The sequence below is a fragment of the Lichenibacterium minor genome (assembly GCF_004137685.1).
GTDB lineage: Bacteria > Pseudomonadota > Alphaproteobacteria > Rhizobiales > Beijerinckiaceae > Lichenihabitans > Lichenihabitans minor.
Genome location: NZ_QYBB01000033.1, coordinates 1 through 47,492, shown reverse-complemented (window position 1 = coordinate 47,492; position 47,492 = coordinate 1). Strand labels below are relative to the sequence as shown.

42 protein-coding genes, 1 tRNA gene and 1 other RNA gene are annotated in these 47,492 nt (G+C 71.5%); 12 read left to right on the top strand and 32 right to left on the bottom strand.

The features are described from left to right. From D3273_RS20890 to D3273_RS20880, 3 genes are all read left to right on the top strand, one after another. Positions 1-77 (top strand) — tRNA-Met (locus D3273_RS20890). A 280-nt stretch (positions 78-357) separates the two neighbouring features. Continuing rightward, positions 358-2,082, top strand: a complete 1,725-nt coding sequence (locus tag D3273_RS20885) for an ATP-binding protein (protein WP_129228831.1) — start codon at positions 358-360, stop codon at positions 2,080-2,082. 153 nt (positions 2,083-2,235) lie between these two features. Then, positions 2,236-3,972 (top strand): hypothetical protein, encoded by a 1,737-nt coding sequence (locus D3273_RS20880; RefSeq protein WP_129228830.1) that lies wholly within the window; start codon positions 2,236-2,238, stop codon positions 3,970-3,972. Here the strand turns inward: D3273_RS20880 and uppP are convergent. From uppP to D3273_RS20860, 4 genes are all read right to left on the bottom strand, one after another. Continuing rightward, a complete protein-coding gene (gene uppP, locus D3273_RS20875) occupies positions 3,942-4,814 on the bottom strand; it encodes an undecaprenyl-diphosphatase UppP (protein ID WP_129228833.1) in 873 nt (290 codons plus the stop codon). The genes D3273_RS20880 and uppP overlap by 31 nt on opposite strands. Positions 4,815-4,920: 106 nt before the next feature. Next, positions 4,921-5,385: a sterol desaturase family protein gene (locus D3273_RS20870; RefSeq protein ID WP_129228829.1), complete on the bottom strand. Its 465-nt coding sequence runs from the start codon at positions 5,383-5,385 to the stop codon at positions 4,921-4,923. Positions 5,386-5,399: 14 nt separating this feature from the next. After that, the gene (locus D3273_RS20865) at positions 5,400-6,167 is read right to left on the bottom strand and encodes a fatty acid desaturase (protein ID WP_129228828.1); all 768 of its coding nucleotides are present in this window, start codon (positions 6,165-6,167) and stop codon (positions 5,400-5,402) included. 13 nt (positions 6,168-6,180) lie between these two features. Then, positions 6,181-7,074, bottom strand: a complete 894-nt coding sequence (locus D3273_RS20860) for a polyprenyl synthetase family protein (protein WP_129228827.1) — start codon at positions 7,072-7,074, stop codon at positions 6,181-6,183. A 211-nt stretch (positions 7,075-7,285) separates the two neighbouring features. Between D3273_RS20860 and D3273_RS20855 the strand changes: the two genes are divergently transcribed. After that, positions 7,286-8,731 carry a glycoside hydrolase 5 family protein gene (locus D3273_RS20855; protein WP_129228826.1) on the top strand — a complete coding sequence of 482 codons (1,446 nt, stop codon included), beginning with the start codon at positions 7,286-7,288 and terminating at the stop codon, positions 8,729-8,731. A gap of 25 nt (positions 8,732-8,756) precedes the next feature. Here the strand turns inward: D3273_RS20855 and D3273_RS20850 are convergent, their stop codons facing one another. Next, the gene (locus tag D3273_RS20850) at positions 8,757-8,936 is read right to left on the bottom strand and encodes a hypothetical protein (RefSeq protein WP_129228825.1); all 180 of its coding nucleotides are present in this window, start codon (positions 8,934-8,936) and stop codon (positions 8,757-8,759) included. Positions 8,937-9,089: 153 nt separating this feature from the next. Between D3273_RS20850 and D3273_RS20845 the strand changes: the two genes are divergently transcribed. Next, the gene (locus D3273_RS20845; protein ID WP_129228824.1) at positions 9,090-9,302 is read left to right on the top strand and encodes a hypothetical protein; all 213 of its coding nucleotides are present in this window, start codon (positions 9,090-9,092) and stop codon (positions 9,300-9,302) included. 6 nt (positions 9,303-9,308) lie between these two features. On the opposite strand, the gene D3273_RS28400 is transcribed toward D3273_RS20845, so the two are convergent. From D3273_RS28400 to shc, 3 genes are all read right to left on the bottom strand, one after another. Next, positions 9,309-9,479: a hypothetical protein gene (locus D3273_RS28400; protein WP_165359597.1), complete on the bottom strand. Its 171-nt coding sequence runs from the start codon at positions 9,477-9,479 to the stop codon at positions 9,309-9,311. A gap of 95 nt (positions 9,480-9,574) precedes the next feature. Then, complete coding sequence (locus tag D3273_RS20840; RefSeq protein ID WP_129228823.1) at positions 9,575-10,306, bottom strand: phosphorylase; 732 nt, start codon at positions 10,304-10,306, stop codon at positions 9,575-9,577. Then, positions 10,303-12,279 carry a squalene--hopene cyclase gene (gene shc / locus D3273_RS20835; protein WP_129228822.1) on the bottom strand — a complete coding sequence of 659 codons (1,977 nt, stop codon included), beginning with the start codon at positions 12,277-12,279 and terminating at the stop codon, positions 10,303-10,305. The genes D3273_RS20840 and shc overlap by 4 nt, the downstream gene beginning before the upstream one ends. A 358-nt stretch (positions 12,280-12,637) precedes the next feature. Between shc and D3273_RS20830 the strand changes: the two genes are divergently transcribed. Beyond that, positions 12,638-13,864 carry an MFS transporter gene (locus tag D3273_RS20830; RefSeq protein ID WP_129228821.1) on the top strand — a complete coding sequence of 409 codons (1,227 nt, stop codon included), beginning with the start codon at positions 12,638-12,640 and terminating at the stop codon, positions 13,862-13,864. Between the two features lie 3 nt (positions 13,865-13,867). Here the strand turns inward: D3273_RS20830 and D3273_RS20825 are convergent, their stop codons facing one another. After that, complete coding sequence (locus tag D3273_RS20825; protein WP_129228820.1) at positions 13,868-14,047, bottom strand: hypothetical protein; 180 nt, start codon at positions 14,045-14,047, stop codon at positions 13,868-13,870. A gap of 203 nt (positions 14,048-14,250) precedes the next feature. Here D3273_RS20825 and D3273_RS20820 point away from each other — a divergent pair, with 203 nt between their 5' ends. Together D3273_RS20820 and D3273_RS20815 are read left to right on the top strand one after the other, a co-directional pair. Continuing rightward, positions 14,251-14,451: a hypothetical protein gene (locus tag D3273_RS20820; RefSeq protein WP_129228819.1), complete on the top strand. Its 201-nt coding sequence runs from the start codon at positions 14,251-14,253 to the stop codon at positions 14,449-14,451. A gap of 88 nt (positions 14,452-14,539) precedes the next feature. Further along, positions 14,540-14,821 carry a hypothetical protein gene (locus tag D3273_RS20815; protein WP_129228818.1) on the top strand — a complete coding sequence of 94 codons (282 nt, stop codon included), beginning with the start codon at positions 14,540-14,542 and terminating at the stop codon, positions 14,819-14,821. Positions 14,822-14,830: 9 nt separating this feature from the next. Here D3273_RS20815 and D3273_RS20810 read toward each other — a convergent pair whose 3' ends face one another. The 23 genes from D3273_RS20810 to purC all read right to left on the bottom strand — a co-directional run bounded on the left by D3273_RS20810 (position 14,831) and on the right by purC (position 42,505). Beyond that, positions 14,831-15,736: a YihY/virulence factor BrkB family protein gene (locus D3273_RS20810; RefSeq protein ID WP_207210856.1), complete on the bottom strand. Its 906-nt coding sequence runs from the start codon at positions 15,734-15,736 to the stop codon at positions 14,831-14,833. Positions 15,737-15,839: 103 nt separating this feature from the next. Then, on the bottom strand, positions 15,840-17,510 hold the full coding sequence (recN, locus tag D3273_RS20805) for a DNA repair protein RecN (protein WP_129228817.1): 1,671 nt from the start codon (positions 17,508-17,510) through the stop codon (positions 15,840-15,842). Positions 17,511-17,630: 120 nt separating this feature from the next. Then, on the bottom strand, positions 17,631-18,497 hold the full coding sequence (locus tag D3273_RS20800; RefSeq protein WP_129228816.1) for an outer membrane protein assembly factor BamD: 867 nt from the start codon (positions 18,495-18,497) through the stop codon (positions 17,631-17,633). A 191-nt stretch (positions 18,498-18,688) separates the two neighbouring features. Then, positions 18,689-19,648, bottom strand: coding sequence for a UDP-3-O-acyl-N-acetylglucosamine deacetylase (gene lpxC / locus D3273_RS20795; protein WP_129228815.1), 960 nt, complete (start codon positions 19,646-19,648; stop codon positions 18,689-18,691). A 348-nt stretch (positions 19,649-19,996) separates the two neighbouring features. After that, complete coding sequence (gene ftsZ, locus D3273_RS20790; protein ID WP_129228814.1) at positions 19,997-21,757, bottom strand: cell division protein FtsZ; 1,761 nt, start codon at positions 21,755-21,757, stop codon at positions 19,997-19,999. 192 nt (positions 21,758-21,949) lie between these two features. Further along, positions 21,950-23,266 carry a cell division protein FtsA gene (gene ftsA / locus D3273_RS20785; protein WP_129228813.1) on the bottom strand — a complete coding sequence of 439 codons (1,317 nt, stop codon included), beginning with the start codon at positions 23,264-23,266 and terminating at the stop codon, positions 21,950-21,952. After that, positions 23,263-24,204, bottom strand: coding sequence for a cell division protein FtsQ/DivIB (locus tag D3273_RS20780; protein ID WP_245501313.1), 942 nt, complete (start codon positions 24,202-24,204; stop codon positions 23,263-23,265). Before D3273_RS20780 ends, ftsA begins: the two co-directional genes overlap by 4 nt. Further along, positions 24,201-25,124, bottom strand: coding sequence for a D-alanine--D-alanine ligase (locus D3273_RS20775; protein ID WP_129228811.1), 924 nt, complete (start codon positions 25,122-25,124; stop codon positions 24,201-24,203). The genes D3273_RS20780 and D3273_RS20775 overlap by 4 nt, the downstream gene beginning before the upstream one ends. Before the next feature lie 130 nt (positions 25,125-25,254). Next, entirely contained in the window at positions 25,255-26,172 is a 918-nt protein-coding gene (gene murB, locus D3273_RS20770; RefSeq protein WP_245501312.1) for a UDP-N-acetylmuramate dehydrogenase, read from the bottom strand. Beyond that, positions 26,169-27,578: a UDP-N-acetylmuramate--L-alanine ligase gene (murC, locus tag D3273_RS20765; RefSeq protein WP_129228809.1), complete on the bottom strand. Its 1,410-nt coding sequence runs from the start codon at positions 27,576-27,578 to the stop codon at positions 26,169-26,171. Before murC ends, murB begins: the two co-directional genes overlap by 4 nt. Positions 27,579-27,590: 12 nt before the next feature. Further along, positions 27,591-28,700, bottom strand: coding sequence for an undecaprenyldiphospho-muramoylpentapeptide beta-N-acetylglucosaminyltransferase (murG, locus tag D3273_RS20760; protein WP_129228808.1), 1,110 nt, complete (start codon positions 28,698-28,700; stop codon positions 27,591-27,593). Next, the gene (locus tag D3273_RS20755; protein ID WP_129228807.1) at positions 28,697-29,869 is read right to left on the bottom strand and encodes an FtsW/RodA/SpoVE family cell cycle protein; all 1,173 of its coding nucleotides are present in this window, start codon (positions 29,867-29,869) and stop codon (positions 28,697-28,699) included. Before D3273_RS20755 ends, murG begins: the two co-directional genes overlap by 4 nt. Positions 29,870-30,077: 208 nt before the next feature. Next, positions 30,078-31,499 (bottom strand): UDP-N-acetylmuramoyl-L-alanine--D-glutamate ligase, encoded by a 1,422-nt coding sequence (gene murD / locus D3273_RS20750; protein WP_129228806.1) that lies wholly within the window; start codon positions 31,497-31,499, stop codon positions 30,078-30,080. Positions 31,500-31,503: 4 nt separating this feature from the next. After that, complete coding sequence (gene mraY / locus D3273_RS20745; protein WP_129228805.1) at positions 31,504-32,580, bottom strand: phospho-N-acetylmuramoyl-pentapeptide-transferase; 1,077 nt, start codon at positions 32,578-32,580, stop codon at positions 31,504-31,506. Positions 32,581-32,588: 8 nt separating this feature from the next. Continuing rightward, positions 32,589-34,019, bottom strand: a complete 1,431-nt coding sequence (locus D3273_RS20740) for a UDP-N-acetylmuramoylalanyl-D-glutamyl-2,6-diaminopimelate--D-alanyl-D-alanine ligase (RefSeq protein ID WP_129228804.1) — start codon at positions 34,017-34,019, stop codon at positions 32,589-32,591. Next, entirely contained in the window at positions 34,016-35,464 is a 1,449-nt protein-coding gene (locus D3273_RS20735; RefSeq protein ID WP_129228803.1) for a UDP-N-acetylmuramoyl-L-alanyl-D-glutamate--2,6-diaminopimelate ligase, read from the bottom strand. The genes D3273_RS20740 and D3273_RS20735 overlap by 4 nt, the downstream gene beginning before the upstream one ends. Then, positions 35,461-37,227 (bottom strand): peptidoglycan D,D-transpeptidase FtsI family protein, encoded by a 1,767-nt coding sequence (locus D3273_RS20730; protein ID WP_129228802.1) that lies wholly within the window; start codon positions 37,225-37,227, stop codon positions 35,461-35,463. The genes D3273_RS20735 and D3273_RS20730 overlap by 4 nt, the downstream gene beginning before the upstream one ends. Before the next feature lie 7 nt (positions 37,228-37,234). Next, positions 37,235-37,642, bottom strand: coding sequence for a cell division protein FtsL (gene ftsL, locus D3273_RS20725; protein ID WP_129228801.1), 408 nt, complete (start codon positions 37,640-37,642; stop codon positions 37,235-37,237). Positions 37,643-37,645: 3 nt separating this feature from the next. Then, positions 37,646-38,698 (bottom strand): 16S rRNA (cytosine(1402)-N(4))-methyltransferase RsmH, encoded by a 1,053-nt coding sequence (rsmH, locus tag D3273_RS20720; protein WP_129228800.1) that lies wholly within the window; start codon positions 38,696-38,698, stop codon positions 37,646-37,648. After that, positions 38,698-39,189 carry a division/cell wall cluster transcriptional repressor MraZ gene (locus tag D3273_RS20715; protein ID WP_129228799.1) on the bottom strand — a complete coding sequence of 164 codons (492 nt, stop codon included), beginning with the start codon at positions 39,187-39,189 and terminating at the stop codon, positions 38,698-38,700. The genes rsmH and D3273_RS20715 overlap by 1 nt, the downstream gene beginning before the upstream one ends. A 548-nt stretch (positions 39,190-39,737) precedes the next feature. Continuing rightward, an RNA gene (gene rnpB, locus D3273_RS20710) (RNase P RNA component class A) lies at positions 39,738-40,151 on the bottom strand. Positions 40,152-40,208: 57 nt separating this feature from the next. Beyond that, positions 40,209-41,513 (bottom strand): nicotinate phosphoribosyltransferase, encoded by a 1,305-nt coding sequence (locus D3273_RS20705; protein ID WP_129228798.1) that lies wholly within the window; start codon positions 41,511-41,513, stop codon positions 40,209-40,211. Positions 41,514-41,710: 197 nt separating this feature from the next. Beyond that, the gene (gene purC, locus D3273_RS20700; protein WP_129228797.1) at positions 41,711-42,505 is read right to left on the bottom strand and encodes a phosphoribosylaminoimidazolesuccinocarboxamide synthase; all 795 of its coding nucleotides are present in this window, start codon (positions 42,503-42,505) and stop codon (positions 41,711-41,713) included. A 356-nt stretch (positions 42,506-42,861) separates the two neighbouring features. Between purC and D3273_RS20695 the strand changes: the two genes are divergently transcribed. From D3273_RS20695 to D3273_RS20680, 4 genes are all read left to right on the top strand, one after another. Beyond that, a complete protein-coding gene (locus D3273_RS20695; protein ID WP_129228796.1) occupies positions 42,862-43,734 on the top strand; it encodes an acyl-CoA thioesterase in 873 nt (290 codons plus the stop codon). A 236-nt stretch (positions 43,735-43,970) separates the two neighbouring features. Beyond that, entirely contained in the window at positions 43,971-44,309 is a 339-nt protein-coding gene (locus D3273_RS20690; RefSeq protein ID WP_129220903.1) for a P-II family nitrogen regulator, read from the top strand. 97 nt (positions 44,310-44,406) lie between these two features. Beyond that, a complete protein-coding gene (locus D3273_RS20685) occupies positions 44,407-45,903 on the top strand; it encodes an ammonium transporter (protein WP_129228795.1) in 1,497 nt (498 codons plus the stop codon). A gap of 295 nt (positions 45,904-46,198) precedes the next feature. Continuing rightward, positions 46,199-47,492 (top strand): DNA translocase FtsK 4TM domain-containing protein (locus D3273_RS20680; RefSeq protein WP_207210855.1); only part of this gene is annotated, 1,294 nt, incomplete at its 3' end.

Here is a 47,492-nt window from a genome sequence, read left to right as displayed (position 1 = left end):
CGCGGGGTGGAGCAGCCCGGTAGCTCGTCAGGCTCATAACCTGAAGGCCGCAGGTTCAAATCCTGCCCCCGCAACCAGTCATCATCCGCCACATCCCGAAAGCCCCGAGGCCAACACCTCGGGGCTTTCGCGCGTCAAGGCGACCGTCGAGCGCCGACGGGAGGCGTCCCGCTGCGCGAGGCCGTCGGCAGGGCAGGGGTGTTCACGAGGGGATGCGGCGACGGGCGAATGCCGTTTCCGGGATCGGGGGTCTTAACGGAAATGAACGCAGATCGCCGGCATCGCCACAAAGGGCCGTGAAGGCGGATCGGGCAGGGTCTCGACGTGGCCGATGGGCGGCCGGCGAGGGGCGGGCGGATGTTCGATGGATCATGGCTGGTCGCCGCTGGCTCCCTCGCCGTCGCGGGCGTCGCAGTCGCCGACCGCTTCCGCGTGAAGCGGCGGGCCGCCCGGATCGCCCCTCCACGCGCGACGTCCGTCGGCGAAGCCTCGGACATGCGCGATGCCCTCGCGGCGCGGGAGCGGGCCGAAGCCGCCAATGAGGCGAAGTCGCGCTTTCTCGCCACCGTCAGCCACGAGGTGCGCACGCCCCTCAACGGCATCCTCGGCATCGCCGAACTCCTCGCCGACACGCCCCTCGACCGCGAACAGCTCGCCTATGTCGAGGCCGTGCGGACGTCGGGTTCCGCCCTCGCCACGCTGGTCGACGAGATCCTCGATTTCTCGCGCATCGAGGCGGGCAAACTCGAACTCGGGTCCGAACCCTTCGACCTCGCCGCCCTTGTCGAGGGTGTGATCGAGCTTCTGGCGCCCCGCGCGCAGGACAAGGGGCTCGAGATCGCCGCCTTCGTGTCCCCCGACCTGCCGCGCATCCTGGTGGGCGACGCGGTCCGGCTGCGGCAGGTCCTGACCAACCTCGCCGGCAATGCGGTGAAGTTCACCCGCAAGGGCGGCGTCGGGCTCGCCGTCGAACCCGCCGGGGAGGGCCGCCTCCGCTTCTCGGTGAACGACACCGGGCCCGGCGTGCGGCCCGACCGCCGGGACGCCATCTTCGACGAGTTCGAACAGGCCGACGGCACGACGACGCGCCAGCACGGCGGGACGGGGCTCGGGCTCGCCATCTCGCGCCGCATCGTCGAGCTCATGGGCGGACAGCTCACGCTGGCGGACCGTGTCGGCGGCGGTTCTGTCTTCGCCTTCGAAGCGCCGTTGGTCGCCGGCGTGGCGACGCCGACCCCGTTCGAGCCCGTCATGGACGGCCAAACGGTGCTGATCGCCGCCGCGTCGATCTTCCAAGCCCCCTACCTCGCCGCACAGCTCGACCGCTACGGCGCCAACGTGGCGTTGGCCGACCGGGTCGACAGGGCTTTGGCCTGGTTGCGTGGCAGCAACGTCCCCGACGTGCTCGTCGTCGACTGCAGCCTGGGCGAGACGGCCGCCGAGCTCCTGGCCGACGCCGCGCGGCAGGCCGGCGTCAAACGGTCCTTCCTCCTGTTCTCTCCCTTCGAGCGGCGAGCCTTCGGCCAGAAGCTGGTGGCGGGCTACGAGGGCTGGCTGGTGAAGCCCGTGCGGGCCGCTTCCCTGGCGGGCCGCCTCGGGGGCATGCCGACGCCGGACCTCCGCCGTGCGGGGCGCCCGGCCGCATCGGCCGGGCCGGCGCGGCGGGGGATGCGGGTGCTGCTCGCGGAGGACAACGAGATCAACACGCTGGTGGCGATGAACTTCCTCGGCCGCCTCGGCGCGCAGGTCGTCCACGCGTCGGACGGCGGTTCCGCCCTCGCGCTGGCCACCGCCGCCATGCGGGGCGACATCCCGTCCTTCGACGCCATCGTGATGGACGTCTCCATGCCGGTGCTGGACGGGCTGGAGGTGACCCGTCGCATCCGCCAAGCCGAAGCGGCCGACGACCTGCCGGCCGTCCGCATCGTGGCGCTGACCGCCCACGCGTTCCGCGAAGACCACGCGCGCTGCCTGGCGGCCGGCATGGATGCGGTGACCACCAAGCCGCTCGAACTGGCGCGCCTCGACGCCGCGCTGAGGCGCAAAGGGGCGGTTCGGCCCGACCTGAAGGCGGTGAGCTGAAGCGCGCGGTCGAGCGCCGGGCCAACTTCGCGCCCGAAACGCCGGGATCCCGAAGCGCCGTCGGCCGTGCGGCGCGCCGCGCCCCCGACAGAGCCGCCGCCGCCCGCCGCTGCTATAAGGCGGCATGACCGAATCCCGCCCCGTCCCGAGCGCATGAGCGCCGCCTCGCTGCTCCGCCGCGCTTTCTGGCCCTGCCTGACCGCCGCGGCCTGCGTCTTCGCCCTCGGCCTCGCCGTCGATACGCTGCGCGCCGTGATCCCCGTCTGGTCGCCGTTGCCCTGGTTCGACGAATGGGCGACGGTAAACCTCCTCGACCTGTGGCAGAGCGGCGATATGAGTGCCGGCGAGGTGCTGTTCGCCCAGCACAACGAGCACCGCATCCTGGTGCCGCGCCTCGTGTTCTTCGCCGACGACCTCCTGTTCCGCGGCGGTGGCTACCTGAGCCTCGCCGCCATCTTCACCGTCCAGGCCCTGCACACGGGCCTGTTCGCCGCAGCGCTCGCCCGCTCCCGGCCCGTCCGCCCTGGCCGATGGGCCGTCGCCGCCGTGGTGATGGCGCTGATGTTCAGCCTCCGGCAGGCCGAAAACTTCTCGTCCGGGTTCCAGCTCCAGTTCGTCGCGGTCTTCGCGGGGGCGACGCTGAGCTTCATGCTGTTCGCACTGGCGGTCCGGCGGGACCGTGCCGGCGGCGGCGTCTGGATGCCGCTGTCGGCCAGCCTTGGCGCCGTCCTGCTCACCACCTTCACCATGGCGAACGGGCTCGCCGCCGGCTACGTGCTGGCGCTCCTGGCAGCGGCGGCGCGGATGAGGCCACGCGTCGTGCTGGTCTGTGCCGCCTGGGCCGTCGTGCTGACCGTGTTGTACCTGCACGGCTATGCCGTGGTCGAACACCACAGCCGACCCTCGGACAGCCTCCGCCAGCCCGGGGTGCTGCTCGCCTACGTGGCGACCTATCTCGGCAGCGTGGTCGCGACGGGCCACACCGGCACCGCGGCCGGCTTCGGCTGCCTCGGGATCGCCGGTGCCGCCTGCGCGGCGCTGCGCACCGTCCGGGCCGGCCGGAATGCCGGTCCCGCGGCGCTGGCGATGCTCGGCGTGATGCTGTTCGTCGCCGCGACGGCGGCCATCACGGGGTCGGGCCGGCTGGCGTTCGGCGTCGAGCAGGCGCTGTCGAGCCGCTACGCGACCGGCAGCGTCGCGTTCTGGGCGGCGCAGCTCACCTATTGGTGGGTCGCCTCGCCGGGCCGCCTCGGCCCCTCGCCGGCGCGGGCCGGCCCCCTCGTTCGCGCGGCGGTGGTGGCCGTCGCCGTCGTGCTGGCCGTCGCGATCGCGCGGGAGCAGGGCAGTGCCAAGCCGCAGCTCGCGGTGCAGAGCTTCGCCCAGAACGAGAGCGCCGATGCCCTGATGCTGGGCCTCGACGATCCCGCCGCCACGATGCGCGCGGCCTGGACCGACGAGGATGTCCAGCGCCTGGTGCCCAGGCTGAAGGCCGACGGGCTGTCGATCTTCGGCACGGCCGACGCCGCCGCGATCGGGCGGCCGTTGGCGGAGCGGGAGAGCATCGATCGCGCTTGCGCGGGCGAGGTTGTCGCGGCCGCGGAGCCGAGGCTCGGCGCCGGGGGCGTCCGCGTGGCGGGACGCGCCCCGCCGGGGCCGGGCCGGAGGCTCATCCGCCGCGTGCTGCTGACCGGTGCCGACGGCAACGTCGACGGCCTCGCCTCGGGGGCGGTCCCGGGCGCCGCGCGCGACGCTTGGCGGGGCTACGCGGTGGCGCCGCTCGGGGCGTCACTCACCGCCTACGGGCTGTTGGACGGCGGCCGGCTCTGCCGCATCGGCGCCGCGACTGTGACGGCGCCCGGTCAGGCCAGCCAGCCCGAGGCTGCACCGTAGATGATGAACACTCCGATGACGGCGCGGTAGACCACGAAGGGCCAGGTCGAGAACCGCTCGAGGATCTTCAACAGCAGCGCGATCGCCACGAAGGCCGAGATGGACCCGACCACCAGGCCCACCGCCAGCACCGACCAACCCTGCGCGTCGAGGTGGACCTTGTGGAGCTCGTAGAGCTCCTTCAGCCCCGCCAGCGCAATGGCGGGGATGCCGAGGAGGAAGGAGAAGCGCGCCGCTTCTTCGCGTTTCAGGTCGAGGAACAGCGCGCCGGTCAGCGTCGATCCGGACCGCGACACGCCCGGGATGAGCGCCCCGACCTGGGCGATGCCGACCACCATCGCGTCGAGCAGCGTCATCTCTCCCAGCACGCGGCGATGGCGACAGTAGAGTTCGGCGATGGCGAGCAGCGCCGCCATGACGATGCAGGACACGCCGACGACCTGCAGACCGCGCAGCGGCGAGCCGCAGGCGTTGAGGCGCGACGACAGGAGCAGGCCGGCCACCGCGATCGGCACGGTGGCGAGCGCGACCCACACGGCGAAGCGGAAGTCCCAGGCGCCGAAGCGCCCCGACAGGGCGGCCCGGATGGCGCCGCCGCCGATGCCCGACACGTCGCGCCAGAAATACGAGATGACGGCCGCCAGCGCGGCGAGCTGCATGGCGGCCGAGAAGGCCGAGCCGGGATCCTGCCAGCCGAGCAGCGCCGGGACGATGCGCATATGCGCCGTCGACGAGATCGGCATCAGTTCAGTCAAGCCCTGGATCACCCCCAGGAAGGCGACCTTCGCGTAGCCCAGCGACACGAACCCCGTGTCGACCCCATCAGTGCAGCCGCCCGCCATATCCATCCTCGACGCTCAACGCTCGCGCCGGGCGCGAGCCCGACGGATCGCACAAGATCATGACAATGCTGAGGATGGCTTTAACGAATCGGAGATTTCCGGGCGGTCAGCGCCGGAGCGCCCCGTTGCGGCGCAGGCTTTCGCGCAGCTTCTCCAGCGGCGGCGCGTACAGGAAGCCGAACGATACCGTGCCGTCGCGCCCTTCCACGGCGTGGTGCATCTTGTGGGCCTGGTAGAGACGCTTCAGGTAGCCACGGCGCGGGACGTGGCGGAAAGGCCACCGCTGGTGCACCAGCCCGTCGTGCACCATGAAATACAGCACGCCGTAGGCGGCGAGGCCGATCGAGATCCAGAACAGGGCCGGCACCCAGTGGCCCGCGATCATCAGCGCGATGGCCAGAGCGGCGAAGACGACGGCGTAAAGGTCGTTCTCCTCCAGGAGGTCGTCGTGTGCCTCATGGTGGGACCGGTGCCAGCCCCACCCGAAGCCGTGCATGACGTAGCGATGGATCACCACGGCGGCGATCTCCGTTCCCGCCACGGTGGCGAGGACGATGAGGAGGGGTGCCACGGCGCCCGACACGCTCAAGCCCCCGCGCCGGGAAGGGCATTCCGCCGCCGCGACGGCAAGCGCCACCACGGCACCGACGGGTTGTCGTGGTGTTCGTGGTGATAGCCGAAGTGGAAGCAGGTCAGCAGCGACAGGGTCCAGGAGAAATCGTTCGAACGGGCCCGGTGCTGGTCGCCGAACTCCTCGGCCTCCTCGGCGCGATGCGGCAGGTAGGTGCCGAAGTAGAAGAGCTGGAACGCCGACAGGATGGCGGGCAGGGCCCAGAACAGCAAGAGCCTTTCCAGGGGGACGTGGAACAGGAACACGTAGGCGGCGGATGCGGCCATCAGCCGAGCGATCTGGCCGACCGACAGGTATTCCGCGAAGAACCGCCCGAACCAGCGCAGGAAGGGGACATGCCCGTCGCCGGCGAAATCCGGGTCCTCGTCGGTGCCCGGCGCCCGGTGATGCGCGAAGTGGCGCGCCACCAACGCATCGTACCAGATGCCGGCGTAGAGCATCAGGACGACGCGGCCGACCGCGCGGTTGATCCCGGGCCGGAAGGGCGCGAGCGAGCCGTGCATGGCGTCGTGCGCGACGATGAACAGGCCGACGGACAGCCAGCACTGGACGGCGACCAGCAGCGGCGCCATCAGCAGCGCGGCACGCCAGGGCAGCAGGAAGACGTCGAGGACGTGCAGGGCGAGCCAGCCCGCCAGCACGGAGGCGGCGAGCGCCAGCCCGATGGCGGCCTGACGGGAATAGCGGTCCGTGGAGCGGACCGGCGCGGCGGTGGTGGACATGGGGGATCCCGGCTCAGCAGAGGCGCGTCTGGGCGAAGGTCACCATGATGTAATCCCGGAGCGGCGTGCCGCCAGTCCCCCGTGCCGGAAGCAACTTCAGGGCTTCGGCGAGATGGTGGCCGAAGCGCTCCCGGGCCCGCTCGGCGCCGAGCAGGGACACCACGGTGGGCTTGTTCGCGTCCTTGAGCAGGTCCTTCGATTGGGGACCCGTGGCGAGCGACACGTCGAACAGGTCGTCGGCGATCTGGTAGGCGAGCCCGAGATGGGCTGCGACCTGCCGCAGCTCGTCGATGGAGCGGTCGGCGGCGCCGGCCACGCGGGCGCCGATCTCAAGCGCCGCTTCGAACAACACGCTGGTCTTCTGGTGATTCAGCGACTCGAGCCGCGCCACGGTCGAGGTGGCGCCGCGGTCCTGGAGGTCGTTCTCCTGCCCGGTCACCAGCCCGTCGAAGCCGATGGCGGCCGACAAGCGCTCGACCAGCGCCAAACGCGTCTCGCAGGGGAGGCGGCCCGCGCGCGTCACGGTGGCGAAAGCCTGGTTCAGCAGCGCCACCGCGGCCAGGATGGCGGTGCTTTCCCCGTATTGCACGTGGACCGTGGGCTGCCCGCGGCGGAGCCGCGCATCGTCCATCGAGGGCAGGTCGTCGAGCACCAGGGACGCGGTGTGGACCATCTCGGTGGCGCAGGCCACGTCGAGCGCGTCGCCGACCGCGGCCCCGAAGTCGACGGCGGCGAGCAGGGTCAGCAGGGGCCGGATGCGCTTGCCGGGCGCCAGCAGCGCGTAGCGCACCGCCTCGTTGACCCGCTGCGGGCCGCGGTGCCCCACCGGCACCAGGGTGTCGAGCCGCGCGTTGACGGCGGAGCGGAGGTCCTCGACCAGGGTCGGTTGTGCATAAAGGACTTGCATGCGCGGCGCCGAACCTGCCTTTCCGGGTGAACACCCGGGCCTGCGACGGGACCTCGCCGAAGAAAGCACCCCGAGTCCCTCACCCCGACGTTTCGCGACGTCCGGCCGGTGAAGCGCTTCCTTCCGCGGGGGCCCTGCAAGCCCAGAACACCATATTCCGATGCCTCGGAGCGAAAAGATAGCACAGACAGTCCCTTCCGCACCGCGCTCTTTGCGCGCGGCCGGCGCCGCTGCCCTGCCCTGGATCGAGGTGGCCAGGGGCGCGCCCTATTTCGTCGAGGAGGGCGGGGCCGACTGGCACCCGATCGGCCAGAACGACGCGATCAGCTGGGTCGAGCTCGACCCCCTGTTCCGCCGTCGCGACGTCGCGGCGGTCGACCGCCACCTCGCCATGTTGAAGGCGCACGGCGTCACGGTGCTGCGGCTGATGATGGAATATGCCCAGGTCCGCCATCGCTACATGGAGCGGCCGGCGGGCACGTTCCCGCCCAACATGGTGCAGCTCTGGGACGACCTGTTCGCGCTGTGCGAAAACCACGGGCTGCGCATCCTGCTGACGCCCTACGACACGTTCTGGATGTGGCTGCATTTCCGCCACCATCCCTATGCCGCCGCACGGGGCGGTCCGCTTCCGCATCCGTCGCAGGCCCTGACCGACCCCGCCATGCGGGCTGCCATCAAGGCGCGGCTGTCCTTCGCGACGGCGCGCTGGGGCGGCTCGGGCGCGTTGTTCGCCTGGGACGTCTGGAACGAGATCCATCCCGCCCAGGGCGGAGATTCGGCCGACGCCTTCGACGAGTTCATCGCCGACATCGGGGGGCATCTCCGGGCCGAGGAGATGCGGCTCCACGGCCGCTCCCATCCGCAAACGGTGTCGATCTTCGGGCCCGAACTCGTGTGGCGCCCGCACCTCGCCATGGAGGGCGCCATCTTCCGGCACCCGGCGCTCGATGCCGCGACGGTCCACATCTACGAGCAGGGCACGATCGACGACCCCCGCGACACCGTGGGCGCCGCGCTCGGCATGGGGCGGATCGTGCGCGAGTGCATCGGCGAGATCGCCGACCGACGGCCTTTCTTCGACAGCGAGCACGGGCCCATCCACGCCTTCAAGGACAAGCACCGCAAGATCCCGGAAGACTTCGACGACGAATATTTCCGCCACATGCAGTGGGCGCATCTCGCGGCCGGCGGCGCAGGGGGCGGCATGCGCTGGCCGAATCGCAAGCCTCACGTCCTTACGGCCGGCATGCGGCGCGCCCAGCGCGGGCTCGCCGCCTTCGTGCCGTCGATCGACTGGGCGCGGTTCGACCGGCGCAGCGTGGGGCCGGAGATCGTCGTCACCGACGCCGAAGGTAGCACCGTCGGCGAGGACAGGATGGCCCGCTTCGCCTGCGCATCGCGGGACCAGGCGGTCGTCTACCTGCTGGGGCGGGACAGGCTCGACGCGCGAGGCATGCTGCGCCGGGACGGTCCACCGTTCCGATTGGCGGTCTCGGTGCCGGGCCTGGACGCGGGCCGTTATCGCGTCTCCTGCTGGGACACCGTGGCGGGTCGCAACGTTGCGCCCCCGACGGAGCAGGACGGGGCCACGCCCTTCGTCCTCCCGGCCTTCGACGGCGATGCCGCCGTCGCCATCCGACGCTGCGGCGACTAGGTCCGTCGCCGCTCGCCCTCGCCGCTCAGTTCACCGCGCCCTTGGTCGGCTCGGGGTTGCGGTCGGCCGGTCCGGCGGCGCGGTGCGAGGAGCTGTGCGACTGCATCTTTTCCAGCCTCTTGGCCTCCTGGACCTCGTCGCTATGGGCGGTGGGCGCCCTCCGGGTGTTGTGGGTCGATCCCCTCGCGTCGTGAACATGCGCCATGACTGCCTCCCGTCTCCTCGAGACGGGTGGAGGCTCGGCCCGCTCCGTGGCGGATGTTGGGCGGCGCGGACGCGCGTCCGGCGGTTTCGACGTTGTTTCAGGCCGTCCGGGCCCCATCTGCCGTCCGACCGTCCGACTCATCGAGGCCTACCCATGCTGCTCAGGTTCCCCACCCCGCATGCCGCCGACGTTTCCACCTGGATCAACCCCGAGCAGGTGGCGGGCGTCCACACGCAGACGCCCGACGTCACCACCATCTACCTCGTCGGCGGATTCGAGCAGCGCGTGGCGGGCCGCTCCGAGGACGTCGCGCGCGCGATCGACGAGGCGCAACGGGCGCTGCGGGCGCCGTCCGTTCGGGATTGACGGGGATCAGCGGGGGCGCCGGCGGACGATCGCCGCGCCCCACAGCGCGAAGACGTGGCAGCCTGCGAGGAGCGCCAGCCCGCCGAGGGCCAGTTGCCACCAGGTCGTCAGCGGTCCGACGCCGTAGAAACACAGCCAGAACCAGCCCAGCCCCAGGAGGATGACGGAGCTCCTCATCGATGCACCTCTTCCGGCGTCGCGCTGCCCGAGTCTGGGCGCCGCATCGGGGGCGGGCAACCGCAATCTCGGGCGGTCGACGGCGCAGCCCGCGGTCAGCCCGCGCGGACTTCGGCGGGTCCTGCGGTGCGCAGCGTCGCGCCGGCAGTCCCGCCGCCGTGCGCGTCGAATACGGGACCGAGGTGGCGGCGGGCGGCCGCCAGCGCGGCGAAGGCCGACCGCGCGTCGAGCCCGGTGCGGACCAGTGCCGGAAGCTGCCGCGGCCGGCGCGCGAGGGCTCGCAGCACGGCACCGACATCGGCGCTGCCATCGGGCCGCATGCCAACGAGGGCGGCCGGCGGCAGCGTCCGCTCGGCCGGGTCGGCGACGATGCGCAGGGCCGCGAAGGGCAGGCCGCGCCGCGCCGCCAGCCGCGCCGCGACGTGGGATTCCATGTCGGCCGCCGCGGCTCCGGTGCGCCGCCACAGCGCGGCCTTGTCGCCGCGCCCCACCACCGCGTCGTCGACGCCGACGAGGTCGCGGAGCCGGGCGTCGGGCAGCAGCGCGGCGAGGCGCTCGACCCATGCGGGGTCCGCCGGGGTGCGGGCGTCGCCGTCGTGGATCGCCCGGGCGATCAGGGCGGTGCCGGGCGCCAGCGCGGGCTCGAGCCCGCCCGCGATGCCGAAGCTGACCACCGCGCGGGCGCCCCGCGCGAGCGCCGCCTCCATCAGCAGCGCGAGCCGGGCCGCGTCGCCGCCCCCCGCCACGGTCGCGACGCCGGGGCCCGCCGCGATGCGGGCTTCGGCGGCGAGGCCGGTGACGACCAGGACCGGCGGCGCGCCGGTCACATGCCCACCATGACGGTGCGGGAGTTCGAGTGCTTCAGGTTGCGATAGCGGGCCAGCGCCCACAGGGGGAAGAACTTCGGGTAGCCGTGGTAGCGGAGGTAGAACACGCGCGGGAAGCCGGTGCCGGTGAACAGCTCCTCGGGCCAGAACCCGTCCGCCGTCTGCGTCGACCTCAGGTAGGCGACGCCGCGCTCGACGGCGGGGTGGTCGACCTCCCCGGCGGCCATCAGGCCGATGACCGCCCAGGCGGTCTGCGACGCGGTGCTGGGCGCGGGGTTGTAGCCCTTGTAGTCGAGGTCGTAGCCCTTGTCGTCCTCGCCCCAGCCGCCGTCGGCGTTCTGGATGGACGCGAGCCAGGCCACGGCGCGCCGCACCTGCGGAGCGTCCGAGGGGAAGCCGGCGGCGTTGAGCGCGCAGAGCACGGACCACGTCCCGTAGACGTAGTTGAAGCCCCAGCGGCCGTACCAGCCGCCCTCGGGGTGCTGTTCGGCGAGGAGGAAGTCGATGCCGCGCTTCATCGCCGGGCTCGCGGCCGGCGTTTCGCCGAGCTGCGCCAGCATGGACACCACCCGGGCCGTCACGTCGGAGGTCGGCGGGTCGAGCAGGGCGCCGTGGTCGGCGAAGGGGATGTAGTTGAGGTAGGTCGAGGTGTTGTCGGCGTCGAAGGCCGCCCAGCCGCCGTCCTTGGATTGAAGGCCGACCACCCATTCGCGGGCGCGGGCGATGGACTCGTCGAACCCCGCGTCGCCGGACTGGCCGCGCGCGCGGTCCATCGCCATGGCGACGACGGCGGTGTCGTCGAGGTCGGGGTAGTAGTCGTTGCGATACTGGAACGCCCAGCCGCCCGGCCGCACGTCAGGCCGCTGCTCCGCCCAGTCCCCCTTCACGTCGAGCACCTGGAGCGGCTTCAGCCAGGCGAGGCCGCGGTCCGCCGCTTCGGCGTGGTCGCCGCCGGCCTCGATCAGGGCATGGGCGGACAGCGCCGTGTCCCACACGGGGGACAGGGCGGGTTGGCAGAAGGCTTCCTCGCCCTTGATGGCGAGCAGCTTGTCGACGGCCGAACGGGCCAGCACGGCATCGGGATGGTCATCCGGCACGCCGAGCACGCGGAACATCATCACCGTGTTGGCCATGGCGGGATAGATCGCGCCCAAGCCGTCCTCGCCGTTGAGGCGCGCCCGCACGAAGGCCACGGCCTTGTCGATCGCGCTTTGGCGCTTGCCCTTCGGGAAATAGGGCTCGGCCGCCTGCAGCACCTTGTCGAGCGCGCCGAAGATGATGCCCCAGCCGCCGACCTGGTTGGTGCCCTTGGGCCAGATGCGGACGCGCTCGGGCGGGGTGACGAAGAGTTCGGGGATGAGGATGCCGCGCGGGTTCACGCCCTTGGGCTTCAGCGCCATCAGCACGAGCAGCGGCACCAGCGTGTCGCGGGCCCAGTAGGAGATCCGGTAGATGTGGAACGGGAACCAGGCGGGCGCGCTCATGATCTCGATCGGCATCACCGGCACGGCCCGCCACGGCACCATGCCGAACAGCGCCAGGCTGGTCCGGGTGAACACGTTGGAATGGGCGGCGCCGCCGGCCGCCAGAATGGCGTCTCGGGCCCGGGCCATGTGGGGCGCTTCCACCGAGTCGCCGATCATGCGCAGCGCCACATAGGCCTTGACGCTGGCCGACACGTTGAGCGCGCCCCCGTGCAGCAGCGGCCACCCGCCGTGCGCCTCCTGGGTGCGGCGCAGGTAGGCGCCGATCTTTCGCTCGATGACGGGATCCGTTTCGCCGAGGAAGTGTTTCAGCATCACGTATTCGGCCGGGATCGTGGCATCGGCCTCGAGGTCGAAGGCGAAATGGCCGTCGCCGCGCTGTTCGCGGCGCAGCGCCAGGGCGGCCCGATCGATGGCGAGGTCCAGGTCGTCGATGACCGAAGCCGGGACGGCGGCGGGCTGATGGGCGGCGACGGCGGCAAGCGACATAATCGGTCTGGACTCGACGGGACAGGCGCAGAACTGCGCCGGGACGGCATTTCACGCCGCATGACGAGCGACAAGCCGAAAGCCCGGCCGCCGGGTTGAAGCGCGCCGCGCGTGTCCCAACGGTAACAACCCCCCCTGTCCCGGCTGCGGCGGTGCGGGGGCGCCTCGGCGCCGGCCGGCCCCTCGCCCGCCGGACCGTGCCGCCTCGCGCCGGGGCCGCCAGCCTGCCGCGGGCATCCGCCGCCGGCATGGCTGGTGTGCATGCAATTTAGCGGGTGGCCCGGCGCTCGTCAGGCGCGCTACGATGGGCGATCAGAATGGTCGGACGACGGTGCGCCGCCGGTCGGGGGAGGGCGCGATGGACGACAGAGCGAGCGGGAATGCCATCGCGGGTTCCGCTTCGGGCGGCCTCCCCCAGGTCCGACCCGTCATGGCGGTGCTCGGCGCCGCCGGGCTGTCCCACGGCATGAACGACCTGCTGCAAAGCCTCATCCCGGCCGTGTATCCGGTGCTGGCGCAGAAGTTCGCGCTCGATTTCGGCCAGGTCGGCCTGATCACGCTGACGTTCCAGCTCACCGCCTCGCTGCTCCAGCCCTTCGTGGGTTCCTATACGGACCGCAACCCGCAGCCCTATTCGCTGCCGCTCGGCATGTGCGTGACCTTGGCGGGGCTGGTGCTGCTGTCCGTCGCGCCGAACTTTTCCGTCATCCTGGTCGCGGCCGCAATGGTGGGCGTCGGGTCGTCGATCTTCCATCCGGAAGCGTCGCGCGTGGCGCGCCTCGCGTCGGGCGGCCGCTACGGCTTCGCCCAGTCGGTGTTCCAGGTCGGGGGCAACGGCGGCACGGCGCTCGGGCCGCTGCTGGCCGCCTTCATCGTGGTGCCGGACGGTCAGCGCAGCATCGCCTGGTTCGCCCTGGTGGCGATCGCCGCCATCCTGGTCCTGACGGGCATGAGCCGCTGGTACGCGGCCCGGCTCGGCGAAGTCCGCAAGAAGCCCGTCAAGTCCAGCGTCGAGGGCCTCCCGCGCCGCAAGGTCGTCGTCGCCGTCCTGGTGCTGATGCTGCTCGTCTTCTCGAAGTATTTCTACCTGTCGAGCCTGACCAGCTATTACACCTTCTACCTGATCGAGCGGTTCGGGCTCAGCAAGCAGGACGCGCTCGTGCACCTGTTCATCTTCCTCGGCGCGGTGGCGGTGGGCACGGCACTGGGCGGACCCGTCGGCGACCGCATCGGCCGCAAGCCCGTGATCTGGGGCTCGATCCTCGGCGTCCTGCCGTTCACGCTGCTGCTGCCCTATGCCGACCTGATGTGGACCACGGTGCTGTCCGTGGTGATCGGCGTCATCCTGGCTTCCGCCTTCTCGGCCATCCTGGTCTTCGCGCAGGAGATGATGCCGACCAAGGTGGGCATGATCTCCGGGCTGTTCTTCGGCTTCGCCTTCGGCATGGCGGGCCTTGGCGCCGCCGTGCTGGGCCTCGTGGCCGACCACGCCGGCATCGTCTACGTGTACCGCCTGTGCTCTTTCCTGCCCGTGCTCGGCCTGCTCACGTGGTTCCTGCCGAACGTCGCCGCGGCGTCGCGCTGACGCTCAGGCTTTCGGCTGGCACAGGAGGTCGCCGATCATGCACGGCCACCAGCGCGGCTGGCCGTTGGTGCGATCGAGCGCGACCTTGGGCGGCCGGTCCGGCGTCACATAGTCCGGGCCCGTCGCGCAGCCCGCGAGGGCGAAGGCCAGGGCGACGAAGGAAAGGACGCGGGATAGGGTCATGGACATGATTGTGCCGTGTTCCGGCCTCCGCGTCCACAGCGGGCGCCGGACCGCCGCCGCCGAACCGGACCGGCGGTCGACAGGTTCGGCCGCCGGGGACACCAGAGCCTCGCGACGGCGCCGCGCCGGAGGTTCGGCGTCTCGCGCGGGCGGTCGGCCGCGGCGGCGGTCCTGACTGCATTTCCGACCGCCGAGGGGAAACGATGACCGACGACACAGCCAAGTGGCTCATCCGACGCGGCCCCGCGGGACGCCCGTGCGACGAATACCTCCACGAGGCCGGCCACATGGCCTTCGAATGGTCGAGCGATCGCTCGCTCGCACGGATCTTCTCGAGCCGCGCCGACGCGGAACGGTTCGGCCGTGCCATGTTGGCGGCCGTCTTTCACGCCGTGGCGGCCTGACCGGCCGCGGCACTTGGCGCATCGCGGGGCGGGAGCCGCCGTCCGGCGGCCGGCGTTGGGGACCGATCGCCGCGCGAGGACACCGACCATGCCCTGGACCGCCACCACCGACCACGATGCCGTCGACAGCGGCGCCACGATCCGCATCGACCGCGGCACGAGCGACAGCCCGCCGCAGAACGGCGAGGTCGTGGCGGTGAGCCACGGCACCACCGGCCGCATCACGAGCCTCACCGTGGTCTCGGCCGCGGCCGACCGGCTGGAGCTGACGGACGGGCGCCGTAATTTCGAGCTGAAGCCCCACGCGATCACCAAGCCCGATGTCCTCGACGGCGACGGCCGCTACCGCGACGCCTGGATCGTCGCCTGACCGGCGCCCTCAGGGCTTCGGGAACCGCGAGCGCCGGGCCGACAGCGTGGTGACGTTGCTGATGGTCCGCGGCTCGACCGAGTGCGTGCGCCGCCGGATGATGGCGGCGTTGAGTTCGCCGCCGTACACGAAGATGCTCGCCAGCGCGTAGAGGAACAGCAGCGCGATCATCACCGACGCCAAGCCGCCGTAGGTGGTGACGTAATTGCGGGCGTATTCGGACAGGTAGGCGCCGAACGCCATGGAGAAGACCAGCGACAGCACCACGGTCAGCACGATGCCGGGCGCGATCTGCCCGAAGGTCCGCCGCTCCGCCGGCAGCCACTTGTGGGCGATGACCAGGGCCAGGATCAGGATCACCGACACGAGGCCGTAGCGCACGATCGTGACGAGCCGCCCGAGGCGCTCCAGTTCCGGCGCGAGCGAGATCAGCAGGCCCCAGAACAGCGGCGCCAGCACCACCAGGAAGGCCAGCGCCAGCAGCGCCACGGCGCCCACCAGGACGTAGGCGATGGACTCGAGCCGCAGCAGCCACCACGTCCGCCGTTCCCGCACCCCGTAGGCGCGGTTCAACCCGACCCGGAACGCTTCGACGCCGCTCGACGAGAAGTAGACGGCCAGCAGGCCGCCGATGGTGAGAAGCCCGCCGTGCGCCGTCGTCAGCACCGCGTGGATCTCGGCCGCGATCGGCGCCGCCACCTGCCGGGGCCACACATCGAACAGCAGGCTCGCGGCGCTTTCGGACAGTTCCGCGGAGCCGAAGAAGCCGGCGAGCGCGGTGACGAAGATCAGGAACGGGAACATCGACGTCAGCGTCGACATGGCGAGGTGGCTGGCGATGGCCCAGCCGTCGTCCTCGGCCAGCCGCCAATAGGCGTCCATGACGACCTCGAAGACGACCTTCACGCGCCCCATGACCGTCCGTCCCGTCCCGCCCCGGCCGAGCCCCCGCGGGAGCCGATCTCCCTCAGATCGGCCGCTCACGCGGTCCCGTCCAGCGCCGGATCCGGGCGCGCGCTCACGTCGCAGCCTCGATCAGGCGGCGCGCCGCCGCCCGGGCTTCCTCGGTGATCGTGGCGCCGGCCAGCATGCGGGCGATCTCTTCCCGCCGCGAGTCGTCGGCCAGCGGCGTCACCCGCGTGGCGACGCGGCCCTCGCCCTTGAGCGCGCTCTTCGAGATGCGCAGGTGGCTCGCCGAGCGCGCCGCCACCTGCGGGGCATGGGTCACGGCCAGCACCTGGATCTTGCCCGATAGCCGCGCGAGCCGCGACCCGATGGCGTCCGCCACCGCGCCGCCGACCCCCGTGTCGATCTCGTCGAACACCAGCGTCGGCGCCGAGCCCCGGTCGGCCAGCGACACCTTGAGGGCCAGCATGAAGCGCGCGAGCTCGCCGCCCGACGCCACCTTGGTGAGCGGCCCGGGCCGCGTGCCGGGGTTGGTCGACACCCAGAACTCGACGCGGTCGATCCCGTCCGGGCCAGGGCTCTCGGGGTCGGACTCGATCTGCGTGGTGAAGCGAGCGCGCTCCAGCTTGAGGGGGCCGAGTTCGCGGTTGACCGCGGCATCGAGCTTCGACGATGCGGAAGCCCGCCCTTTCGACAGCTCTTCCGCGGCCTTGCGGTAGGCTTCCCGCGCGTCCTCGACCGCCTTGGCGAGCGCGACCAGCCGCGTTTCGCCGGCGTCGAGCGCCTCGATGTCGCGGGTGAAACGCTCCAGAAGCTCCGGCAGCGCGTCGACCGTCACGCCGTGTTTGCGCGCCGCGGCCCTGAGGGCGAACAGCCGTTCCTCGACGGCTTCGAGCTCGCGCGGGTCGAAATCGGCCGCCTGCAGCGCGTCCTCGAAGGCCGCGGTGGCGCCGTCGAGCGACACCAGCAGCGCGTCGAGCGACCTGAGGCAGGGTTCGATGAGGTCCGGCGCCTGGCCGGCGCGGCGTTCCAGCCGGCGCATCAGGGCCGAGAAGGTGGAGGAGGGCGAGCCTTCGCCGCCGACGCTCTCGTAGGCGTCGCGCAGGTCGCCCGACACCTTTTCGGACTGCTGCATCACGGCGCGGCGTTCGCTGAGCTTCTCCTCCTCGCCCGGCACGGGCTTCAGCTTCGACAGCTCGTCGTGGACGTGGTGGAGGTAGTCGGCATCGGCCCTGGCCTTGGCGATCCGGGCGGTCTCGTCGTCGTGGTGGCGCTCGGCCGCGCGGCGGGCCGCGAAGGCGAGGCGGACGCGCTCCAGGCGCGCTTCGAGGCCGCCGAAGGCGTCGAGCAGGGCGCGGTGGGCGGCGGGGTCGACGAGGGCCCGGTCGTCGTGCTGGCCATGGATCTCGACCAGGCGCCGGCTCACGTCGCGCAGGGTTTGGGCGGAGATCGGCGCATCGTTGAGGAAGGCGCGGGTGCGCCCGTCCGGCATCTGGACCCGGCGCAGGATCAGCGTGCCGTCGGGTTCGAGGTCCTGGGCGCGCACGACGTCCCAGGCCGGGTGGTCGAGCGACAGGTCGAACACGGCCGTTACCTGCCCCTGCTTCTCGCCCTGGCGCACCATGGAGCCGTCGCCGCGGCCGCCCAGCGCCAAAGCCAGCGAATCGAGGAGGATGGACTTGCCCGCGCCGGTTTCGCCGGTCAGCACCGTCAGTCCCGCGCTGAACTGGAGATCCAGCCGGTCGATCAGGACGATATCGCGGATGTTGAGCTGGGCCAGCATGGACGGACGCGCTTCACACCTGCGGGACGGCGACGCTGTAGCACGATGCTGCCGCGTTCGCGAAACGAAACACGAACGGGCGAAGCCCGCTCCGTGCCGGCCGCGCGTCGGTGGAAGCCGTCAGCCGACGGCTTTGTGGTAGACCTTCGAGATCCAGGAGGACGCGTCCTCGTTGGGCTGGAGGCCGTCGGCCTGCAGTTTCGCGAAGGCGTCCTTGTACCAAGGGCTGTCGGGGAAATTGTGGCCGAGCACGGCGGCTGCGGTCTGCGCCTCGCCGGTGATGCCGAGCGCCAGATAGGCCTCGGTCAGCCGCTCCAGCGCTTCCTCGGCGTGGCGCGTCGTCTGGTATTTCGCCAGGACTTCGCGGAAGCGGTTGATGGCGGCCGTGTAGTTGCGGCGGTTCAGGTAGAAGCGCCCCGTCGACATCTCCTTGCCGGCGAGCTGGTCGCGCGTGACCTGGATCTTGAACTTGGAATCGTCCGCGTATTCCGAGGTCGGGAACTTGGTGACGATTTGCTGGAACAGGTCGAGCGCCTTGGCGGAGTTTTCCTGGTCTCGCGACACGTCCGGGATCTGCTGGTAGTAGGACATCGCTTGCAGGTACAGCGCGTAGGGCGCGTCCGGAGCGTTCGGGTAGAGCTGGTAGAAGCGCTTGCCGGTGGTGATGGCCGTGTCGTAGTCGGCCGCCTGGTAGTTCGCGTAGGTCTGCATCATCAGACCCTTCCGCGACCAGTCGGAGAAGGGATATTGTTTGTCGAGTTCGGCGAACTTCTTGGCCGCGCCGGCCCCGTCCTTCTTCTGAAGGCGGGCCAGGCCCTGGTCGTAGATGTCGCTGGCCGGCGTCTCGGCGAGGATCTTGGTCTCGTACTTCTCGCCGGAGCCGAAGGGGTTGATGGAATCGAAGGTCGAGCAGCCCGCCAGGGGAACGGCCAGCAGGGCGGCCAGCGGCGCCGTTCGCAGGGCCGTTCGGAACCGGTCAGACACCATCGGGGAAGCTCGATCTGCTGGTGAGGAGGCGGGGCGCGACGCCGGGGAAACACGATCCATGCAGGCCCGTTTAAAGGCCCCCGGGGGTCGCATTAAGGCCTTGTTCCCCATGCCCCTGTGGGCATCGTGGAAAAACCCCCGCCGTTGCGCCGTCGCAACAGTCGCGTCGGGCTCCGGGGCGGAAGGCCCGCTCAGTTGATCTCGGCGGCGAAGGCCGGCATCGGGGCGAAGCCGCCGAAGTCGGCGAAGCCGGACGCGATCTGGGAGGCCGCTTCGGCGGGCGCTTCCACGAAGCTGTAGGCCGAGCGGTCCGCGAACAGGGCCTGGAGCACCAGGAAGTTCATCTTGTGGCCCGGGCAGAAGGCCGAATAATGCCCGATGATCGGGGCACCGGCGAGGGCGAGGTCGCCCACCGCGTCGAGCATCTTGTGCGACACGAACTCGTCCGGGGCGCGGAGCCCCTCCGGGTTGAGGATGCGGTCGCCGTCGACCGCGACCGAGTTGTCCAGCGAGGAGCCCAGCGCGAAGCCGAGCTTCCACAGGCGCTCGACGTCGCGCAGCAGGCCGAAGGTGCGGGCGCGGGAAATCTCGCGGCGGAAGGTCGTGGGGTTGAGGGCAATCGCCTTGCGGTGACGCCCGATGGCCTCGACGGGATAGTCGATCTCGACGTCGAGCGAGAAGCCCTCGTCGGCGGGCCGCAGTTCCGAGAAGGAGCGGCCGTGCTCGATGCGGACCGGCTTCAGGATCCTCAGGAAGCGGCGCGGCGCCGACAGGGTGCGCAGGCCGACCTTGTCGATGGCGGCGACGAAGACCGCCGACGACCCGTCCATGATGGGCACCTCGGGGCCGTCGACCTCGACGAGCACGTTGTCGACGCCGAGGCCCGCGAGGGCGGCCAGGAGATGCTCGACGGTGGACACCGAACCGAGGGAGCTGTCGCCCAGCACGGTGCAGAGGTCGGTGGTGGACACCCGGGACCACTTGGCCTCGATGCGGCGGGTGCCGCCTTCGGGGAGCTTCGTGCGGAGGAAGACGATGCCGCTGTCGGGTTCGGCGGGGTGCAGGGTCAGGGTGACGGGAGCATTCGAATGGACGCCGTTGCCGGTGAGGACGCACCGCTTGCGGAGGGTCGTCTGCTTCGGAAACTTCATGCCACTCAGCTCCACTCGGCGGGCCGTCCGCGGTTCGGCGCAATGCACCGATCTCGCCTCGATCACGGTCCCAGCCCTGCCCGGCCCCGGGGGGCACGAACTCCGGAACGTCCGAAGCCCCGTTCCGCGCTTCGGGTCGCCCCGTCGGCGCGCGTCGCGGCCCGTCATTCGGGGGCAACCTACGCGGCCCGGCGGGACGCGCCAAATCACTCTTTCTTACGCTCTGTTACAAAAGATCCCCGGCTTTTCCGAAAAAGCCGCGCACCGCGTTCCCGAGCATAAACAACGCCGTAGCGCCGCCGCCCGGGGTCGGGCGGCGGCGCTGCAAATGTAGCGGCCGGGTGCGGTTCAGTTCGATTGGCGGCGCAGGAAGGCCGGGATCTCGAGCTGGTCGTCCTCGTAGGGGCGCGCCGGCGGCAGGGCGCGGCCGTGCTGGTCCGTCGGTCCGCCGGCATGGCGGGGGGCGCCCTGCGGGGCCGCGCGCTTGCCGTAGTCCGCGCCCGGCTGGGGCTGCGGCGCCCGGGGGGCGTGGCCCTGCGGGGGGGCGTAGGGCATCGGCGCCTGGGGCAGGCGGGGCGCCGGCTGCGGGGCGGGCGGCTGGCGCATCGGGGCGGCGGCCGCCACCTCGTCCTGGCGGCTCATGCCGAAGGAAGCGAGGCGCTCGAGCAGCGTGCGGCGCTTGGTGTCCGACGCGCCCTGCGGCTCGACGCCCTGCGGCTCGCCGCGCTGGGCCCGGATCTGCTGCTGCACGGGCAGCGGCAGGTCTTCGATCTGCGGCATGCGCTGGGCGCGCTGCGGCTGCTGGGGCGCCGGGGGGATGAAAGGGCCGGCGTCGTGGTAGTCGTGGCGGGCGGGTTCGGGGGCCGCCGGGGGCGCGTAGCTCGACCCCTTCGGGGACGACACGGGCTTGATCTCGACGTCGCTGGCGACCTGCGCCTGCGGGGCGTAGCCGCCCGGCATGGCGAAGTTCTGCGGCACGACGAAGTTGTGCGGGGCCGGGGCCGGGGCGGGCTCGTAGGCGGCCGGCTCCTGGGTCATCACGGGGCGGGAGATCGCCTCCTGGCGGGCGGCCGTCTGTGCGCGGAGCTTCTGGGCCACCTCGGCGATGCGCTGCTCGCCGGAGTTCAGGTCCTTGGCGCCGAGCGGCTGGTCGATGCCCGTCGCCACGACCGACACGCGCACGATGCCGTCGAGGTTCGAATCGAAGGTCGCGCCGAGGATGATGTTGGCGTCCTCGTCCACTTCCTGGCGGATGCGGCTCGCGGCCTCGTCGACCTCGTAGAGGGTCAGGTCGTTGCCGCCCGTGATCGAGATGAGCAGCCCGCGGGCGCCCTTCATCGACACTTCGTCGAGCAGCGGGTTGGCGATGGCGGCCTCGGCGGCCAGGATGGCGCGCTTGTCGCCCGACGCTTCGCCGGTGCCCATCATCGCCTTGCCCATCTCGCGCATGATGGCGCGGACGTCGGCGAAGTCGAGGTTGATCAGGCCTTCCTTCACCATGAGGTCGGTGATGCAGGCCACGCCCGAATACAGCACCTGGTCGGCCATGGAGAAGGCGTCGGCGAAGGTGGTGCGTTCGTTGGCGACGCGGAACAGGTTCTGGTTCGGGATGCAGATCAGCGTGTCGACGCTCTTCTGCAGCTCGTTGATGCCGGCTTCGGCGACGCGGGCGCGCCGCGCGCCTTCGAACTGGAACGGCTTGGTGACCACGCCGACCGTGAGGATGCCCATGTCGCGCGCCGTGCGGGCGATGACGGGGGCCGCGCCGGTGCCGGTGCCGCCGCCCATGCCGGCGGTGACGAAGCACATGTGGGCGCCCGCGAGGTGGTCGCGGATCTCCTCGATGGCTTCTTCGGCGGCCGCGCGGCCGACCTCGGGCTGGGAGCCGGCGCCGAGACCCTCGGTGACCTGCAGGCCCATCTGGATGATGCGCTCGGCCTTGGACGAGGTCAGCGCCTGGGCGTCGGTGTTGGCCACGATGAAGTCGACGCCCACGAGGCCCGACACGATCATGTTGTTGACCGCGTTACCGCCGGCGCCGCCGACGCCGCACACCATGATGCGGGGCTTGAGTTCGCGCAGTTCGGGCATCTTCAGGTTGATCGTCATCGTGTGGCCTCTCTGTCCCCGTGGGGCCGCTCGCATCGGCCCTTCGCTCGCCCGTCGCCGGTTCGGGCCGCCGCCGCTGTCCGGAGATTGTGCGAGAACCCTTAACAAATCCCTTACGGTTAACGATTGGCCGTTAACCCGGTCCCCTGTGTCGCGCTCCTGCCCGGCGGGGACAGGCGCGCTTCGCCAGGGTCAGAAGCTGTCCTTCAGCCACCGGCTGACGCGCGTCATGTAGCCGTCCGTGCCCGTGGCCTGGACCGGCACGTCGCGCCGCGGCTCGAAATGCTCGATCGAGGCCACCTGCGGGTAGATCAGCAGGCCGACGCCCGCCGCGAAGGCGGGGCTCTTCGCCGATTCGGGCAGGCCCTGGATGCCCAGCGGGCGCCCGATGCGGACCTGCGGCGACAGGATGCGCCGCGCCGCTTCCGGCATGCCGGTGAGCTGGCAGGCGCCGCCCGTCAGCACGATGCGCCGGCCCGCGTGGGCCGGAAAGCCGGCGGCGTTCAGGCGGTCGCGGATCAGCTCCAGGATCTCCTCGACGCGCGGCCTGATGATGCGGACGAGGTGCGATTTCGGCAGGTGGGCCGGCTGGTCGTGCTCGTCCCCCACCTGCGGCACCGCGATGGTTTCCCGCTCGTCGGAGGCCGAAGCGATACAGGTGCCGTGCAGCGTCTTCAGCCGCTCGGCGTCGCTCAGCCGCGTCGTGAGGCCGCGCGCGATGTCGGTCGTGACGTGGTTGCCGCCCACCGCCACCGCGTCGACGTGGGCCAGGTGGCCGCCCGCGAAGACGCCGACCGAGGTGGTGCCGCCGCCCATGTCGATCAGCGCCACGTCGAGCTCGGCCTCGTCGTCGGCGAGAACCGACAGGCCGGCCGAGTAGGGGGTGGCCACGAGGGCGTCGACCTGCAGGTGGCAGCGCTCGATGACCAGCATCAGGTTGCGGGCCGCAGCGGCGTCGCAGCCGACCACATGCATGTCGGCGCCGAGCTCGTCGCCGATCATCCCCTTGGGGTCGCGGATCTGGCGCGTGCGGTCGAGCGAGAAGCCCGTCGGCAACGAATGCAGCACGGCCCGGCCCTGCCGCGCCATGGTGGCGCAGGACGCCTCGAGCACGCGGTGGACGTCGTAGTCGGACACGGCCTTGCCGCCCACCGCCACCTTGGCGTTGTAGTGCTGCGACGACAGCCGGCCGCCGGTGATGTTGACGATGACGGAGCCGACCTCCACCCCCGCCATGCGCTCGGCCGCGTCCACGGCGAGCCGGATGGCGTTCTCGGCCTCCTCCATGTCGACCACGGCGCCGCCCTTGATGCCGCGGGACCGCTGGTGCCCGATGCCGAGGATGCGGCAGCGGTGGGTGCGGCCCGGCAGGGTGTCGGAGGCTTCGGCCGGGTTCAGCTTGGCGATGAGGCAGGCGATCTTGGAGGTGCCGATGTCGAGCACGCACAGGATGGCGCTGCGGCGGGCCGACAGGGGGCGCATGCGCCGGGGCATCAGGCGGTTGCTCATAGGTCCAACTTCCGCTTGGGACGCTTGGCCAGCATCGCGGCCCGGGCGGCCGCGGCGTCTTCGGTGAGCCGCGCCGTGATGCGGCCCGGGATGCGGAGGTCGATCGACACGACGTCCTTCTCGAGGATCCTGGACTGGCGCTCGATCTCGGCCAGGCGCTTCAGCGTGTCGACGGCGTCGAGCTCGGGGAGCTCGACCTCGATCCCCGAATCCATCTGCAGCGTCCAGCGGCGCCCGCCCACCAGCACGCCGGCGCGCACCTTGGCGCGCAGCTCGCCGGCGGCGGCGAGCAGCGCCTGGAAGTCGCCGACGCGGATGTTGGCGCCGTCGCCCACCACGAAGGGCAGGGCGTTGAAGCGATCGTCGCGCACGGCGTCGATGGGCGTCCCGTCCGCCGAGATCAGGTTGAGCTGCCCGTCCTTCTGCCACACCGCCGCGGCGTCGCGCTCCGTGACGGCGACGTGCAGGTCGTTGGGGAACAGCTTGCGGATCGACACGTCCTGCACCAGCGCCACGGCCTTCAACCGATCGCGCAGAGCGCCCGCGTCGAGCAGGGCCAGCGAGTTGCGGGCGCTGACGCCGCCGTCGCGCAGGATTTCGCCCGGCGTGAGCGATTTCAGGCCCGAGATCGTCACCGTGTCGATGGTGAAGCCCAGCGCCTTGGCGACGAGTTCGGACGGCGGCCCGTTGTCCGCCACGTAGGTGGCGTATTGCCCGCCCCGCACCGCGCCGTAGAGGCCGGTCGCCGCCATCAGCCCCACGACCAGCACCGTGCCCCACCCCGGCATGGGCGTGTGGCGCGGTTCCGCCGCGGCGCGCTTGGAGCGCCGGCGCATCCTGGGGGCCGTCACGGGCCGCGCCGTGCCGGCCAGCAGCGCGAAGGGGCTGACGATGCGGGCGCGCCCGCCCGCCGGGAGCCCGAAGCCGGCTTCGCTCATCGATCGCAGGAGGCGTCCTCCACCATCCATCGTACCAGCCCACCAAACGAGTACCCGGCGTCGGCCGCCATCTCGGGGACCAGCGACGTTTCGGTCATGCCGGGCTGGGTGTTCACTTCCAGGACGACGAGGTCGCCGGTGCCACCGGGCCGATCGTCGTAACGGAAGTCTGAACGGCTCACCCCGCGGCAGCCGAGCGCCGCATGGGCCCGCACCGCCAACTCTTGGACATGGTGGTAAATATTTTCCTTCAAATCCGCCGGAAGCACGTGGGTGGAGCCGCCCGGCGCGTATTTGGAGTCGTAATCGTAGAACGCGTGGTCGTTCGACAGGATGTCGATCACCGCCGTGGCCCGGCCGCCGATCACCGCGCAGGTGAGTTCGCGCCCCGCGACGAACTTCTCGGCCAGCAGCGCGTCGCCGTGGGCCCAATCGTCGCCGCCGATCTCCTGCGGCGGGTGGCTGCGGTCCTCCTTGACGATGATGACGCCGACGGAAGACCCTTCCGCGACCGGCTTCAGCACGTAGGGGGGCTGCATGACGTGTCGCTGCGCCGCTTCGCGCCGGTCGACGACGAGGCCCTGCGCGACGGGGATGCCCGCCGCCGCCATGACGAGCTTGGCCTTGTCCTTCTGCATGGCGAGGGCGGAGGCCAGGACGCCCGAATGGGTGTAGGGGATGCGCAGCACCTCGAGGATGCCCTGCATCGTGCCGTCCTCGCCCACCCGCCCGTGCAGGGCGTTGAAGGCGACGTCCGGCCGAAGCCGCGCCAGCACGTCACCGATCGTCCGGTCGACGTCGATGCGGGTCACGCGGAACCCTTCCCCTTCGAGCGCGCGGGCGCAGGCCTCGCCCGACCGGAGCGATACCTGGCGCTCGGCGGACCAGCCGCCCATCAGGACAGCGACGTGTTGCGTCATCGGGGGCGGACTCCGGCTGGGTCTCCGGGCGCGGCCCGGCGAACGGGGCCGCGCGACCCCGGGGATCGCCACAGTCATGGCGGATCATGGTTTCCCGGAGCTTAACCGCCCGTGGCGGAGGCGCGATCGCTCAGGCGGGAGCGGGCGAGCCCACCCGCTTGATCTCCCATTCCAGCGTCACGCCGCTCGCATCGCGCACGCGGCGGCGCACCTCCTCGCCCAGCGCCTCGATGTCGCCCGCGGTCGCGCGGCCGCGGTTGATGAGGAAGTTGCAGTGCATCTCGGACATCTGGGCGTCCCCCACCGTCAGGCCGCGGCAGCCCGCCGCGTCGATGAGCTGCCAAGCCTTGGCGCCGGGCGGGTTCTTGAAGGTCGATCCGCCGGTCTTCTCGCGGATCGGCTGGGACGCTTCCCGCGCCGCCGTGATGCGGTCCATCTCGGCCAGGATCGCGGCGGGGTCGCCGGGCCGGCCGCGGAACGTCGCCCCGGTGAAGACGACCGACGGCGGCACGGAACAGTGCCGGTAGCTGAAGCCCATCTCGGCGCGGGTGAACGAAACGGGCGTGCCGTCGCGGTCCACGCCGCGGGCTTCGACGAGCACGTCGGCGGTTTCGCCGCCGTGGGCGCCGGCGTTCATCCGCAGCGCGCCCCCGATCGAGCCCGGGATGCCGCGGAAGAAGGCGAGGCCGTCGACGGCCGCATCGGCCGCCGCCCGCGCCACCTTGACGTCGGGCACCGCCGCGCCGGCCTGGACCACGCCGCCCGTCTCGACCGCCACGGCGTTGAAGCCGCGGCCGAGCTTGAGCACCACGCCCGGCACGCCGCCGTCGCGCAGGATGATGTTGGACCCGAGGCCCAACGGCGTCACCGGCACCTCGGCCGGGATGCGCGCCAGCGCGCCGGCGAGGTCCGCCTCGTCGGCCGGCACCATCAGCACCTCCGCGGGCCCGCCCACGCGGAACCAGCTCATGGCGGCGAGGCTGTCGCCCGCCGTCAAGCGGCCGCGGAAGTCGGGCAGGGCGGCGCGGAGGTCGTCGAACAGACTCACGCGACATCCCCCGCCGCCAGCTCGCCCGGCAATGCGTAGGCCCATTGGGTGATGTTGCCCGCGCCGAGGCAGACCACGTAGTCGCCCGGCTTGGCGAGCGTGCGGACCACGCCCGCCAGGGCGGCCGGCCCTTCCAGCGCGACGACGTTGCGGTGGCCGTGGGCCTTCACGGCCGCGGCGAGCCCGTCGCGGTCCACGCCGGGGATGGGCTGTTCGCCGGCCGCGTAGACGTCGGCGATCACCACCGTGTCGGCGTCGTTGAAGCAGGTGGCGAAGTCGTTGAACAGCGACTGCAGGCGGGAATAGCGGTGCGGCTGCACCACGGCGATCACCTGGCTCCGCGTGGACGCGCGGGCGGCGCGCAGCACGGCGGCGATCTCGACCGGGTGGTGGCCGTAGTCGTCGAAGATGGCGGCGCCGTTCCAGTCGCCGACGCGGGTGAAACGGCGCTTCACGCCGCCGAAGCCGCGCAGGGCTTCGCGGATCGTGTCGATCGGCACGCCGAGCTCCATCGCCACCGCGATGGCGGCCGTGGCGTTCAACGCATTGTGGTGGCCCGGCATGGGCATCACCACGTCCTCGATGTAGCGGGCGGAGGCGGATTTGCGGTCGCGCACCAGCACGTTGAACCGCGACACGCCGCCCTTGAGGTCGATGTCGAGCAGCCGCACGTCGGCCTGCGGGTTCTCGCCGTAGGTGACGACGCGGCGGTCCTCGATGCGACCCACCAGTTCCTGGACCACAGGGTGGTCCAGGCACATGACCGCGAAGCCGTAGAACGGCAGGTTCTCGACGAGGCTGCGGAAGGCCTCCTTGATGGCGTCGAACGTCTTGAAGTGGTCGAGGTGCTCGGCGTCGATGTTGGTCACCACCGCGACGTCGGCGGGCAGCTTCAGGAAGGTGCCGTCGCTTTCGTCGGCTTCCACCACCATCCACTCGCCTTCGCCGCGGCGGGCGTTGGTGCCGTAGGCGTTGATGATGCCGCCGTTGATCACCGTCGGGTCGAAGCCGCCCGCGTCGAGCAGGGTCGCCACCAGCGAGGTCGTGGTGGTCTTGCCGTGGGTGCCCGCCACCGCCACGCATTGGCGCAGGCGCATGAGCTCGGCCAGCATTTCGGCGCGGCGGACCACGGGAATGCGCCGCTCGCGGGCCGCCGCGAGCTCGGGGTTGTCGCGGCGGATCGCGGTCGACACGACGACGACCTCGGCCTGGCCGAGGTTCTCGGCGCGCTGGCCGATGGACACCTCGATCCCCTTCTCGCGCAGGCGCCCCACGTTGGGCCCTTCCGCGACGTCCGAGCCCTGGACCTTGTAGCCGAGCGTGTTCAGCACTTCGGCGATGCCCGACATGCCGATGCCGCCGATGCCGACGAAGTGGATGGGCCCGAGCTCGCGCGGCAGCTTCATGCGTGTGGGATCCTAGGCTTTGCCCTCCGCCACGGCGAGGACGAGGTCGGCCAGGCGCTCGGCGGCGTCCGGGCGGCCGTCGTGGCGCGCCGCGTCGGCGCGCACGAGCAGTTCCGCGGGGTCGTTCAACACGCGCCGCAGCTCTTCCGCAAGCCATTCGGGCGTGAAGACGGACTGATCACGCACGATGGCGGCCCCGCTCGCCGACAGCACGGCGGCGTTCGCCGCCTGGTCCTGGTCGAGCGCGTGGGGGAACGGGACCAGGATGGCGCCGCGGCCGATCACGGCGAGCTCGCTCACCGTGGACGCCCCCGCGCGCGCCACCACGAGGTGGGCTTGCGCCATGCGGTCCGGCAGGTCGGCGAAGAAGGGCATCACCTCCGCCTCCATGCCGAGCGCCGCGTAGGCGTTGCGCACGCGCGCCTCGTCCTCGCCGCGCGCCTGCTGGACGATGCCGAGCCGCCCGCGCGCGTCGGCGTCGAGCAGCGCCACCGCGGCCGGTACGATGTCGGACATCACGCGGGCGCCCTGGGATCCGCCCGTCACCAGCAGCGACACCGTTCCGCCGGGAACCAGGTCCGGCATGGCGCGGCGAGAGGCCGCCACGACGGCCGGGCGCACCGGGTTGCCGGTGAAGCTCGCCTTCGCCGCAATGGAATCGGGCACCTTGCCGAGCTTGGGGAAGCCGGTGGCGATGCGCGCCGCCCGGTTGGCGACGAAGCGGTTGGCCTTGCCCATCACGGCGTTCTGCTCGTGCAGCACGATGGGCACGGCGCGGATGGACGCCGCCACGATGGGAGGCACGGTGGGGTAGCCGCCGAAACCGACGATCACGGACGGGCGGATGCGCCCAATGGTGCGCCAGGCCGCCAGCACCCCGCGCGACAGCTGCCCGGCCGCCGCCGCCTTGGCGACGGGCGAACCGCTGCGCGGCGTGGCGGACGGCACCGCGTGCAGCGCGCGGGCCGGGAAGTCGACGCCGTATTTCAGCGCGCGGTCGTCCGTCATCAGCTCCACGGCGACGCCGCGGGCCGCCAGCGCCCGCGCGAGCGCTTCGGCGGGGAACAGGTGGCCGCCCGTGCCCCCGGCGGCGAGGAGGACCGGGGCGGCGACCGCGCTCAAGCGTCCGACCCCAGCGCGCCGTCGGGCGCTTCGCCCCGGCGGTAGGGCACCGGGTCCATCACGGCGGCGCGCGGGCGCTTGCGGGTGACGGCGACGAGGAACCCCATCGCGAGCGCCAGCGAGATCATCGACGAGCCTCCGTAGGAGATGAAGGGCAGCGTCATGCCCTTGGCGGGCATGAGGTGCAGATTCACCGACATGTTGATGCAGCTCTGGATGCCGAACAGGATCACCAGGCCGGCCGTGGCGAAGCGGCAGAAGGGATCGTCGTTGCGCGACGACAGGAGCAGGCCGCGCAGCACGATGAAGGCGAAGATGCCGGCCAGGAACATGCAGAACAGCAGGCCGAACTCTTCGCCCGTGACGGCGAAGATGAAGTCCGTGTGGGCGTCGGGCAGGACGCGCTTCACCGTGCCCTCGCCGGGCCCCTTGCCGAGCCACCCGCCCGACACGAAGCTTTCGACCGCCGTGTCGACCTGGAAGGTGTCGGACGCGCCGGGACCGTTGGAGGGGTCGAGGAAGTGGGTGATGCGGTCTCGGACGTGGGGGACGAACTTGTAGGCCACGACGACGCTGAACGCCCCCATGCCGCCGATGCCGCCGACCCAGAACCAGTGCAGCCCCGCCATGAAGAACAGGGCGGCCCACACGAGCGAGATCAGCATGGTCTGGCCGAAGTCGGGCTGCAGGATCAGCGGCACGATGGTGAGGGGCAGCAGCAGAAGCGCGATCAGGTTGCCCGGCACGTCGCGGCGCCGCGCGCCCTCCGAGAAGGCCCAGGCGGCGATGATCACGAAGGCGGGCTTGACGAACTCGGACGGCTGGATGCCGAAGATCCACCGGCGGGCGCCCTTCACCTCGTGGCCGAACACGAGCGCGGCGCCGATCAGCGCCATGCCGCCGACGAAGACCAGGAGCCCCGCCCGCCGCACGTCGCGCGGCGCCAGGAACGACGTCGCCAGCATGAGGCAGACCGACGGCACCAGGAACATGACCTGGTGGTGGACGAAATAGAAGGTCGACAGGCCCAGGCGCTCGGCGACCGGCGGGCTGCCCGCCATGGTGAGCACGATGCCGAGCACGACGAGCAGCCCGATGGCGGCCAGCAGCCAGCGATCGACGGTCCACCACCAGTCGGCGAAGACGGAGCGTTCGGCGCGCGAGATCATGCGGGACTCCTGGCGGCACACATCGGGCGGTGAAACGGAGCCCCACGTCGTCCCTCGTCCCGGGCAGGGCGCGGGGCACCCGCGCCGAAGGCTGCAGGCGCCGGCCGCGCGGGAGCGGCGACGTCCTGCGTGCTTCGGCACGGCGCTTCCGGCCACCGCTCAGGGCGAGGGCGGGGTGGAACCCGTCCGGAGCCCGATCGTGGAGCGATCAGATCGCGAGTTCGGAGACGAGCGCCCGGAAAGCGTCGCCGCGCGCTTCGAAGTTCCTGAACTGGTCGAAGGAGGCGCATGCCGGCGAGAACAACACGGTTTGGTTACCGGGAGCTTGACGCGCATCGGCCGCAGCCGCCGCGACCGCCTTCGCGAGCGTGCCGCAGCGGCGGCTGAGCGCGCGCCCGCTCAACGTGCGCGCGAACTCGTCCGCCGCGTCGCCGATCAGGTAGGCGCGCGCGACCCGGTCGAAGAGCGGCACGAGCGCTTCGATGCCGCCCGCCTTCGGCACGCCGCCGAGGATCCAATGCACGCGGTCGAAGGACAGCAGCGCCTTTTCGGCGGAATCAGCGTTGGTGGCCTTGGAATCGTTGATGAACAGCGTGTTGCCCGAGCGCCCCACCTCCTCCATGCGGTGCGGGAGGCCGCCGAAGGTGTTGAGGCCGTTCTGGATGACGTGCGCGTCGGCGGCCCTGAGGCCGAGCAGGTCGGCGCAGGCGGCGGCGAAGCAGGCGTTCTGGGCGTTGTGGAGCCCGCGCAGCGTCGAGATGCCGTCGACCCCGCCGAGCAGGCGCTCGCGCCCGTCGTAGGGCCGCATCAGCACCATGTGGCCGCCCGACAGCGACACGCCCGTCGGCAGGTCCTGGCGGACCGACACGGGGAGGTGCCGGCCGGACGGGCCGAGGTGCCGGGCGTGGAGCCGCATTTCGCGCTCCACCGCGCGCTCGAACACGTCGGCGCAGGCCGGGTCGTCGACCCCGACGAGCGACCGCTCCGAGCGCGCGATCAACCGCTCCTTCACGGCGGCGTAGTTTTCGAAGGTGCCGTGGCGGTCGATGTGGTCGGGGCTGAGGTTGAGCAGCATGCCGACCGTGGGGGCGAGGCCCGGCGCCAGGTCGATCTGGTAGGACGAGACTTCCAGCACGTGGAGGCGGCCGGCGGCCGGCGGCTCCAGCGCCAGCACGGCGGTGCCGATGTTGCCGCCCATCTGCACGTCCCGTCCGGCGGAGCGGAACAGGTGCGCGGTCAGCGCCGTGGTGGTGGACTTGCCGTTGGTGCCCGTGATGGCGACCAGTTCGGCGCCGGGCGCGATCGCGGCCCGCTCGCGGCAGAACAGCTCGACGTCGCCGACGATCTCGACGCCCGCCGCCGCGGCGAGCGTCGCCGACCAGTGCGGCTCCGGGTGGGTGAGCGGCACGCCGGGCGTGAGCACCAGCGAGGCCACGCCGGACCAGTCGACGGTCCGCAGGTCCGACACCTCGTGGCCGGCCGCTTCCGCCTTCGCCCGGGACGCTTCGGCGTCGTCCCAGCAGACCACGCGGGCGCCGCCGGCGCGGAGCGCGTCCGCGGTGGCGAGGCCGGAGCCGCCGAGGCCGAAGAGCGCGAGGGTGCGCCCGGCGCAATGCGTTACGGGCGTCATGGCGTCAGCGCACCTTCAGGGTCGACAGGCCGAGCAGGGCCAGCACGAAGGACACGATCCAGAAGCGCATCACGATCTGCGGCTCCGACCATCCGAGCTTCTCGAAGTGGTGGTGGATCGGCGCCATGCGGAACACCCGCTTGCCGGTCAGCTTGAACGACCCGACCTGGACGATGACCGACAGCGCTTCCATCACGAAGAGGCCGCCGACGATGAGCAGCACGACCTCGTGCTTGATGGCGACCGCGACCGTGCCGATGAGGCCGCCCAGCGCCAGCGAGCCCGTGTCGCCCATGAAGATCTGCGCGGGCGGCGCGTTGAACCACAGGAAGCCGATGCCGGCCCCCGCCACCGCGCCCGCGATGACCAGCAGGTCGCCCGTCTGCGGCACGTGGTGGATGCCGAGATAGGACGCGTAGAACAGGTTGCCGGTGCAGTAGGCGATGATGCCGAACGCGCCCGTGGCGATGATCACCGGCACGATGGCGAGGCCGTCGAGGCCGTCGGTCAGGTTCACGGCGTTGCCGAAACCCACGATGATGAAGGCCCCGAAGACGACGAAGAAGATGCCGAAGTCGACCACGATCCCGTTGATGAAGGGCAGGTACAGGGCCGTCGTGGAGGAGGGTCCCACGGCCGTCATGGCCCAGCAGGCGACGAGCGCGATCAGGGCTTCCAGCGCGAGGCGCGCCCGCCCGGCGAAGCCCGCGTGGGTCTGCTTCGTCACCTTCAGGTAGTCGTCGTAGAAGCCGATCATGCCGAAGCCGAGCGTGACCAGCAGCACGATCCACACGTAGGGGCTGCGCAGGTTCGCCCACAGCAGCGTCGACACCACGAGGCCCGACAGGATCATCAGCCCCCCCATGGTGGGCGTGCCGCGCTTCTTCAGGTGGTCGGGCCCGTCCGTGCGGATCGGCTGGCCCTTGCCCTGCTTGATGCGCAGCGCCGCGATGATGCCCGGGCCGAAGAAGAACACGAACAGCGCCGCCGTGGCGGTGGCGCCGATGGTCCGGAAGGTGAGGTATCGGAACAGGTTGAGCGGGCTGAAATAGCCGGACAGTTCGGTGAGCCAGGTGAGCATGGAATCCCTCAGCGGACCGCCGGCGTGGAGCGGAACCGGTCCTTCAGGCCCGCGACGAGCGGCCCCATCCGGCTCCCGTTGGAGCCCTTCACCATCACGACGTCGCCGGCCCGGATGCCGTCCGCGAGGGCGCCTTCGATAGCCTTGGCGGTGTCCCCCCACAAGCCTCGCATTCCCGCGGGCAGGCGGCTGAACAGGGCGTGACTGAGAGGCCCGGCCGCGAAGACGAGATCGACGCCGGCCGCTTCGAGGTCGGGCAGCAGTTCGGCGTGGAGCCGGTCCGCGTCGCCGCCGAGCTCCAGCATGTCGCCGATCACCGCGACGCGGCGGCCGGTGCCGGAAGGCGCCGTCGTGGCCAGCACCTCCAGCGCCGCCCGCATCGAGGTCGGGTTGGCGTTGTAGCTTTCGTCGATCAGAGTCGCGTCGCCTTCCGGCAGCCGCAGGGCCGTGCGGGCGCCCCGGCCCTGGCCGACCGTGAAGCGGCCGAGCGAATCCGCCGCGCCTTCGGGGTCGATGCCGGCGCCGCGCGCCGCCAGCAGCACCGCCAGCGCGTTGACGGCGAGGTGGCGGCCGGGCGCGCCGAGGCGGAAATCGATGCGGCGGCCGAGCACGCGCGCGCCCACCTCGCAGCCGTCGCGGGTCGGCGCGAAGCGCTCGAGCCGCGCGTCGGCCTCCGGATGCTCGCCGAAGGTCAGCACATGCGCGGCCGGCGACGCGTCCGCGGCGGCGCGCAGGCGGCCATAGGTGTCGATGTCGCGGTTGATCACGGCGAGGCCGCCCGGGGCCAGGCCGGAAAAGATCTCCGCCTTGGCGTCGGCGATCGCGTCCACGGAGGCGAAATGCTCCAGGTGAGCCGCCGCCACGGTGGTGACCACGGCGATCTGCGGCCGGACCATGGCGACGAGCGGCGTGATCTCGCCCGCGTGGTTCATGCCGATCTCGAACACGCCGTAGCGCGCGTCGGCGGGCAGGCGCGCCAGCGTGAGCGGGACCCCCCAATGGTTGTTGAACGAGGCCGCCGAGGCGTGGGTCGGCCCGGCATCCGACATGACGAGGCGCAGCGCTTCCTTGACGGTGGTCTTGCCGACCGAGCCCGTGACGGCGACGATCCGCGCCGCCGAGCGCGCCCGCGCAGCGGCGCCGAGCCGCTCCAGCGCCCGCAGGGCGTCGTCGACGACGTAGAGGCAGGGCAGGCCGGCGAGCTCCGGCGCGTGGGCCTCGTCGACCACGGCGGCGGCGGCCCCCGCGTCGAAGGCGGCGCGCACGAAGTCGTGGCCGTCGTGCACGTCGCCCCGGATGGCGACGAACAGCTCGCCGCCCTTCACGCTGCGGGTGTCGATCGAGATCCCCGTGATGCCGTCCAGGGGCGGCGTGCCGCTGACGCGGGCGTCGAGCGCTGTGACGAGGCCGAGCCCCGACCAGAGGGGGGCGTTGCTCATGCGGGCAGCCTTTGCAGGGCCGCGGCGACCGCCGCGGCGTCGGAAAAGGGCAGGGTGATGCCCCGCGCGGTTTGTCCGGTCTCGTGGCCCTTTCCGGCGACCACCAGCGCGTCGCCCGGCTCCAGCAGGCCGACCGCCCGCGCGATGGCGTCGGCGCGGTCGGCGACCTCGGTCGCACCCGGCGCCGCCGCCAGGATGGCGGCACGGATGGACGCCGGGTCCTCGGAGCGCGGGTTGTCGTCGGTGACGAGGACGACGTCCGCGAGGCGGGCCGCGATCTCGCCCATGATGGGGCGCTTGCCGGGGTCGCGGTCGCCGCCGCAGCCGAAGACCACGATCAGGCGGCCGGGCGCGTAGGGGCGCAGGGTCAGGAGCACCTTTTCCAGCGCGTCGGGCTTGTGGGCGTAGTCGACCACGATGGGGGCGCCGCGGCGCTCGCCCACCCGCTCGAGGCGCCCCGGCGCGCCGACGAGGCCCTCCAGGGCCGCGAAGGCGGCGTCCGGCGGCGTGCCGGTCGCGATGCACAGGCCGGCCGCCACCAGGGCGTTCGACACCTGGAACGTGCCGGCCAGGGGCAGGGTGAGCCTGCGGTCGCGGCCGCCGTGGCGCAGCGCGAGCCGCATCGCGAAGCCGTCGGGCTCCGCGGACAGGAGGCGGATGTCGTCGCCGCCCCGACCGACCGTCACGACGGCGAGGCCGCGGGCGCGGGCGGCGGCGACCACGCGGGGTGCCGCTTCTCCGTCCACGTCCACCACGGCCGGCCGGCCCGGCGCCAGCAGGTCGACGAACAGGCGCAGCTTGGCGGCGAGGTAGTGCTCCACCGTGGGGTGGTAGTCGAGGTGGTCGCGCGACAGGTTGGTGAAGGCGGCGGCGGCGAGGCGCACGCCGTCGAGCCGGTGCTGGTCGAGCCCGTGCGAGGAGGCTTCGAGCGCGAGGTGGGTGACGCCGTCCCGCGCCAGGCCGTCGAGGTCGCGATGAAGCGTGACAGGGTCGGGCGTCGTCAGGGAGCCGTAGACGGCGCCGTCCGGCGCCACGATGCCGAGCGTCCCCATCGACGCCGCCCGGGAGCCGGTCGAAGCCCAGATCTGCCGCACGAAGGCCGCCACGGACGTCTTGCCGCTGGTGCCCGTGACGGCGACGACCGTGGCGGGCTGCCCCGGGTTGAACCGGGCCGCGGCCGCCGACAGGGCGCGGCGCACGTCCGGCACGAGGACCACCGCGACGCCGAGCGGCAGCCGGTCCGGCCGGCGCGCGGCCACGACCGCGACGGCGCCCGCCGCCGCCGCCGCGGCGGCGTGGCCGAAGCCGTCGCCCTTGGCGCCCGGCACGGCGAAGAAGACGGAGCCGGGCGCCGAGGTGCGGCTGTCGGCCGTCAGCCCGGCGATCTCCCGCGCGGCGATCTCCGGCGCCAGACCGGCGCCGGGCAGAAGCTCGCCGAGCCTCACCTCAGCACCGTGTCCATGCCGATCCCGAGCTTCGCGACCGTCGGGAAGGGGTTCGTCGGCAGGTTGAGGTTCGGGGGCAGGTTCAGCAGCGGCGCGACGCGCTCCATGATCTTGCCGCACACGTCGCCGGAGTTCCACGCCGCCGTGTGATAGCCGTAGGTGCCCTCGGCCGCCTGGGGGTCCTCCATCATCACGAAGAACAGGTACTTCGGCTTGTCGGCCGGCACGACCGACATGAAGGTCGTGTTCACCCGGTCGCTCGAATAATGGCCGTGGATCAGCTTGTCGGCCGTGCCGGTCTTGCCGCCCGCGAAATAGCCGGGGATGTCGATCTTCTTGGCCGAGCCCAGCGTGGCGTTGACCCGCATCAGGTAGCGCAGGCCTTCCGACACTTCCGGCCGGATGACGCGCTGCGACTCGTCGCGGGCGTCCGGCTTGTCGCGCTTGAGGAAGGTCGGCGTGATCTCGTATCCGCCGTTGGCGAGCGCCCCCACCGCCATCATGGCCTGCAGCGGCGTCACGTTGAGACCCTGGCCGAAGGCGATCGTCATGGAGTTCAGCTCGCCCCAATGGCCGGGGATCTGCGGCGACGCCGTCTCGGGCAGCTCCGTCTGCAGGCGGGTGAGCTGGCCCATCTTGCGCAGGAACTGCTTGTGGCCCTCCACGCCCACCATCATCACCATCTTGGCGGTGCCGATGTTCGAGGAATGGATGAACACTTCCGGAACGGTCAGCACGCGATGGGTCGCGTGGAAGTCGTGGATGGTGAAACGACCGTAGCGCAGGTTGTCGCGAGCATCGACGGTCGAGCGCAGCGTGACCTTGTTCAGCTCCAGCGCCATGGCGATCGAGATGGCCTTGAAGGTCGAGCCCATCTCGTAGGTGCCGACGTTGAGCCGGTTGATGTGGTCGGGCTTCAGCGCGTCGACGGGGTTGTTGGGGTCGTAGTCGGGCAGCGACACGTAGGCGATCATCTCGCCCGTGTTGACGTCCATGATCGCCGCCGAGCCCGCCTGGGCCTTGAAGTGCTCGATGCCCTTGGCGAGCTCCTCGCGCACCGCGAAGGTGGCCTTGGTGTCGAGCGACAGGCTGATGGGCTTCAGGTCCTGCGGCGTGACGTCGAAGCCAGCGCCCTTGAGGTCGCCGAGGCCCTGGTTGTCGACCCACTTCTCGATGCCGGCGATGCCCTGGTTGTCGGTGTTGGTGAAGCCCAGCACGTGGGCGCCGACGGGCCCGTTCGGGTAGATGCGCTTGTTCTCGGGCAGGAAGCCGACGCCGGGCAGGCCCAGGCGGAACACTTCCTCCTGCTGCTTGTCGGTGACGCCGCGCTTGACCCACACGAAGCCCTTGCGGGAACCGAGCCGCTTGCGCAGGTCGGTCGCGTCGATGTCCGGCAGCACGGCGGACAGCAGCTCCACCGCTTCGTCCTTGTCGATGAGTCGGCGCGGCTCGGCGAAGACCGACATGGTCTTGATGTCCTGCGCCAGCACGCCGCCGTTGCGGTCGAGCAGCTCGGGGCGCGCGCCCGACGCAGCGTCGGAGGCGGCGGCCTTGAGGCTCGCCGGCGGTTCCTTGGACAGGCCGAGCTTGGCGAGCTTGAAGTCGATCGCGCCGTAGACGCCCACAAAGGCGAGGGCGATCAGGCGCAGGCGGAAGCCGCTCTTGTCGAGGCGCGTCGAGCAGACGCCGCGCAGGAAGCGGCGGGCCTGGGCGACGCGCCCCCGCGGGGACGGCGGCGCGGAAGGATCGGGGGAGCCGGACATGCGGGCGCTATCTCGATGCTGTCGGGGTCGCGGAGGAAGGCGTCGCGGCGCCGCCGGCGACGCGCTTGTCGTTCGGCGTCGCGGTCGGCTCGCCGAGGCCCAGCGAGTCGAGCTTGCGGCCGATGGAGTCCACCTTCGGCGGCGGGTCGGGCAGGTCGGCCGGCTGGACGATCTGGTCGAGCGACAGCTTCTGCAGGTTCAGGCCGTGGTCGGCCAGCGCGGCCAGCCGGTCGGGACGGGTCAGGATCGCCCATTCGGCCTGGAGCTTCTCGATGCCGTCCTGCTCCTGGGCGATCAGGTGGCGCGTTTTGATGATCTGCTCGGCGTAGAGGATCGTCTCGTATTTGACCGAATAGGCGTAGACCGCCGAGCCGATCAGCACCGCGACGGCGAGGACGTTGAGGATCCGCAGCATGGCTCAGCGTCCCTTGGCGTGAGGAAACGCGGCCCGGCCCGACCAGGCCACCGTCACGGCCGCGCGAGCGGCGGGATCGGCGCCCCAGGGGGGCGCGTCGGTCCGGGTGCCCACGCGCAGCTTGGCCGAGCGGGCGCGCGGGTTCGCCGCCACTTCGGCGTCGCCGGGCAGAATGGGCTGCTTGCCGGGCAGCGCGAAGCTGGCGGGCGGGCGCGCCGAGCCGGCCGGCAGGTGGCGCGAGCCGCCGTCGCCGCGCCCGGCGCGCGCCTGCAGGAACCGCTTCACGATCCGGTCCTCGATCGAATGGAAGGTCACCACCGCGAGCCGGCCGCCGCTCACGAGCACGCGCTCCGCCGCTTCGAGCGCGTCGTGGAGCTCGCCGAGTTCGTCGTTGACGGCGATGCGCAGCGCTTGGAAGCTGCGCGTCGCCGGGTGGATGTCGCCGGGCTTGCCGGGCATCACGCGGCCGATCATGTCGGCGAGCTGCTTCGTCGACGTGAAGGGCGAAGCCTTGCGGTCGAAGCAGATGGCCCGCGCGATGCGGCGCGACGCGCGCTCGTCGCCGTAGCGGAACAGGATGTCGGCGAGGTCGCCCTCGTCGGCGCCGTTGACGATGTCGGCGGCCGACGGCCCGTCCCCGCCCATGCGCATGTCGAGCGGCCCGTCGAAGCGGAACGAGAAGCCGCGCTCGGCGCGGTCGAACTGCATGGACGACACGCCGATGTCCAGCACCACGCCGTCGACCCCCTCGAGGCCGAGATCGGCCACGACGGCGCCGAGCGTCGCGAAGCGGGCTTCGACGAGGGTGAGGCGCGGCTCGGCAGCGGCGAGCGCGGCCCCGTCCGCGATCGCGGTCGGGTCGCGGTCCAGCGCCACGACCCGCACGCCGGGCGTGGCCAGCATGGCGCGGGTGTAGCCACCGGCCCCGAAGGTGCCGTCGATGTAGGTGCCGTCCCGCCGCAGCGAAAGCGCGTCGAGGGCCTCCTCGCGGAGCACGGGGCGATGCCGGATCGGTCCGCCGGCGGCCAGAACGTCGTCTGGGCCGCGATCCGACATCAGTCCCGTGCTCCAGGAGGCTGCGGTGCGGTGGTCTGCGCCGCATGTCCGGAGCTGAGCTGTTTTCGGTGGTCGCGCACTCGGCGTCTGGCCTCTTCCAAATGCGCGCGAAACCGTCCCGGCTCCCAGATCTGAAACTTGTGCCCCTGGCCCACCAGCGTCGCCTCCGAGGCGATGCCGGCGTGATGCTTCAGCTTTTCCGTGAGGATCACACGCCCCTCGCCGTCCAGCTTCAGCACCTCGCTTTCCCCGTGGAGCGTGGACGCATAGGCGTCCCATTCCTCCGAGTAGGGCGACAACGGGGCCATCAGGGCGTCGATCTCTCGAAGCAGGGCGTGGCCGCCGCAGTCCAGGGCATCCGCGTAAAGCGATGGGTAGACGTACAATCCTTCGAAGCCGTCCCGCGCCATCACGGCCCGGAAGGAGGCCGGGATCGACACGCGACCCTTGGCATCCAGCCGATTGGTGAAGTGCGAAACGAAGCGATCCAAAGTCCCCTCTGTCCCGATCGATCCGGACCCGGCGTGCATGACGGCTCGGACGCGGGAGTCCCATCGCGAGATGGGCCACCGCGGCGCCTTCGACGTGCCTGCCTGACGGGATGACTTGGGATAGCATGGGACCCCATGGGCGTCAACGAAAGCCCCCGCGCGCGATCTGGGGGGCCAGGGTCGAGTAAGCCCCGCTTAGGGTTAAGGAGGCGTTGCCGAAGCGTGGGAAAGTGCCGGATGCGACACCGGCGCGCCCGGCGGCGGAGCGCGGAATCGCGAGCGCCGTCAGAGCTCGGGCGGAGAAGGGAGGGCGTGTGCCGTCGATTCGGGGCCGCCCCGCGCGAGGCCGCGACGCCGGTGTGGCGCAGGCCGCCGGCGCACGACTTATCCACAGCGAATCCCAGCGGGAGCGTGTCGGTGGCCGTCGCGGCGTCGGGATCGGGTCGGGGTGGGGCGCCGTCCCATGCCGGCGCTCGGCGCGGGCCCACGCGCGCCCGGGCGCAGCCGCGCCGAAGCGGGGCACCCGGTGCGGGACGGGGTTGGAGTCGGGTGCCAGCCGGCCTGTAAGCCGGGTTCTGTATGGCGCGACGGGCGAACCCGCCGCACGTGACGACCATTCCTCTGGGACGACCGTCGCCGGCCGCCTCGAGCGATCAACCCGGGCGACAGCCCGGAAACGGGTTGGACGACGACCCGGCTTCGCCGGACCGCGTCCCGTCGCCCCTATTCGATCTTGCTCCCGGTGGGGCTTGCCGTGCCGTCGACGTTGCCGCCTCCGCGGTGCGCTCTTACCGCACCCTTTCACCCTGACCCGGACGGGGGGATCGCTCCCACCGCCGGGCGGTCTGCTTTCTGTGGCGCTATCCCTGGGGTCACCCCCGCCGGACGTTATCCGGCACCGTGTTTCCGTGGAGCCCGGACTTTCCTCCGCGCTCGCGCGCGGCGGCCGTCCGGCCGGCTGGCTCGCCCTGCCTAGAGGAGCCGGCGCGGAAAGGGAAGGGCGCCGGGCGGCTTCGCCGTCACACCAGGACCGGCTGCGCAACGCGCCCCGCCGCGCCGAACACCCGGAGGTAGCGCTCCACCTCGTCGGGCCGGCCCAGGGCCTTCTCGGGATTGTCGGACAGCTTCACGGCGGGCTGCCCCCCGACGTCGGTGATCTTGCACACGAGCGAGATGGCCTTCAGGCCGCCGTTCGGCGTCGGTGCGCAGCCGGCGAAATCGTTGGTAAGGTTGGTGCCCCAGCCGAAGCTCATCCGGACACGCCCTTCGAAGTGGCGGTAGGTTTCCTCGATGGTGGCGACATCGAGCGCGTCGGAGAAGACGAGCAGCTTGTCGCGCGGGTCGCGGCCCTTCGCGCGCCACCAGGCGATGATGGCCTCGCCGCCGGGGATCGGCGGGGCGGAATCCGGGCGGAACCCGGTCCAGTCCGCCACCCAGTCGGGCGCGTCGCGCAGGAAGGGCGCCGTGCCGAAGGTGTCGGGCAGCACGATCAGGAGGTTGCCGCCGTAGTACTTCCGCCAATCGGCCAGCACGCCGTAGGGAGCCCGGCGCAGCGCGGCCTCGTCCTTCGCGAGGGCGCCCAGCACCATCGGCAGCTCGTGCGCGTTGGTGCCCAGCGCTTCGAGGTCGTTGTCCATGGCGAGCAGCACGTTGCTGGTGCCCGTGAAGGCGTCGTCCAGGCCCTCCTTGAGGGCTTCGACGCACCAGCGCTGCCACAGGAAGCTGTGGCGCCGACGGGTGCCGAAATCGGAGATGCGCAGGTCGGGCAGGCCGCGCAGGCGCTCGACCTTGCTCCACAGCTTGGCCTTGGCGCGGGCGTAGACGACATCGAGCTGGAACCGGCCGAGGCCCTTCAGGGCGGCGCGGGAGCGCAACTCGTTGATGATGGCCAGCGCGGGGATCTCCCACAGCGTGACGTCGACCCAGGAGCCCGAGAAGGTGAGCTCGAACTGGCCGTCGCGCACCGCGAGGTCGTAGTCGGGCAGGCGATAGTCGGCGAGCCAACCCAGAAAGGCGGGGTCGAAGATGTGGGCGCGGCCGTAGAAGCTGTTGCCGGCGAGCCAGATCATCTCCTTCTTGCTCACCGTGAGGGAGCGGGCGTGGTCCAGCTGGTCGCGAAGCTCGGCCTCGTCGATCTCATCGGCGACCCGCACGGCGTGGGTACGGTTGACCAGCGAGAAGGTCACCGGCTGGTCGCGGTAGAGGCCCCAGATCATCTGGAGCATCAACAGCTTGTAGAAGTCCGTGTCGAGCAGGCTGCGGACGATCGGGTCGAGCTTCCAAGTGTGGTCGTAGACCCTCTTGGCGAGGTCGGTCGTCGTCATGGCGGAACCTCTCTGCGCGGCAACTTGTCGGCCGCGCCGGGCAGGTTAGAGCAGATCGCGATCGGGTGGAAACACCCGGTGCCGCGGTCCCGTCCGCCGGACCGCGCCGCCGTAGGGCGTGCGGTGGCCCCGCCGTCGGGCCGAAGCCGCTCGGGGCGGCCTCCGGCGAGGGTTCGATCGCCGGGGCCGCGCCGCCGTCACTGTACGAGCTGGGGACCGGCGCTGCGGGCGGCGTCGTTCTCCTGCATGATGCCGAGGCGCCGGGCCACCTCGGTATAGGCCTCGACCAGGCCGCCGAGGTCGCGACGGAAGCGGTCCTTGTCCATCTTGTCGCTCGACTTCACGTCCCACAGCCGGCACGAGTCGGGTGAAATCTCGTCCGCCACGACGATGCGCATCAGGTCGCCCTCCCACAGGCGGCCCGTCTCCATCTTGAAGTCGACCAGGCGGATGCCGACGCCGAGGAACAGGCCCGACAGGAAGTCGTTGACCCGGATGGCGAGGGCCATGATGTCGTCGATCTCCTGCGGGGAAGCCCAGCCGAAGGCCGTGATGTGCTCCTCCGACACCATGGGGTCGTTCAGGGCATCGTTCTTGTAGTAGAACTCGATGATGGAGCGCGGCAGCTGCGTGCCTTCCTCGATCCCGAGGCGCGTCGACAGCGAACCCGCAGCCACGTTGCGCACCACGACCTCGAGCGGAATGATCTCCACTTCCTTGATCAGCTGCTCGCGCATGTTCAGCCGGCGGATGAAATGCGTCGGCACCCCGATGTTGTTCAGGTGCTGGAAGATGTACTCGGAGATCCGGTTGTTGAGAACGCCCTTGCCGTCGATCACCTGATGCTTCTTGGCGTTGAACGCTGTGGCGTCGTCCTTGAAGTGCTGGATCAGGGTGCCGGGCTCGGGCCCCTCGTAGAGGACCTTGGCCTTGCCCTCGTAGATGCGGCGGCGGCGGTTCATTGGCGTCAACCGGGGCTTGAGGAAATCCATGGGTCGGTCGAGCTCCTCGCTCACGCTCGCTCGACAGGCTCGCGCGGCGCTGTTGCAACATACGGCAGGGGAACTGGAGCACCCCGTTTCGCCGACCCTGCCGCAGTCTACCGGATCGGGCCGCTCCGCACAACGCAAGCCCCGAGGGCCGCGCCGGCACGGGGGCTGTCGGTCAATATTTGGGCGCCGCGCATCCGCGTCGCAAGATGCGCGTTCGGACCCCCGGGGGCCGCGCCGGGCGGCGCCGGGCAGGGGGGCCACGCCATGACGACCTTCGAGGGCCGCGAGCGCATCCGCGGCGACGGGCGGGACCGAGCGGCCGCCCGCGCGACGCGCGGTTGAGAGCCGCCCGACCCATGGCCGTTTCGCTCGCCGACCTCGTCGCCACGCTCGACCTCGCCCCAGCCGGCGAGGACCGCTTCTCCGGCCTCAGCCCCGCGACGGGCTGGCGCCGCATCTTCGGCGGCCTCGTGGTCGCCCAGGCCCTCGTCGCCATGACGCGGACGGCCGGAAACCGGCCGGTGCATTCGCTGCACGGCTACTTCATGCTGCCCGGCGATCCCGAGGAGCCGATCGGCTACGCGGTCGAGCGGCTGCGCGACGGCGGCAGCTTCACCACCCGCCGCTGCGTGGCGAGCCAGCACGGCCGCCCGATCTTCGCCATGTCGGCGTCGTTCCACGCGCCCGAGCCGGGCGCCCTCGACCACGCGGCGCCCATGCCGGACGCGCCGGCGCCCGAAACGCTGCCGTCGCCGGACCAGATCCGGTCGGGGTTGATCGCGGACCTGCCGCCGAGCGTCCGGGCGTATTTCGGCCGGGATGCCTCCATCGAGCTCCGCCCCGCCGACGCCGCGCGCTTCGCCCGGCGTCCGCCCGGCCCCCATCCGGCGCGCCAGTCCGTCTGGATGCGTGCCGCCGGCACCCTGCCGGACGACCCGGCCCTGCACGCCGCGTTGCTGGCCTACATGTCGGACATGACGCTGCTCGACACCGCGCTCGCCGCCCACGGCCGCTCGGTGTTCGACCCCGACATCCAGGGCGCCAGCCTCGACCATTCCATGTGGTTCCATCGCCCGTTCCGGGCCGACGATTGGCTGCTCTATGCCGAAGACAGCCCGAGCGCGGCCGGCGCCCTGGGGTTCGCGCGCGGATCGGTGTTCGACCGCTCCGGCCGCCTCGTGGCCTCGACCGCCCAGGAAGGGCTGATCCGACGGCGCGACCGCGGCTGACCACGCCGCGCGGCCGCACCGGTCCTATGCACAACATTTAGGCAAAAAGCCTCGAATCCGTGTCGGGCCGGCGAGGGTCGTGCGGCGGCCTCCGGTCACGCCTTGGCCTTTGCCGTGGCTAAACTTTGGCACGACCCTTGAAAGAGGCGGTCCACGCCGTCGCACGGTTGCGCGTGACGGACGCCCCGCACGCGCGCCCCGCCGTCGGGCGGGGCCGGTCAACGAGGATTCCTGCGATGAAGATTGTCACGGCCATCATCAAACCCTTCAAGCTCGAGGAGGTTCGCGACGCCCTGACGGCCGTCGGCGTGCACGGCCTGACCGTCACCGAGGTCAAGGGCTACGGCCGCCAGAAGGGACACACCGAGATCTACCGCGGCGCCGAATACGCCGTGAGCTTCCTGCCGAAGCTGAAGATCGAGGTCGCCGTGCCGGCGGAACTGCTCGATCAGGTGGTGGACGCCATCACGGCGACGGCGCGCACGGGCCAGATCGGCGACGGAAAGATCTTCGTCACCACGCTGGAGCAGGCCGTCCGCATCCGCACCGGCGAAACCGACGCCGACGCCCTTTGATCTCTCGGCCCGCCGAGAACCCGCTCACCGGAGACCATCGATGACGTTCAGAACCCAGTCGCCTTCAGCGACGTTGCCATCGGCGAAGTCGCCAAGAATGCGATCGGCGCTCGGGCTGGCCGCCGTGTCCCTGCTCCTGATGGCCGGCACCGCCCTGGCTCAGACCCCGGCACCCGAATCCACCGCGGCGGCGGCCCCGGCGGCCGTCGCGGCGGTCCTCAAGCCCAACCCGGGCGACACGGCCTGGATGCTGATCTCCTCGGCCCTGGTGCTGATGATGTCGGTGCCGGGCCTGGCGTTGTTCTACGGCGGCCTCGTGCGGTCCAAGAACATGCTGGCCGTCCTCAGCCAGGTGTTCATGATCGTGTCGCTCGTCGGCGTGGTCTGGGTGGTCTATGGATATTCGCTCGCCTTCGGCAACGGCGGCACCTGGCAGGCCTACATCGGCGGCCTCGACAAGGTGTTCCTGAAGGGCATCGACCCGACCTCCACGGTGGGCACCTTCACGCCCGGGACCGTCATCCCGGAATACGCCTACATGGTGTTCCAGATGACCTTCGCGATGATCACGCCCGCGCTGATCGTCGGCGCCTTCGCGGACCGCATGAAGTTCTCCGCCATCATGCTGTTCATGTTCCTGTGGGTGTCGATCATCTACTTCCCGGTCGCGCATTGGGTGTGGGCCACGGCCGCGCCGGACGACGTCGTCAAGGCCGCCAAGGCGCTCGCCGCCGCGGCGGACGGCGCCGCCAAGACGGCCGCGCAGGCCAACCTCGACGCCGTGACCTCCGGCGCGGGCTGGCTGGCCCAGGCGGGCGCGCTCGACTTCGCGGGCGGTACCGTGGTGCACATCAACGCCGGCATCGCGGGCTTGGTGGGCTGCCTGCTGATCGGCAAGCGGCTCGGCTACCCGCGCGAGCCCATGCCGCCGCATTCGCTCACCATGACGATGATCGGCGCGTCGCTGCTGTGGGTCGGCTGGTTCGGCTTCAACGCGGGGTCCAACCTCGAGGCCAACGGCACCACGGCGCTCGCCTTCGTCAACACCATGGTGGCGACTGCCGCGGCGGTTCTGTCCTGGCTCTTCACAGAATGGGCCATCAAGGGCAAGCCGTCGCTGCTCGGCATGGCGTCGGGCGCCGTCGCGGGCCTCGTGGCCGTCACCCCCGCTTCCGGCTATGCCGGCCCGATGGGTTCGGTCGTGCTCGGCCTGCTGGTCAGCCCGCTCTGCTGGTTCTTCGTCGCGGTGGTAAAGGAGAAGTTCCACTACGACGACGCCCTCGACGTCTTCGGCGTGCATTGCGTCGGCGGCATCTTCGGCGCCCTGATGACGGGCGTCCTGGTCGCCCCGTCGCTCGGCGGCACCGGCCTCACCGACTACACCAACCTCAAGGACATGGTCGGCGACTACAACATGGGCCAGCAGGTGCTGATCCAGCTCAAGGCGGTCATCTCCACGCTGGTCTGGTCGGGTGCGGGGTCGGCCATCCTGTACTGGATCGTCGACATGGTCATCGGCCTGCGCGTGTCGCCCGAGAAGGAGCGCGAAGGCCTGGACATCTCCGAGCACAGCGAGCGCGCCTACAACTACTGATCCGGACGCACTCCGGACGGACGTGAAACGAAGGGCGGCTCCCGCGGGAGCCGCCCTTCTTCGTCTGCGCGCCGTCCCGGCCGCGCGGGGACGACGCGCCGCCGCCGCCGTCCCGAAACGGACCCCTCCGGTCACGGACCCTTAAGCATATCCACCTAGCGTCACGGTCGGACGGAGCCGCGGGGCTTGCGCTCCGGCCCGAGGGCCGCGGGCGCCCACCCCGGGTCGCCGCCCGATCCATGGGACTGAACCCGGGCCGCCCGTGCGCATCTCCACGCTTTCGTCGTTCGACATCATGCCCGAACCCGCGCGCGAGTTCCTGGGCCGGCGCTTCGCCGAACTCGGCGGGCTGCTGCTGCTCGGCGCAGTCGGCGGCGTCAGCCTGTCGCTCGCCACCTGGTCGGTCCACGACCCGAGCTGGAACCACGCCGCCGGCGGCACCGTGCGCAACCTCGCCGGCCCGGCCGGCGCCGTGGTGGCCGACCTCGTCATGCAGATGGTCGGCATCGCCGTGGTGGCGCTGCTGCCTCCCGTGTTCTGCTGGGGCCTCACCCTGCTGTCGCGCCGCCGGCTCGACCACGCGCGCCTCCGCGCCGTGCTGCTGGTCTGCGGCGGCTGCGGCGCCACCGCGCTCGCGTCCTCGCTCCCCGCCACGGACCGCTGGCCGCTGCCGAGCGGCCTCGGCGGCATCGTGGGCGACGGCATCCTGGCGCTGCCGCGCAGGCTGCTCGGCCATTCCGAGCCCATGCTGATGATCCTGTCGCTGGTCTTCGCCGGCATCGCCATCCTGGCCCTGACGGCTTCGGCCGGCTTCGGCCTGAAGCCCGCGCCCGGCGAGGACGACGAGGACGACATCGCCAACGCCTATGAATGGGTGCCGGTGCCCAAGGCGTCCCGCAAGCCCTTCGAGGACGACGTCGACGGCGAGCCCGGGATGGGCCTGGTGTCGCTCGGCGCCGCCATCCACGCCGGCCTCAGCGCGAGGTCGGCCGTGGGGCGGCTGTTCCGGGGCGGCGCCGCGGCCGAGCCGTCCGTGCGTCCGTCCTGGCTCGACGGCGGCGTCCCCGCCGTCGAGGCCGTGGAAGGGAACGGCCTCCGCGTCGAGCCGTCCTTCGACGCGCCCGCCCGCCCGCGCGACGAGCGCGGCCGGCGCGAGCCGTCCTTCCAGGCGCCGGCCCGCGACGGCGTCGAGCGCCCGTCGCCCCGCGCCGCGGGCCCGGGGCGACCGGAAGCCGTGTCCGTCCTGTCCCGCATGGCCGCCGCCGCGGCGCCCCTGCGCTCCGCATCCCGCCGCCGGGGGGACGCGCGCCACGACGGGTACGACCTGCCGAGCCCCGCGATCCTGACGGAACCGAAGCGCCTGTCCACCAACGTCGTGTCGGAGGACGCCCTCACCCAGAACGCCCGCCTGCTGGAAAGCGTGCTGGAAGATTTCGGCGTGCGCGGCGAGATCATCAACGTGCGCCCCGGCCCCGTCGTGACGCTCTACGAGCTCGAACCCGCCCCCGGCATCAAGTCGTCGCGCGTGATCGGCCTCGCCGACGACATCGCCCGCTCCATGTCGGCCGTGTCCGCCCGCGTGGCGGTGG

Excerpts from the sequence above, each read along its gene's own strand:
- D3273_RS20885 (WP_129228831.1), top strand. The coding sequence starts at position 358 with ATGTTCGATGGATCATGGCTGGTCGCCGCTGGCTCCCTCGCCGTCGCG.
- D3273_RS20705 (WP_129228798.1), bottom strand. The coding sequence starts at position 41,513 with ATGACGACGACCGACCTCGCCAAGAGGGTCTACGACCACACTTGGAAG.
- D3273_RS20815 (WP_129228818.1), top strand. The coding sequence starts at position 14,540 with ATGCCCTGGACCGCCACCACCGACCACGATGCCGTCGACAGCGGCGCC.
- D3273_RS20820 (WP_129228819.1), top strand. The coding sequence starts at position 14,251 with ATGACCGACGACACAGCCAAGTGGCTCATCCGACGCGGCCCCGCGGGA.
- D3273_RS20860 (WP_129228827.1), bottom strand. The coding sequence starts at position 7,074 with ATGCAAGTCCTTTATGCACAACCGACCCTGGTCGAGGACCTCCGCTCC.
- shc (WP_129228822.1), bottom strand. The coding sequence starts at position 12,279 with ATGTCGCTTGCCGCCGTCGCCGCCCATCAGCCCGCCGCCGTCCCGGCT.
- rsmH (WP_129228800.1), bottom strand. The coding sequence starts at position 38,698 with ATGTCGGATCGCGGCCCAGACGACGTTCTGGCCGCCGGCGGACCGATC.
- D3273_RS20685 (WP_129228795.1), top strand. The coding sequence starts at position 44,407 with ATGCGATCGGCGCTCGGGCTGGCCGCCGTGTCCCTGCTCCTGATGGCC.
- D3273_RS20780 (WP_245501313.1), bottom strand. The coding sequence starts at position 24,204 with ATGAGCGAAGCCGGCTTCGGGCTCCCGGCGGGCGGGCGCGCCCGCATC.
- D3273_RS28400 (WP_165359597.1), bottom strand. The coding sequence starts at position 9,479 with ATGAGGAGCTCCGTCATCCTCCTGGGGCTGGGCTGGTTCTGGCTGTGT.
- D3273_RS20775 (WP_129228811.1), bottom strand. The coding sequence starts at position 25,124 with ATGACGCAACACGTCGCTGTCCTGATGGGCGGCTGGTCCGCCGAGCGC.
- D3273_RS20825 (WP_129228820.1), bottom strand. The coding sequence starts at position 14,047 with ATGACCCTATCCCGCGTCCTTTCCTTCGTCGCCCTGGCCTTCGCCCTC.
- ftsL (WP_129228801.1), bottom strand. The coding sequence starts at position 37,642 with ATGCTGCGGATCCTCAACGTCCTCGCCGTCGCGGTGCTGATCGGCTCG.
- D3273_RS20755 (WP_129228807.1), bottom strand. The coding sequence starts at position 29,869 with ATGATCTCGCGCGCCGAACGCTCCGTCTTCGCCGACTGGTGGTGGACC.
- D3273_RS20800 (WP_129228816.1), bottom strand. The coding sequence starts at position 18,497 with ATGGTGTCTGACCGGTTCCGAACGGCCCTGCGAACGGCGCCGCTGGCC.
- mraY (WP_129228805.1), bottom strand. The coding sequence starts at position 32,580 with ATGCTCACCTGGCTCACCGAACTGTCCGGCTATTTCAGCCCGCTCAAC.
- D3273_RS20830 (WP_129228821.1), top strand. The coding sequence starts at position 12,638 with ATGGACGACAGAGCGAGCGGGAATGCCATCGCGGGTTCCGCTTCGGGC.
- purC (WP_129228797.1), bottom strand. The coding sequence starts at position 42,505 with ATGGATTTCCTCAAGCCCCGGTTGACGCCAATGAACCGCCGCCGCCGC.
- recN (WP_129228817.1), bottom strand. The coding sequence starts at position 17,510 with ATGCTGGCCCAGCTCAACATCCGCGATATCGTCCTGATCGACCGGCTG.
- D3273_RS20845 (WP_129228824.1), top strand. The coding sequence starts at position 9,090 with ATGCTGCTCAGGTTCCCCACCCCGCATGCCGCCGACGTTTCCACCTGG.
- D3273_RS20850 (WP_129228825.1), bottom strand. The coding sequence starts at position 8,936 with ATGGCGCATGTTCACGACGCGAGGGGATCGACCCACAACACCCGGAGG.
- D3273_RS20730 (WP_129228802.1), bottom strand. The coding sequence starts at position 37,227 with ATGTCCGGCTCCCCCGATCCTTCCGCGCCGCCGTCCCCGCGGGGGCGC.
- lpxC (WP_129228815.1), bottom strand. The coding sequence starts at position 19,648 with ATGAAGTTTCCGAAGCAGACGACCCTCCGCAAGCGGTGCGTCCTCACC.
- murD (WP_129228806.1), bottom strand. The coding sequence starts at position 31,499 with ATGACGCCCGTAACGCATTGCGCCGGGCGCACCCTCGCGCTCTTCGGC.
- ftsA (WP_129228813.1), bottom strand. The coding sequence starts at position 23,266 with ATGAGCAACCGCCTGATGCCCCGGCGCATGCGCCCCCTGTCGGCCCGC.
- D3273_RS20690 (WP_129220903.1), top strand. The coding sequence starts at position 43,971 with ATGAAGATTGTCACGGCCATCATCAAACCCTTCAAGCTCGAGGAGGTT.
- murC (WP_129228809.1), bottom strand. The coding sequence starts at position 27,578 with ATGAAGCTGCCGCGCGAGCTCGGGCCCATCCACTTCGTCGGCATCGGC.
- D3273_RS20695 (WP_129228796.1), top strand. The coding sequence starts at position 42,862 with ATGGCCGTTTCGCTCGCCGACCTCGTCGCCACGCTCGACCTCGCCCCA.
- D3273_RS20810 (WP_207210856.1), bottom strand. The coding sequence starts at position 15,736 with ATGGGGCGCGTGAAGGTCGTCTTCGAGGTCGTCATGGACGCCTATTGG.
- ftsZ (WP_129228814.1), bottom strand. The coding sequence starts at position 21,757 with ATGACGATCAACCTGAAGATGCCCGAACTGCGCGAACTCAAGCCCCGC.
- D3273_RS20865 (WP_129228828.1), bottom strand. The coding sequence starts at position 6,167 with ATGTCCACCACCGCCGCGCCGGTCCGCTCCACGGACCGCTATTCCCGT.
- D3273_RS20740 (WP_129228804.1), bottom strand. The coding sequence starts at position 34,019 with ATGAGCAACGCCCCCCTCTGGTCGGGGCTCGGCCTCGTCACAGCGCTC.
- D3273_RS20880 (WP_129228830.1), top strand. The coding sequence starts at position 2,236 with ATGAGCGCCGCCTCGCTGCTCCGCCGCGCTTTCTGGCCCTGCCTGACC.
- uppP (WP_129228833.1), bottom strand. The coding sequence starts at position 4,814 with ATGGCGGGCGGCTGCACTGATGGGGTCGACACGGGGTTCGTGTCGCTG.